This window comes from Helicobacter sp. MIT 14-3879, assembly GCF_003364125.1.
The window spans coordinates 115343-173013 of the sequence record NZ_NXLP01000003.1; the positions used below are offsets into that span (position 1 = coordinate 115343).

Annotated in this window: 55 protein-coding genes and 2 tRNA genes (1 of these 57 cut by a window edge); 30 read left to right on the forward strand and 27 right to left on the reverse strand. The window is 27.6% G+C overall.

Going from position 1 to position 57671, the window contains the following annotated elements; genetic code table 11:
- On the reverse strand, nt 1–241 hold the 5' end (the start) of the coding sequence (locus CQA44_RS03260; protein WP_115545852.1) for a hypothetical protein. Its footprint begins 554 nt before the window's first position; the window shows 241 of its 795 coding nt (coding positions 1–241); the start codon lies at nt 239–241; the stop codon falls past the left edge of the window.
- Nucleotides 242–322: 81 nt separating this feature from the next.
- Here CQA44_RS03260 and glyS point away from each other — a divergent pair, with 81 nt between their 5' ends.
- Nucleotides 323–2341 carry a glycine--tRNA ligase subunit beta gene (gene glyS, locus CQA44_RS03265; RefSeq protein ID WP_181881759.1) on the forward strand — a complete coding sequence of 673 codons (2019 nt, stop codon included), beginning with the start codon at nt 323–325 and terminating at the stop codon, nt 2339–2341.
- 111 nt (nt 2342–2452) lie between these two features.
- Here the strand turns inward: glyS and CQA44_RS03270 are convergent.
- The 3 genes from CQA44_RS03270 to CQA44_RS03280 form a co-directional block, all read right to left on the reverse strand.
- Nucleotides 2453–2528 (reverse strand) — tRNA-Phe (locus CQA44_RS03270).
- A 121-nt stretch (nt 2529–2649) separates the two neighbouring features.
- Complete coding sequence (locus tag CQA44_RS03275; RefSeq protein WP_115545854.1) at nt 2650–3378, reverse strand: hypothetical protein; 729 nt, start codon at nt 3376–3378, stop codon at nt 2650–2652.
- A gap of 29 nt (nt 3379–3407) precedes the next feature.
- A complete protein-coding gene (locus tag CQA44_RS03280) occupies nt 3408–4499 on the reverse strand; it encodes a metallophosphoesterase (protein WP_115545855.1) in 1092 nt (363 codons plus the stop codon).
- A gap of 44 nt (nt 4500–4543) precedes the next feature.
- On the opposite strand from CQA44_RS03280, the gene CQA44_RS03285 reads away from it, so the two are divergent.
- Nucleotides 4544–5815, forward strand: a complete 1272-nt coding sequence (locus CQA44_RS03285) for an SH3 domain-containing C40 family peptidase (protein WP_115545856.1) — start codon at nt 4544–4546, stop codon at nt 5813–5815.
- A gap of 651 nt (nt 5816–6466) precedes the next feature.
- Here CQA44_RS03285 and CQA44_RS03290 read toward each other — a convergent pair.
- The 3 genes from CQA44_RS03290 to CQA44_RS03300 form a co-directional block, all read right to left on the reverse strand.
- Nucleotides 6467–6862: a hypothetical protein gene (locus tag CQA44_RS03290; protein ID WP_115545857.1), complete on the reverse strand. Its 396-nt coding sequence runs from the start codon at nt 6860–6862 to the stop codon at nt 6467–6469.
- A gap of 149 nt (nt 6863–7011) precedes the next feature.
- Complete coding sequence (locus CQA44_RS03295; RefSeq protein WP_115545858.1) at nt 7012–7191, reverse strand: hypothetical protein; 180 nt, start codon at nt 7189–7191, stop codon at nt 7012–7014.
- Nucleotides 7166–7408 (reverse strand): VirB8/TrbF family protein, encoded by a 243-nt coding sequence (locus CQA44_RS03300; protein ID WP_181881760.1) that lies wholly within the window; start codon nt 7406–7408, stop codon nt 7166–7168. Before CQA44_RS03300 ends, CQA44_RS03295 begins: the two co-directional genes overlap by 26 nt.
- A gap of 199 nt (nt 7409–7607) precedes the next feature.
- On the opposite strand from CQA44_RS03300, the gene CQA44_RS03305 reads away from it, so the two are divergent.
- The 5 genes from CQA44_RS03305 (at nt 7608) to metA (ending at nt 14412) form a co-directional block, all read left to right on the forward strand.
- A complete protein-coding gene (locus CQA44_RS03305) occupies nt 7608–8900 on the forward strand; it encodes an O-acetylhomoserine aminocarboxypropyltransferase/cysteine synthase family protein (protein ID WP_115545860.1) in 1293 nt (430 codons plus the stop codon).
- Between the two features lie 203 nt (nt 8901–9103).
- Entirely contained in the window at nt 9104–10843 is a 1740-nt protein-coding gene (locus tag CQA44_RS03310; RefSeq protein WP_115545861.1) for a nitrite/sulfite reductase, read from the forward strand.
- Between the two features lie 47 nt (nt 10844–10890).
- The gene (locus CQA44_RS03315; protein WP_115545862.1) at nt 10891–12180 is read left to right on the forward strand and encodes a siroheme synthase; all 1290 of its coding nucleotides are present in this window, start codon (nt 10891–10893) and stop codon (nt 12178–12180) included.
- A 26-nt stretch (nt 12181–12206) separates the two neighbouring features.
- The gene (locus CQA44_RS03320; RefSeq protein WP_115545863.1) at nt 12207–13526 is read left to right on the forward strand and encodes a YeiH family protein; all 1320 of its coding nucleotides are present in this window, start codon (nt 12207–12209) and stop codon (nt 13524–13526) included.
- Between the two features lie 10 nt (nt 13527–13536).
- Nucleotides 13537–14412 (forward strand): homoserine O-succinyltransferase, encoded by an 876-nt coding sequence (gene metA / locus CQA44_RS03325; protein WP_115545864.1) that lies wholly within the window; start codon nt 13537–13539, stop codon nt 14410–14412.
- 8 nt (nt 14413–14420) lie between these two features.
- On the opposite strand, the gene CQA44_RS03330 is transcribed toward metA, so the two are convergent.
- Both CQA44_RS03330 and CQA44_RS03335 read right to left on the reverse strand, forming a co-directional pair.
- Entirely contained in the window at nt 14421–15386 is a 966-nt protein-coding gene (locus CQA44_RS03330) for a glycosyltransferase family 2 protein (RefSeq protein WP_115545865.1), read from the reverse strand.
- A 7-nt stretch (nt 15387–15393) separates the two neighbouring features.
- Nucleotides 15394–18024 (reverse strand): valine--tRNA ligase, encoded by a 2631-nt coding sequence (locus CQA44_RS03335; RefSeq protein ID WP_115545866.1) that lies wholly within the window; start codon nt 18022–18024, stop codon nt 15394–15396.
- A gap of 90 nt (nt 18025–18114) precedes the next feature.
- Here CQA44_RS03335 and fliW point away from each other — a divergent pair, with 90 nt between their 5' ends.
- From fliW to CQA44_RS03370, 7 genes are all read left to right on the forward strand, one after another.
- Nucleotides 18115–18495 carry a flagellar assembly protein FliW gene (gene fliW / locus CQA44_RS03340; RefSeq protein ID WP_115545867.1) on the forward strand — a complete coding sequence of 127 codons (381 nt, stop codon included), beginning with the start codon at nt 18115–18117 and terminating at the stop codon, nt 18493–18495.
- A 1-nt stretch (nt 18496) separates the two neighbouring features.
- Entirely contained in the window at nt 18497–20494 is a 1998-nt protein-coding gene (locus CQA44_RS03345) for an ATP-dependent helicase (protein WP_115545868.1), read from the forward strand.
- A 247-nt stretch (nt 20495–20741) separates the two neighbouring features.
- Nucleotides 20742–21611, forward strand: a complete 870-nt coding sequence (locus CQA44_RS03350) for a YihY family inner membrane protein (RefSeq protein ID WP_181881761.1) — start codon at nt 20742–20744, stop codon at nt 21609–21611.
- Between the two features lie 11 nt (nt 21612–21622).
- Entirely contained in the window at nt 21623–22888 is a 1266-nt protein-coding gene (locus CQA44_RS03355) for a DNA recombination protein RmuC (protein ID WP_115545870.1), read from the forward strand.
- A 135-nt stretch (nt 22889–23023) separates the two neighbouring features.
- Nucleotides 23024–23512, forward strand: a complete 489-nt coding sequence (gene nrfH / locus CQA44_RS03360; protein ID WP_115545871.1) for a cytochrome c nitrite reductase small subunit — start codon at nt 23024–23026, stop codon at nt 23510–23512.
- 22 nt (nt 23513–23534) lie between these two features.
- Nucleotides 23535–25355 carry an ammonia-forming cytochrome c nitrite reductase subunit c552 gene (locus CQA44_RS03365; protein ID WP_115545872.1) on the forward strand — a complete coding sequence of 607 codons (1821 nt, stop codon included), beginning with the start codon at nt 23535–23537 and terminating at the stop codon, nt 25353–25355.
- Nucleotides 25356–25441: 86 nt separating this feature from the next.
- Nucleotides 25442–26365, forward strand: a complete 924-nt coding sequence (locus CQA44_RS03370; RefSeq protein ID WP_115545873.1) for a hypothetical protein — start codon at nt 25442–25444, stop codon at nt 26363–26365.
- 3 nt (nt 26366–26368) lie between these two features.
- On the opposite strand, the gene CQA44_RS03375 is transcribed toward CQA44_RS03370, so the two are convergent.
- The 6 genes from CQA44_RS03375 to purL all read right to left on the reverse strand — a co-directional run bounded on the left by CQA44_RS03375 (nt 26369) and on the right by purL (nt 35106).
- On the reverse strand, nt 26369–27064 hold the full coding sequence (locus CQA44_RS03375; protein WP_181881762.1) for a tRNA (5-methylaminomethyl-2-thiouridine)(34)-methyltransferase MnmD: 696 nt from the start codon (nt 27062–27064) through the stop codon (nt 26369–26371).
- A gap of 6 nt (nt 27065–27070) precedes the next feature.
- Entirely contained in the window at nt 27071–30121 is a 3051-nt protein-coding gene (locus tag CQA44_RS03380) for an efflux RND transporter permease subunit (RefSeq protein ID WP_115545875.1), read from the reverse strand.
- Between the two features lie 10 nt (nt 30122–30131).
- Nucleotides 30132–30866 (reverse strand): efflux RND transporter periplasmic adaptor subunit, encoded by a 735-nt coding sequence (locus CQA44_RS03385; RefSeq protein WP_115545876.1) that lies wholly within the window; start codon nt 30864–30866, stop codon nt 30132–30134.
- Between the two features lie 12 nt (nt 30867–30878).
- A complete protein-coding gene (locus CQA44_RS03390) occupies nt 30879–32252 on the reverse strand; it encodes a TolC family protein (protein ID WP_181881763.1) in 1374 nt (457 codons plus the stop codon).
- 179 nt (nt 32253–32431) lie between these two features.
- Nucleotides 32432–32902 carry a cyclic pyranopterin monophosphate synthase MoaC gene (gene moaC, locus CQA44_RS03395; RefSeq protein ID WP_115545878.1) on the reverse strand — a complete coding sequence of 157 codons (471 nt, stop codon included), beginning with the start codon at nt 32900–32902 and terminating at the stop codon, nt 32432–32434.
- A complete protein-coding gene (purL, locus tag CQA44_RS03400) occupies nt 32902–35106 on the reverse strand; it encodes a phosphoribosylformylglycinamidine synthase subunit PurL (protein ID WP_115545879.1) in 2205 nt (734 codons plus the stop codon). The genes moaC and purL overlap by 1 nt, the downstream gene beginning before the upstream one ends.
- A gap of 82 nt (nt 35107–35188) precedes the next feature.
- Between purL and CQA44_RS03405 the strand changes: the two genes are divergently transcribed.
- The 6 genes from CQA44_RS03405 (at nt 35189) to CQA44_RS03430 (ending at nt 38196) form a co-directional block, all read left to right on the forward strand.
- Complete coding sequence (locus CQA44_RS03405; protein ID WP_115545880.1) at nt 35189–36403, forward strand: molybdopterin molybdotransferase MoeA; 1215 nt, start codon at nt 35189–35191, stop codon at nt 36401–36403.
- A gap of 9 nt (nt 36404–36412) precedes the next feature.
- Nucleotides 36413–36637: a MoaD/ThiS family protein gene (locus CQA44_RS03410; RefSeq protein WP_115545881.1), complete on the forward strand. Its 225-nt coding sequence runs from the start codon at nt 36413–36415 to the stop codon at nt 36635–36637.
- Between the two features lie 17 nt (nt 36638–36654).
- Nucleotides 36655–37104: a molybdenum cofactor biosynthesis protein MoaE gene (locus CQA44_RS03415; protein ID WP_115545882.1), complete on the forward strand. Its 450-nt coding sequence runs from the start codon at nt 36655–36657 to the stop codon at nt 37102–37104.
- Nucleotides 37088–37570, forward strand: a complete 483-nt coding sequence (mobB, locus tag CQA44_RS03420; RefSeq protein ID WP_115545883.1) for a molybdopterin-guanine dinucleotide biosynthesis protein B — start codon at nt 37088–37090, stop codon at nt 37568–37570. Before CQA44_RS03415 ends, mobB begins: the two co-directional genes overlap by 17 nt.
- Nucleotides 37564–38079 carry a molybdopterin adenylyltransferase gene (gene mog, locus CQA44_RS03425; RefSeq protein WP_115545884.1) on the forward strand — a complete coding sequence of 172 codons (516 nt, stop codon included), beginning with the start codon at nt 37564–37566 and terminating at the stop codon, nt 38077–38079. The genes mobB and mog overlap by 7 nt, the downstream gene beginning before the upstream one ends.
- 40 nt (nt 38080–38119) lie before the next feature.
- A tRNA-Met gene (locus tag CQA44_RS03430) sits at nt 38120–38196 on the forward strand.
- A gap of 716 nt (nt 38197–38912) precedes the next feature.
- On the opposite strand, the gene CQA44_RS03435 is transcribed toward CQA44_RS03430, so the two are convergent.
- The 6 genes from CQA44_RS03435 to rfbA form a co-directional block, all read right to left on the reverse strand.
- Nucleotides 38913–39797, reverse strand: a complete 885-nt coding sequence (locus CQA44_RS03435; RefSeq protein WP_115545885.1) for a DUF6492 family protein — start codon at nt 39795–39797, stop codon at nt 38913–38915.
- Nucleotides 39722–39883 carry a hypothetical protein gene (locus CQA44_RS12475; RefSeq protein ID WP_181881764.1) on the reverse strand — a complete coding sequence of 54 codons (162 nt, stop codon included), beginning with the start codon at nt 39881–39883 and terminating at the stop codon, nt 39722–39724. The genes CQA44_RS03435 and CQA44_RS12475 overlap by 76 nt, the downstream gene beginning before the upstream one ends.
- Before the next feature lie 84 nt (nt 39884–39967).
- Nucleotides 39968–40732: a DUF1796 family putative cysteine peptidase gene (locus CQA44_RS03440; protein ID WP_115545886.1), complete on the reverse strand. Its 765-nt coding sequence runs from the start codon at nt 40730–40732 to the stop codon at nt 39968–39970.
- Complete coding sequence (locus tag CQA44_RS03445; RefSeq protein WP_115545887.1) at nt 40732–41748, reverse strand: radical SAM protein; 1017 nt, start codon at nt 41746–41748, stop codon at nt 40732–40734. Before CQA44_RS03445 ends, CQA44_RS03440 begins: the two co-directional genes overlap by 1 nt.
- A 129-nt stretch (nt 41749–41877) precedes the next feature.
- Nucleotides 41878–42912 (reverse strand): dTDP-glucose 4,6-dehydratase, encoded by a 1035-nt coding sequence (gene rfbB, locus CQA44_RS03450; RefSeq protein WP_115545888.1) that lies wholly within the window; start codon nt 42910–42912, stop codon nt 41878–41880.
- The gene (rfbA, locus tag CQA44_RS03455; protein WP_115545889.1) at nt 42909–43811 is read right to left on the reverse strand and encodes a glucose-1-phosphate thymidylyltransferase RfbA; all 903 of its coding nucleotides are present in this window, start codon (nt 43809–43811) and stop codon (nt 42909–42911) included. Before rfbA ends, rfbB begins: the two co-directional genes overlap by 4 nt.
- A 136-nt stretch (nt 43812–43947) precedes the next feature.
- Between rfbA and CQA44_RS03460 the strand changes: the two genes are divergently transcribed.
- The 10 genes from CQA44_RS03460 to CQA44_RS03505 all read left to right on the forward strand — a co-directional run bounded on the left by CQA44_RS03460 (nt 43948) and on the right by CQA44_RS03505 (nt 52610).
- A complete protein-coding gene (locus tag CQA44_RS03460; protein WP_115545890.1) occupies nt 43948–44721 on the forward strand; it encodes an acyltransferase in 774 nt (257 codons plus the stop codon).
- Entirely contained in the window at nt 44718–45062 is a 345-nt protein-coding gene (locus CQA44_RS03465; RefSeq protein WP_115545891.1) for a GNAT family N-acetyltransferase, read from the forward strand. The genes CQA44_RS03460 and CQA44_RS03465 overlap by 4 nt, the downstream gene beginning before the upstream one ends.
- Nucleotides 45059–45406, forward strand: a complete 348-nt coding sequence (locus CQA44_RS03470; protein WP_115545892.1) for an N-acetyltransferase — start codon at nt 45059–45061, stop codon at nt 45404–45406. Before CQA44_RS03465 ends, CQA44_RS03470 begins: the two co-directional genes overlap by 4 nt.
- Nucleotide 45407: 1 nt before the next feature.
- Nucleotides 45408–46421, forward strand: a complete 1014-nt coding sequence (locus CQA44_RS03475; RefSeq protein ID WP_115545893.1) for a hypothetical protein — start codon at nt 45408–45410, stop codon at nt 46419–46421.
- Nucleotides 46422–46534: 113 nt separating this feature from the next.
- Nucleotides 46535–47110 (forward strand): acyltransferase, encoded by a 576-nt coding sequence (locus CQA44_RS03480; protein ID WP_115545894.1) that lies wholly within the window; start codon nt 46535–46537, stop codon nt 47108–47110.
- Nucleotides 47107–48444 (forward strand): acetyl-CoA carboxylase biotin carboxylase subunit family protein, encoded by a 1338-nt coding sequence (locus tag CQA44_RS03485; protein WP_115545895.1) that lies wholly within the window; start codon nt 47107–47109, stop codon nt 48442–48444. The genes CQA44_RS03480 and CQA44_RS03485 overlap by 4 nt, the downstream gene beginning before the upstream one ends.
- Nucleotides 48441–49181 (forward strand): WbqC family protein, encoded by a 741-nt coding sequence (locus CQA44_RS03490; RefSeq protein WP_220272137.1) that lies wholly within the window; start codon nt 48441–48443, stop codon nt 49179–49181. Before CQA44_RS03485 ends, CQA44_RS03490 begins: the two co-directional genes overlap by 4 nt.
- Nucleotides 49182–49245: 64 nt before the next feature.
- Nucleotides 49246–50352 (forward strand): Gfo/Idh/MocA family protein, encoded by a 1107-nt coding sequence (locus CQA44_RS03495; RefSeq protein WP_115545896.1) that lies wholly within the window; start codon nt 49246–49248, stop codon nt 50350–50352.
- A 9-nt stretch (nt 50353–50361) separates the two neighbouring features.
- Nucleotides 50362–51549, forward strand: a complete 1188-nt coding sequence (locus CQA44_RS03500) for an FkbM family methyltransferase (protein ID WP_115545897.1) — start codon at nt 50362–50364, stop codon at nt 51547–51549.
- A gap of 17 nt (nt 51550–51566) precedes the next feature.
- Entirely contained in the window at nt 51567–52610 is a 1044-nt protein-coding gene (locus tag CQA44_RS03505) for an acetyl-CoA carboxylase biotin carboxylase subunit family protein (RefSeq protein ID WP_181881765.1), read from the forward strand.
- 148 nt (nt 52611–52758) lie between these two features.
- Here the strand turns inward: CQA44_RS03505 and CQA44_RS03510 are convergent, their stop codons facing one another.
- From CQA44_RS03510 to panD, 6 genes are read right to left on the reverse strand one after another with little or no spacing between them, the layout of a single operon-like run.
- A complete protein-coding gene (locus CQA44_RS03510; protein WP_115545899.1) occupies nt 52759–54285 on the reverse strand; it encodes a glucosyltransferase domain-containing protein in 1527 nt (508 codons plus the stop codon).
- An 18-nt stretch (nt 54286–54303) separates the two neighbouring features.
- Nucleotides 54304–55086: a 5'/3'-nucleotidase SurE gene (gene surE, locus CQA44_RS03515; protein ID WP_115545900.1), complete on the reverse strand. Its 783-nt coding sequence runs from the start codon at nt 55084–55086 to the stop codon at nt 54304–54306.
- 9 nt (nt 55087–55095) lie between these two features.
- Nucleotides 55096–55938, reverse strand: coding sequence for a polyprenyl synthetase family protein (locus CQA44_RS03520; protein WP_115545901.1), 843 nt, complete (start codon nt 55936–55938; stop codon nt 55096–55098).
- Nucleotides 55939–56982 (reverse strand): hypothetical protein, encoded by a 1044-nt coding sequence (locus tag CQA44_RS03525; RefSeq protein ID WP_147289746.1) that lies wholly within the window; start codon nt 56980–56982, stop codon nt 55939–55941.
- Nucleotides 56957–57250, reverse strand: coding sequence for a YbaB/EbfC family nucleoid-associated protein (locus tag CQA44_RS03530; RefSeq protein WP_115545903.1), 294 nt, complete (start codon nt 57248–57250; stop codon nt 56957–56959). Before CQA44_RS03530 ends, CQA44_RS03525 begins: the two co-directional genes overlap by 26 nt.
- Nucleotides 57250–57615 (reverse strand): aspartate 1-decarboxylase, encoded by a 366-nt coding sequence (panD, locus tag CQA44_RS03535; protein ID WP_115545904.1) that lies wholly within the window; start codon nt 57613–57615, stop codon nt 57250–57252. Before panD ends, CQA44_RS03530 begins: the two co-directional genes overlap by 1 nt.
- Nucleotides 57616–57671 lie beyond the last annotated feature (56 nt).

Genomic DNA, 57671 nt, shown 5'->3' on the forward strand with positions numbered 1-57671 from the left:
TTAATGCATGATAGAGTCCAGCACTAGGGTCTGCAAAATTCATTCTATATTCTCCAGCACAAGATTCATGCCATGCAATAGCTGCTAGAGTATAACCTAGATTATATTTTTTGCCATAATTGTAAGCATAGGCAATAATTTCTTTTTGGTTATTTGAAAATTCATTTATGCTAACACATTTGTTAGTTGGATTAGCATTTAATGAAAATAAAAACATAAAAAATGATAAAAAGAATCTCATATAAACCCTTGTTTTTTGATAAAATTTTACTTCATTTTTAATAAATAAAATGTTAAATTTATTATTTTAAGGAAACTTAGCTTGAATATATCGCCATTATTAATAGAGATATTTACTGAAGAACTCCCTTTTAGTGCAATTAAAAAAGAAATTAGCAATGTTTTAGAAAAGTTTAAAAAAGTCTTACGAGCTTACAATATTGATTGTAATGTAGATTTTTTCTATACACCAAGGAGGCTTATATTTCATTCTAAAAATTTTCCTTTAAAACAGAGTGATGAAATTAAGGAATTTTTTGGACCACCTCTTAGCATTGCATATCAAAATAATGAGCCAACATCTGCTACAAAAGGATTCTTAAAGAGATTAAATATTTCACAAGACAAGTTACAAATAAAAGCAAAAGATAATAAAGAATTTTTATTTTACTCTTATAAACAAGAGGGTAGGGATAGTAAAGATTTAATTGAAAATATAATTTTAGAATTTCTTGATAGTTTAAGTTTTGGTAAATCTATGCAATGGGGTAGTATAGAGGCTAGTTTTATAAGACCAATTAGAAATATTTTTATTTTAATGGATGATAAATTTATAAAAACTAAAGATTTAGAAAAGAAATATCAATTTAATCAAGTAAATAAAATTGTTCCGCATAGGATTTGTAGTAATAAAGAAATAAATAATATTAAAGATTATTTTACATTTTTAAGGGATAACTTTGTGATTTATTCTCAATATGAGAGATATGAGATAATTATAAATCAAATTAAAGAAGTAGAATCTAAGTTTAATATTAAAGTTGAGCTTGATAGAGAGCTTCTTGATGAAATTATTGCAATTACCGAAAATCCAAATGTTTTATTTGGGGAGTTTGATAAGAAATTTTTAGAGCTTCCTAAAGAAGTTATCATAACCTCTATGAAGATTAATCAAAAATATTTTGCTACATATACAAATGATGGATTATTAAATAATGGATTTATTGTAGTTTGCAACACTATTTCTACTAGTGATTTAATATTAAATGGAAATATTAGAGTGCTTAGTGCAAGGCTAGAAGATGCTTTATTCTTTTATTATAATGATTTAAAAAGTTTTGTTAAAGATAAATGTGATTTAAGATTAAAAAATATTGAGTTTATACAAGATTCTGGCAGTTTGTATGATAAGGTTGGCAGAGAGAAGGAGATTGCTAAAATTATTATTTTAAATAATAAAATTAATGAAAGCGTAGCAAAAAATATTCAAGATTCTATAGAAATATCAAAAAATGATTTGCTTAGTGAAATGGTAAATGAATTTGGTGAATTGCAAGGAATTATGGGTTCATATTATACAGATAATGATAGATTAAAGCAAGCATTAAAAGAGCAATATCTTCCATTAACAGAAGATACAAATATTCCAAGTAGTATTGAGGGTGCTATTGTTAGCATAGCAAACAAGCTAGATTCTATATTGATTCTTTTTGCACTTAATAAAATACCAAGTGGTTCTAAAGACCCATTTGCGTTGCGTAGAGCAGCTGGTGGGATAATAAAGATTATAGAATACTTTAAATTAGAGTTTAATTTAGAAGAGATTTTAGATTCATTAAAACCATTCTATAAGAAGATAGAGATATATAGAGTTAAAAATTTCTTTTATGAACGTTTAGAGGGTATTTTAAATGTCAATCAATCAATAATCAATGCAGCTATTAAATCAAAACAAAATGATATTTTAAAATTATTAGAGCAAATTAAAGCTTTAGAGTTGATAGTAATTAGTCCTAATAAAAATGATTATAAAATGTTATTTAAACGTGTTGCAAATATATTAACAGATACTACAAAAAAAGATATTGATACTTCATTATTAATAGAAAATAGAGAAATAGAGCTTTACAATAGAATAGATTGTTTTAGAAAACAGAATTTAACATCTCCAAGTAGTATAATTAAGGAATTATTAGGATTTAAGGATATATTAGAAGCATTTTTTGATGATATTATGATAAATGTTGAGAATAAGGATTTAAGGGAAAATAGAATTCTCCTCATAAATGTTATTTATGAGGAGTTTTTTAAAGTGGGAGATATAAAGGAAATTTCGTTTTAACCAAAAATCATTAATTAAAAACTTACAATAAATAGTAAGTTTTCTAAAGAGTTCATAAGCCTGTTTGGACAACTCGAACAAAAGTATTAACTTAAAAAACTTTTTAATTTATGGTGGCTCGAGGCAGAATCGAACTGCCGACACGAGGATTTTCAGTCCTCTGCTCTACCAACTGAGCTATCGAGCCAAAATTTAATAGTAATTTTAAGCTAAAAATTAGAACTTGGATTTTAAAATAAAAGTTTTTAAAATATACTTAAAATTCTTAGCTTTCTTTCTAAAGTTACATATTGAAATATAGCTTTAATTTATTTACAAACTAATTCTAAATTAACATTTATAGAGATTGATGTATCATCAGCTATTGGGGCTTTTGTATGTGTTGAATCCATTTCTATATTTGGATTTATCGCACTTTTGCTTGAAGTAAGCCTTAATATCGGAGGAATAGACTCATCTTGATTGTTTATCTTCTTTACTTCACATATCTTATTTAGTTTTTTAGAATATCTATTTGTTATATCATCAATATCATTTAAAAATTCACTAAACAATTCTTCTTTTTTTGCAATAATTTCTTCTTGTGTTATATTGTATGTTAATTGTGGTTGAGGTAATGCTAAAAGATTATTGTTAGAGATAATTTTATTTATATTTTTAAGTAAGTTATTGTAAGCATTTAAATCTTTACTTTCATTGAATTTGCAATTTAGTGAAAAATCAACATCTTGTCCTATTGTATTTCTTGTATCATTTTTATAATTAATTATAGGGTTTATAGAGTAACTTCCACCTTTGCAAATATGGCTTTTTTTAGCTTCTTGTATTATATTATTTAGTGTGCTTGTTATACTCCATCTATTTTTTGAGTTAAGCTCCCCTATATTTCTTAATTTTGAAGAGCTTTGAATGTTGATTGTTGTAAATATAAAATTAGGCTTTATGCTTCCTATTTTTATAAAAGATTTTGAAATTGTAATTTCATTTGCTAGTAAGATTCCACTAAATAATGCAATGTATATACATATTTTTCTCACCTTTTGTTCCTTATCTTAATTTTTTGAAATTATATATTATTTTTTAGAGTTAAAAGATTTATTTCTGCTCTGGTTCCAAGCCTTCCATATGTTACCGCTAAATGTGCTCCTTGCGAGATGTAGAGCTGAATATTATTTATTGTTTTTAATCCATATAAAAATGGATTTGCAAAATATGCAGCAATACTAAATGGGAATATTTGTCCTCCGTGGGTATGCCCACTTAGTATTAAATCAATATTTGGAGGTGTATTTTTTATAATATTTGGTTGATGTGATAATAAAATATTTGGCAAACCTTCTTTTATACCTTGTAGGCTTTTGTTGATATTTGGTTGCAAATAGCCTCTTTTAATTCCACTTAAATCACTAACCCCAATTAGATTAATATTATTATTTATATTTACATTTTCATTTACTAAAGTTGTGATATTCTTTAGGCTTTTTATAAGCTTTAAGCTTTTGTTTGCATTAAAAATAAATTCGTGATTCCCAAGCACAAAATATACTCCATATTTCGCTTTAAGTTCTGCTAAATATGGTAAAAATTCCTTTACAATCCTTTCATCAGAATCTATTATATCACCTATTAATACAATTACATCAGCATTGCTAGAGTTTGCTAAATTTATTGTATTTTTAACTTTTGATGGAGTTATTAATTTTGATAAATGAAGATCTGTAATTACCAATATAGTAATTTCTTCTTTTAGGTTTGCTAGTTTTATTTCATCTTTTTTTAGATTTGGGATTCTATTTGCATTAAATATTGCAAATATAATACTCATACAAGCCACTACAAACATAATTCTAGATGTTAAAATTTTTATCTTTGATTTATTTTTAAAGATAAATAATAAGACTATATTAATAATTCCAACACTAAAAAATATTAGTGCTATTAAAATTGTAAATGAAAGTGGTATGTAAATATATCTTGGAATATCCACTCTAAGTAGCATTACTAATGTAAAAATTACATTTAACATAAAATGAATAACTATAAGTATTGCAGATATTATTTTTTGTTTTAGTTTTATAAATACATATCGTATTAAGCTAAAATATGCACTAATATGGAAAAATAAAAAAACGCACAATGTAATTATTATAAATTTCATATTTAATTCCTTATAATTGCATTAAAAAATTTAGGAGTAATTATTTGCATATTATATCTTTTTTAATGATACTTATATTTTGTGGATGTGCAATAAAAAATATAGATTCTAACAATCCCAATATTCAAGCCAATCTTTCTCAAAGTGCTATTATGTATGCTTCAGAAAATAATATAAGTTTTGATGTAGGGCTTAATTTAAAAGATGAATATTTAAGGGCTTATTTTAGCATTTGGAATAAAGATTTTATTCCACCTAAAAGCGAAGATGTATTTTGGGGATTAAATGTTAAAAGTGGTTTTGATGAATCTAAAAAGAAGATTCAGGGCTCATTCTTTGATAATATTATAAAAAATATGAGATTGGATTCTTACCCTAGTATGCAAAAAAAAGCTGTTATGGTTAAAACTTCCAATGTTCGTGTCTTGCCAACAATTAAACCTAGATATTCTACTATTGATGATTATCCATTTGATAGGTGGCAGAACTCATTGATATTTGCATTTACTCCCATTATAGTTTTGCACGAGGATTTAAGTAAAGAGTGGGTTTTAATACAATCTTCTTTTGTTTCAGGTTGGGTAAAAAGTGATGAAATAGCATATATTTCAAACAAAGATGCTTTAGCTATGATGAGTGCAAAGAATTTTGTTATCCCTTTTAAAGATAAGATTCCATTATACTCTGATGGCTTATTTGTTCAAAATGCTAGAATAGGAATGATATTTGAAAAACATAAAGATAAGATTATTGTATATAAAAGAAATCTAAAAGGCAACGCTTTAAGGGTAGCAATCAAGTATAATAAAGATGAATTTAGAATATTTCCTTTACCCTTAAATGAAATTAATATTGCAAATGTAGCAGATATTTTGAGTGGTCAGAATTATGGCTGGGGAGGCATATATGAAAATAGAGATTGCTCTAGTTTTATTAGGGATATTTTTAGTAATTTTGCAATTTGGCTCCCCAGAAATTCTAAGGCACAAGTCAATCACGGCAAAATTACAGATTATAGCAAATATATGACATTACCAAGTAGTAATGAAGAAAAATTAGCATTTATAAAAAAATATGCGAAACCTTTTAGAACTATTATTTGGCTAAAAGGTCATATAATGCTCTATATTGGTGAAGTAAATGAAAATCCTATTGTTATGCACCAAGTTTGGGGAGTAAGCTCCAATGATGGAAGTGAAATATTAAGCAGAGTTTCTATTACAACTTTAACTCCTGCTTTAAATAGAATAGATTCTACTATACCTAAAGCAAAAAGCTTATTAGATAGAATACAAGCTATAAATATCATTTTTTAAATTTTAGAATAATGCAAGCCTTTAAGAGACTATAAGTAAATTTTTTTAAAAAATTGTAATAATATATATTATGCAATGGCTCTAATACAACAAAAATAGTCTATTAAAGCAAATGATTAATATTTTGTAAAAAAGCATTTAATGTAGATGTTAAAATGATATTAAAGCAATATTTAAAAGAAGTTTTTGGTATATAATTTGGGTATAGAAAATACTTTCTACACCCCTTACTTAATTATATCTGTTTATAGATTCTGTTTAAAGAGAAAGAATAATATTAGTTTCTAATAGAATCTAGATTTTTTAAGATTAACTAATATCTAGAATTTAGGCAATAAATTTAAATTTTTAATAGATTTATTAAGATTAAACATATTAAATTATTAGCCTTTATTATTGAAATTCTCATTTTTATTGCTTTAGATAACTTTTTTTGTTACTTAAGATTAGATAGTTGATTTTAGAGGGGTTTTGTAAGTTTTTTAGTTTTATTAAAAGTAAATTTATAATTTAAATATTACAAAGCTTTCTTATGTATTTTCTTTATAGGGTTTTTATGTGTTTCTTTAATTGGTATTATATTTTTTATTCTTGTTTTAGTGATTTGTTTTTTCTATGCAAATTTTTAACTAAATTTATAGCTTTTAGAGCTTAATTTTGTATATATTTATTAATTTGTTCTAAAAAAGAATCTTTTAAATTAAATTCTTTATGTTTGATAAAATCAAATTTAGAGAGTTTTTCTAGGTTTGGAATATGACGCTCTTTTGTAAAAAGTCTTAATTGTTCATTAAGTGAAAAATCAAAGAAACTTATTTTATTATTCATTGCTTTTGATATATCTTTTAATTTATATTCTGTTAATATATTTATCATTGATAGTTCATTATCAAAAATAGGTTCAGGGAGCAAAATCTTAGTATTATTATCTACTATCATTTCAAAATTACCTAAATGTCTATCTGTATTATAAATCAAAGCATCAAAAAGCTTTAAATCTTCAAAATCTTCTTTGCAATATATTTTGATAGGCTCTATAATATCCAACCTTAATATTCTTTTTTAATTCTTTGCTTAAAAATAGTGTATTGGTGTATAACCCTCATTCTCATTGGATTAAATATTTTTTCATCTAATTTGCTTGTTATATCAATCCCTTTATTAATACCACTAAATAAATCGTAATTTTATTTACATTATCGCTTATTGATAATTTCATTATCTACCTGAAAACCTGTTGGATTTATTGGAATATTTTCAAAATTAATTTTTTGTTCTTGAAACTTATAAACAATAATTACTCTATATTGTTTTTCACTCTCTAATACCATTCCTTGATTATTTAAAAGTCTAATTACTATATCTAGAATATCCATCTTTCCATTTAGCAATATTAATAATCTCTACTTCTCTAGTTAAATTATTATTAGTATAGATAGATTTTTCTTGAGCAATTATTGCTTCAAAGTTATTCCAGACTTTAGAACTACTTTGAGCTTTGATTATATCAAATCGTTTTTTATCATCTATATGATTAATACTCTCTCTATTTAGTATATAACTTCCAATAAGACTTCTAAGAACTCTATACACGAGAAATTTATCGCAAAAACTGCTAAAACTTATTATTTATTTTATTTTTTAAATAATCATTAAAATAATCTTTACAATATGTAATTGTGTATAAATGTAATAAAAGCAAAAAAAATTTATCAAAATTAATAAAATATAATATGTATTTTTAAAATTATGTTAAATTAACATTTCAAATATTTTTATACAAGGATACAAAATGTCAAATTTAACACATAATAATTTTTCTCAAGATACACTTGCAATTCACGCAGGTTATACTTATGATACACAGCGAACTCTTAGTGTGCCAATCTATCAAAATACAGCATATAGTTTTGAGACACTTCAGCAAGCAGCAGCTAGGTTTGGTCTTCAAGAATTAGGAAATATTTATTCAAGATTGACTAACCCAACAGTTGATGTGCTCGGAGCTAGACTTGCAGCAATTGAAGGAGGAGTTTTTGGTGTGCCTACTGCTAGTGGTAGTTCAGCAATTTTTTATGCACTATTAAATTGTGCAGAAAGTGGAGACAATGTAGTTTTTTCTAATAAAATTTATGGTGGAAGTCAAATACTTTTATTACATACTTTTAAACGTTTTGGCATTGAGGCTAGGGTTTTTGATATAGATAATATAGAAAATTCTTTACCAAAAATCATAGATTCCAAAACAAAAGCCATTTTTTTTGAAAGCCTATCAAACCCTCAAATTGCTATTGCTGATACAGAAAAAATTACTAAAATTGCAAAAGAACATAAAATAATTACTATTTGTGATAATACAGTCGCAACAGCATTTCTACATAAACCATTTGATTATGGAGTAGATATAGTTGTATATAGTTTAAGTAAATATATAAATGGACAAGGAAGTGCTCTTGGTGGAGCTATAATTGAGCGAAATGGATTAAATGAGCTTATTAAAGATAATCCTCGTTATAATCCATTTAATACACCAGATGAAAGTTATCATGGGCTTGTTTATTCTTCCTTACCATTGCCAAACTTTTCTATTAGGTTAATTACAGAATGGTTAAGAAATATTGGCGCGACTTTGAGTGCACAAGCAGCGTGGATTATATTGCAAGGGCTTGAGACTTTAGAGTTGCGTATTAAAAAACATAGTCAAAATGCACAAAAAATAGCAGAATTTTTAGAATCTCATACAAAAGCAAAAGAAGTTAATTATCCCGGACTTAAGTCTAATCCTTATAATTTATTATTACAAAAATATTATACTAATTCATTATCTAGTGGGCTTTTAAGTTTTGAGGCAGAAAGTTATGAAAAAGCACAAAAAATATGTAATACATTGGAGATTTTTGCAATAGTTGCAAATATCGGAGATACAAAATCTCTAGTAATACATCCAGCTTCTACTACTCACTCACAGCTAAACAAGGAAGAGTTAGAATCTGCAGGAATTACGCCAAATACAGTTAGATTGAGTATTGGGTTAGAAAATGTGGATGACTTGATTAATGATTTAAAACAGGCTTTAGAAAAATAAAAGTTCTTAGCTGCCTTATTGCTAAAATTGTATGGTTTGAGTTAGAGTAAAAATCATTTTTAGCTTAGCAAAAGGTTTAGCATATTAAATTAAAAAGTAATAGTTGGTTGTAATCGTTATTTATGTGATAAAATTTTTTAAGTATTTTTATTTAAGAATTTACTTTTTACAAAAATAACTAATATAAACTTAAGGACAAGACAATGAGTAATTACAAAATACCAGATTCTGTATTAAAAGATGATTTTATCTCTTTTAAAGAAAGCTATAAAAAATTTATAAATAAAGAAATAGATGAAGCCACCTTTAAGGCAATACGTGTGCCTTATGGTATTTATGAGCAACGTGAAAGAAATACCTATATGATACGTGTCAAAACAAATGGTGGGCAAATTTCACCAAAGCAACTATTAGGATTAAGTAAATTTGCTAAAAAATATGCTAATTTAAAATTACATATTACTACTCGTGGAGGAATTCAGCTTCATTATGCAAAATTAGAAGATTTATGTGAGATTATAGAATCTATGCATAGTATTGGTATTACGGGACGAGGTAGCGGTGGTGGAACTGTTAGAAATATTGCTAGTGACCCACTTTCTGGTGTCGCACAGGATGATGTATTTGATGTTCAACCATATGCAAATGCTCTCACTACTAAAATGCTTGAATTGAAGGATTCTTTTAATCTACCAAAAAAATACAAAATTGCATTTTCTAGCTCTGGAGCCGATAGAGCAATGGCTAGTATTACTGATGTAGGATTTATTGCTAGAATTAAAGATTCTAAAAAAGGTTTTATAGTTTATGTAGCTGGTGGTATGGGTGCAAAAAGTAGGCTTGGATATAAGCTTTTTGATTTTATCCCTGATAATGAGGCATTTTTAGTAGCAGAGGCTGTTAAGCAGATTTTTAATCGTTATGGAGATAGAGAGAAAAAATCCCAAGCAAGATTACGATTTGTAGCAGAAAAGCTTGGAGAAGAAGAGCTTACACGTTTAATACTAGAAGAAATTAGAATTCTTCGCAATAGCATTGATTGGGAGATTAATGTAGAATCTAGCACATTAGAATTACCTATTTTAAATGATTTAGAATTACCTACAATGAATGATTCTCATAAGCTTTGGTGGGATAGATTTGCAAACCCCCAAAAACAAAAAGGATATTTTTACCTAAAAGTGCCTTTAAAGCTTGGAGATATTCCTTGTGAATTGGCAGAGAAACTAGCCATACATTTAGAGGATACACCAAGTGGAAGTATTTGTTTTGCTTCTAATCAAAATTTATATTTAAGACATCTAACACCTAAAAAGGCTCTTGAATTATATTCTTTAATATTAGAGCTTTCTCCTCAAAGCCTTAAACCAACAATTATTGGTGATATGGTGGCTTGCACTGGTGCGGCTACTTGTCAGCTTGGTATAGCACGTCCTCGTGGAGCAGTTCTAGCTATTGAAGAGTATTTATTGCAAAAAAATATTGATTTAGATAGCTTGCAAGGATTTAGAATTCAAATGTCAGGTTGTCCAAATTCCTGTGGTAACCACGCAACAGCAAATTTAGGCTTCTTTGGTAAAGCAAAAAAACAGGGAGATTATTCCTATCCTGCATACAATATTGTTGTTGGAGCAGTTATTGGTGAGGGTAAAACAAGATTTGCTAAAAAAATCGCAGATATTTCAGCATTTAGGCTTCCTGAATTTGTATATGCAGTTTTAAAAACCTATTTAGAAGTAAAAAATATTTATCCACGATTTGAAGACTGGATAGATGCAGATGGTGAAGAAAAAATTATTGCCATTGCTAAAGAGTATAAAGAAATTCCAGATTTTGAACAAGACAAAAGACCTTATTATGATTATACAAGTGATAAACTTTTTGGTGTGTCTATGAAAGAGCGTGGAATTGGTGAAGAAAATAATCTATCTCGTAATAAGTAGGGAAATAAAATGAATTCTAGTGATTATTCTTATAGGGTTGCAAAATTATGAATAGCTTTTCTCTTCCGATTGCTCTAACACCAAAAAAAGTTTTATTAATTGGTGCTGGAAAAATTGCTTATCAAAAATATAAAGTATTGCTAGATTCTAGATGGGAAGTAAATATCGTAGCTAGAGAGATAAGAGCTAAAGAATTTGAAAATATCCCTCTTTGTATGAAGCATATTAACACTAATACAGATCTTTATTTTTTTAGTGAATTTGATTTAATTATTGATGCAAGCGGTGATGAGAAGTTAGGCACTTTTTTATGGAATAATCGCAAGAAGTTAGGATATTTACTAAATGTTGTAGATAAGCCTAATTTATGTGATTTTTATTTTGGTGCTATTGCTCGTTATGATAATGTTAGCATTATGGTTAGCTCTAATGGTGCAAGTCCAATTCTTGCTCAAAGCATTCGTGATAAGATACAAAGGTTAATTCCAAAAACTATTAGTAAATTTTCGCAGAATCTAAAGCTTAAAAGAAAGAATTATTTTAGCAATGAAGAGAAAATGTCAATAAAAAAGCAGTGCTTAGAAAATCTAGGAAAAGTATTCATAATTGGTTGTGGTCCAAATGACTTTACATCTCTTACACTAAAGGCGCTAGAAGTTTTAGAAATTATTGATGTAGCATTAATTGATAATCTTGTAGGAAAAGAAATTTGGGAGTTTTTAGAGAGTGCTGGAGTTGAATGTATAAGTGTAGGGAAACAAAAAGGTAAGCAAAGCTTTAAGCAAGAACAAATTAATGAATTAATGTTGAAATATACTAAAGATGGTAAATGTGTAGGTAGGCTTAAGGGTGGTGATCCTTGTGTTTTTGGTAGAGTGTGGGAAGAAGCAAGTTTCTTACAAGCACATAATGTAAATGTAGAAATGATAAGCGGTATAAGCTCTAGTTTAGCAGGAGCACTTAATAGCGGAATTATTCCAACAATTAGAGGATTAAGTTCTGGAGTATTGATTGTATCAGCGCATTTACGTGAGAGTATATTTCATAGTGAATGGCTACTTTGGCTAAAAGATTCTCCCTATACGCTTATTGTAATGATGGCATATAGTTTTGCAAAAGAAATTTATAGAGATGCAAATAAATTAGGAGTTGATATGACTTTACCCGCAGCTTTTATATCTAAAGTAGATTCTATAAATCAAAAAATTGTTATTGGTAAGCTTTCAGATATTGAAGAGCTTGCTAAAATTTGCGATAAACCTGCAATTTTAATTTTGGGTAAAGTCATAGATTATGCAAAACAAATGCCATATAACGGAACAAAAATTATTATTTAATAAATAAAAAAATATTAGGATTAAAAATGGAAATAGAAAAATGGTATAACAAACAAGATAGTTGGGCAATTATTATTGGATTATTTTTAGTAATAACTATTGCTATATTTTGGAATATAGGCAATATAGGAATTTACGAAATTTTAAGAGTGAAGTTTCAAAGCTGGAGTGGTCTAAATTTCAATAAAAGTTTGCCAAAGGATTATGGCACTCATTTTATTGCACTATATGTATTTTTTAGTGTGTGGTTTTGTGTAGTTGTATATTTTTTGAAGCAAGATATAAAACTATTTTTACTTGGTTTTAGCATTTTATTTATACTCTCATTATTTGTTGGAATGATAAGTTCTAATACTATCTCAAAGCAATATCAATTAGAATCTCCGCTTATTGCATTAATTATAGGTTTAATTCTAAGTAATTTCTTTAGATTGCCAAAATGGTTTGAAGATTCTCTTTTGACAGAGTTTTATGTAAAAATAGGAATTGTTTTAATGGGTGCAACTCTTCCTATAACACTTCTTTTAAATGCTGGAGGAGTAGCTATTATTCAAGCTTGTATTATTACAATTATTACTTTTTTTAGTATATTTTTTATCGCAACAAAAGTTTTTAAACTTGACCCAAGCTTTGGTGCAACCTTAGGTGCTGGAGGTTCAATATGTGGTGTAAGTGCTGCAATTGTTATTGGTAATGCTTGTAAAGCAAAAAAAGAGCATGTTTCAGTTGTAATTAGCATAGTAGTAGTTTGGGCAGTGATAATGGTATTTGTTCTGCCACTACTATGTAGATATTTAGGTCTTGATATGGGTGTAGCTGGAGCTTGGATAGGCACTTCAGAATTTGCTGATGCAGCAGGTATGGCAGCTGCACAATCCCTAGGAGATGATAGAGCCACATCAGCTTTTACATTAATAAAAGTTATTGGTCGTGATATGTTTGTAGGAATTTGGGCAGTGCTAGTAGCATTTTTATCCATTGCTGTGTGGCATAAAGATAGTGGAGTAAAAGTTTGCAAAAAAGATATTTGGGAAAGATTTCCAAAGTTTATTTTAGGTTTTGTGATTGCTTCATTAATCATTACAATTTTTATGTCCTACATTGGAGAGCATAATCATAAAACATTTCAAAAAGAAGGTTTGGGTTTAATAAAAGAATTGCGTAATTGGGTCTTTACTTGGACATTTTTATGTATTGGGTTATCTACACAATTTAGAAAAATTATTCAGGTAGGATATAAACCATTTTTAGCATTTAGCATTGGTGTGGCTATTAATTTACCACTAGGTTTTATCTTATCACAATATATTTTTGTAGATTTTTGGACTAATTTCTTAAAAAACTAAAGGAGGTCTTATGCCACTTATTATTCCAAAAGATATTCCTGCCTATAAATTATTAAAGCAAAATACTTTTATTATGGAGAAAAATAGAGCAAAACATCAAGATATAAGAGCATTAGAGATTTTAATTATAAATCTAATGCCAAAAAAAATTCAAACAGAAAATCAGATTTTATCTCTACTTGCAAATTCTCCTTTACAGGTTAATATTACTTTGCTTTCAACATCAAGTTATGTAGGCAAAAATACTCCAAAAAGTCATTTAGATAGATTTTATAGGAGTTTTGATTATATTAAAAATAGGAATTTTGATGGAGCAATTATTACAGGTGCTCCTATTGAGCACTTAGAGTTTGAAGAGGTTACTTATTGGAGGGAATTAGTAGAAATTATGGATTATTTAAAAAAGCATTGTACAAGTTCGCTTTATATATGCTGGGGGGCTATGGCAGGGCTTTTTTATTTTCATAATATTAAAAAAATTATTTTTAAAGAAAAGCTATTTGGTGTATTTGAACATAATATTATAAATAATGATTTATTACTCTGTGGGCTTGATGATGTAGTAAAAATACCACATTCTAGGCATTCTGGTATAGATGAAAGCAATCTTTCTAATTTAAAAGTATTGCTTAGTGGAGATGAAAGTGGTGCTAGTGTGCTTAGAGATACTAAAGATGTGTTTATTTTAGGACATCCAGAATATGATAAATTTACATTATATGATGAGTATAAAAGAGATTTATTAGAGTTTGATATAAAGCCTCCAAAGAATTATTTTAATTCTTTAGATGAGCCAACATTTTTGTGGCGTTCATCTGCTAGTGTGATTTTTAGTAATTGGCTTAATTTCTATGTATATCAAGATACTCCATTTATTTTAAATTAGGTTTAGATTTAATCTTGGTATTCTATAAAATAATGGGGTCTATTTTTGCTTTGCTCATAGATTTTGCCGATGTATTCTCCAATTATTCCAATCATTATTATCTGCAATCCACCAAAAAATGATATTAGAACAATTAAGCTAGTATATCCTTTCACAGGATTTCCAAACATTAATGTTGATATAAGCATATAAGACCCATATATTGAGGCAAATAGAAATATTAAGATTCCAATAAATGTGATAATTCTAAGAGGCGTTATAGAAAAGCTAATAATTCCTCCTATTCCATAAGATAATAGCTTTAAAAAACTCCATTTACTTTCTCCTTCATTCCTATCTATATACTCATATTCTAAATACTTTTTTTCATACCCTATAAATTCAAATATACCCTTTGAAAATCTATGGTACTCATTAACCTGCATAATAGATTCTAATACCTCACGATCCATGAGTCTAAAATCACGTACTCCAGAAATAAGCTTAACATTGGAAATTAAATTATTTATTTTATAAAATAGCTCTGAAAAATATACCCTAAATTTAGACTCTCCTATTCGATTTTTACGCTTTGCAATAATCATTTTTAATTTGCCATCATTTTTTACATATATATCAATCATCTCATAAAGCAATGATGGTGGGTCTTGCAAATCACAATCCATTATAGTAATTAATTCCTTATTAGAATTTTTTAATCCCGCTAGCATTGCTGCTTCTTTTCCAAAATTACGAGATAGTTTTATAAGTCGTATATTTTTGTCTAATGCTTTGATTTTTTTAATTTCTTCTATACTAGAATCTGTGCTTCCATCATCTACAAATATTATTTCATAATCAAAATTTTTTATACTATTTTGTGAAATATTTTCTAGCTGCCCCCCCCCATAACCTATCATAGTATCATAAAAATTTTTAATATTATTGCTTTCATTAAAGCAAGGAACTATAATACTTATAGATATATCTTTCATTTTAGCCTCACTTAAGTAATTGTAGTTCTAAATTTAATTTTTCTAGCTTTATTTTTGCTTCATTTAATGCAATAGAATTAGATTCTATTAATTCTTTTGGTGCATTTTTAAGAAAATTATCATTACTTAACATAGATTCTAGCTTATTTATTTCGACATTAATTTTTTCTTTTTTCTTTTGTAATTTTGCTTTCAATTCATCTTTATTAATATTATTTGTTGGAATATAGACTTCACAAAATTCACCAATATCAATAATACAATCATCAATCTTAGAATCTACTATTTCTACATTAGTTACTTTTGCACTCTTTGAAATAAAAGTTATTAGATTTATATCTATATTCTTACTTAACCTTACATAGCATATATCTATATTTTTATTCCCTAAGTTAAGAGGGATTTTAGCTCTTCTAATAGAAGTAATCACATCTTTTAACATCTCAAAATCTTCATTAGAATTAATATTTTCTTTATATTTTGGGAATCTCTCAAGCATTATAGATGATGAATTTTCTAGTGTATTTCCATTTATACTTTGAAATGCAAATTCACTTAAAAATGGCATAAATGGATGAAGTAATTTCATTGCTTCTTTAAATATAAATCCAAGTTCAAAAACAGCATCTTTTTGTGTTTTTACAAACTCAATCCCCCAGTCACAAAAATCATTTAATAAAAACTTGTAAATTGCTCCTGCTGCATCATTAAATCTATAATTTTCTAAATTAAAGATAACATCTTTTACACAAATATTGAATCTCTCAAATATATATTTACCTAGCTTAGTTTTGATACTTTCAAGGTCTTTTATAAACTCACCATTTTGTTGCTTTTTATAAAGTAATAAAAAGTTTAGTGCATTTTGCACCTTCAAAGATAGTGCATTACCTATTTCTAAGCTAGATTTACCAATCTTAATATCCCTTCCTTGAATGCAGTAATAAGCTAAACTAAAGCGTAAAATATCACTACTATAATCCTCTATTAAATCAATGGGATTTATTACATTACCCTTTGATTTACTCATTTTTTTACCAAGCTCATCACAAACTAAAGCGTGAAGATAAATATCTTTAAACGGTAGTTTTTTTAATATATTTTGTGAGCTAAATAGCATTCTTGCAACCCAAAAAAACAAAATATCAAAACTTGTAATTAATAACGAATTAGGGTAAAAATCATCTAAATCGCTTTTATTATAAAGCTTTTCTTTACTATTTTTAGCTTCTAGTTCATTTCCCCAACCAAGAGTGCTAAAAGCCCATAACCCAGAGCTAAACCAAGTATCTAACACATCTTCATCTTGCCTCATTTCACAACCACAAGCTTTGCAAACTTCATTATTATTAACTGAAGCAATTGTAATATCACATTTATCACAATAAAATATTGGGATTCTATGCCCCCACCATAATTGACGCGATATACACCAAGGACGTAATTCATTCATCCATGCATTAAAATTATTAATCCATTGATTTGGATAAAATTTACACTCACCATTATTAACAAGTTTAATAGTCTCATTTGCAATATCTTTTTTTACAAACCATTGCTTTGAAATATATGGCTCTACAATATTTCCACATCGATAGCATCTGCCAACTTGATTTTTATAAGATTCTATTTTTTCAATAAAGCCTCTCTCTTGTAATTTTTCTACTATTTTATCTCTTGCCTCTAGTCTCTCAAGTCCGCTAAATTCTCCACAATTAGAGTTTAATATCCCAAATTTATCAAAAACAGTTATAAATTCTAGGTTATGCCTTTTGCCAACCTCATAGTCATTTATATCATGTGCAGGAGTAACTTTAACACAGCCTGTTCCAAACCCCATATCAACATAACTATCAGCAATAATTATTATTTCTTTATTAACTAGAGGCAAAATTACTTTTTTACCGATTAAATGCTTATATCTCTCATCATTTGGATTTACCATAACAGCAGTATCGCCAAAAAATGTTTCTGGACGTGTTGTAGCCACAATAATATAATTAGATTCTTGTTTAGAATTATCATTTTTTATAGGGTATCTTAGATAATAAAGCTTTCCTTTGTTTTCTTCATACTCAACCTCAATGTCGCTTAATGCACCATCGTGAGTGCACCAATTAACCATATAATTACCTTGATAAATTAAACTTTCGTTATACCATTTAACAAAGGCTTTTTTAACAGCGTTTTGGAGACCTTTATCCATAGTAAATCTAGTTCTACTCCAATTTGCAGATACGCCAAGTCTCCTTAATTGTGATAATATAGTAGAGCCGCTTTCTTCTTTCCATTTCCATACCTCTTTAATAAATTCATCTCTACCAATATCTTCTTTTTTTATACCCTTTGAAAGCAACTTTCTTTCTACAACATTTTGTGTAGCAATTCCTGCGTGGTCAATGCCCGGTTGCCACAATGTGCGATATCCTTGCATTCTCTTAAACCTAACAATAATATCTTGCAAACTATAAGTTAGTGCATGTCCCATATGTAAGAATCCTGTTACATTTGGAGGAGGCATCATAATGCTAAAGTTTTTTCCATTATCTATATTTTTATTAGAATCTAGTTCAAAATACCCTCTATTTTCCCATATTGAATAATATTTTTGTTCAACTTCTTTTGCATTATATATCATAGATAAACCTTATTTTTAGTGGTATAGATTTTGCTTATAATAAACATATTGGAATTTTATCCAAAAACAATATTAAAAAGGAAACATAAAGTGAATTTTGAAATTGTAATGCCAATACTTGGCTTTGAAGATTTAAAAGAAGTGGAATTAAGAGAAGTTGATTATAATTTTGCAATATTAAGGGCAAACAATGGTGTTAGCTGGAGTCTTGTAAATCCCTATGTTTTAAGGGAAGATTATGGTTTTAGCTTATCAATTCAATCACAAATTTTATTAGATATTAAAAAAGATTCTACCCTTAAAGTTTATTGTATGATGATTTTGCAAAAACCATTAGAGGATTCTAAAATAAACTTTTTATCCCCTCTAGTATTTAATTTTAATAATAAAAAAGTATTACAATTTCATTGTCAATCAGATGAATACCCGAACTTTGTAAAACTAGAATCTCTAAAATATTTTGTAAAATAAATTGCCTCTTAGATTACTAAATAATGAGCAATTAGAAGCTTGTAAAGCTAGTTTTGGACATAATCTAATAATAGCTTCTGCAGGGACGGGCAAAACATCTACCATTGTAGGCAGAATCTCATATTTATTAAATTCTGGTATACATCCTAGCGAGATTTTATTGCTTACTTTTACCAATAAAGCGTCTTTAGAGATGATTGCTAGACTAGAGAGATTTTTTGATAAAAATATTACAAAACAGCTTCTAGCAGGGACATTTCACTCAATAGCATATAGATATTTAAAAGAGCATACAAATATTACATTAAAGCAACCACGAGAATTAAAGATTCTTTTTAAAAGTATATTTAATGCAAGGCAGTTTGATAACTCTACACCTCACTACAAAGCAGAATATTTATATGATTTAATATCACTTTATTTAAATTCTTATAATGGAGATTTTAAGGATTTTATAGAATCTAAAAATAAAGAACACAAGATTCATAGCAATATTTATAAGGATTTATTTTTAGAGTTTATTGATATAAAAAGGCAGTATAACTACGCATCTTATGATGATTTATTAATTTTATATAAAGAAAAAGTGCAAATTGATGAAATCTCATTTTGTGAGGTGTTAGTAGATGAATATCAAGATACAAACTACTTGCAAAATAGCATAATAAGTGCATTTAATACAAAATCTCTATTTTGTGTTGGTGATTATGACCAAAGTATTTATGCTTTTAATGGCTCAGATATTAGTATTATTGCAAGTTTTAAAGATAGATATAAAAATGCAAAAATTTATAGTTTAAATAAAAATTATCGCTCTAGTAGAAAAATTATAGATATTGCAAATAATGTAATAATAAATAATCCTAGGATTTATCCCAAAAACCTAGAAGTGCTGAAAGATAAAATAGATTCTAATGTAGAATTATTTAGCTTTAGCAATACAAAAGAACAATACAGCTACATTGCAAAGCATATTTCAAGTTCTAAAACTTCACTAAGTGATATTGCAATTATTTTTAGAAATAATACAAGTTCAGATTATATAGAAGCAAATTTGAGAGAATATGGCATAGGTTGTAAAAAAAAAGGAGGCAAAAGCTTTTTTGAAAGCAAGGAGATAGCAGTTTTTATTGATATTTTGAGCCTATTTTTTAATAAAAAAGATATGATGGCTTTTGTCAATGTAATCTCTAATGGCATTGGCATTGGCGAGGTTATGGCAAAAGATATTTATGATTGTTTAATATTATTAGGAGATGGTGATTTAATAAATGGACTTTTAAATCCAAGAGAGGATATAAATCCATACCAAGGCAAGTTACGAAATACTCAATTAGGACTTTTTGATAATTTATTTATCAAAGAAGATTCTTCTAGGTTTAATAGATATATAAGTATAAACTTTGCCTCTCATCCGCTTCTCTCACATAATAAACTAAATTCTAAAAGTGCTATATTTTTAGATAAATTTTATAACTTATTTTTATATAAAAAACCTAGCCTAGATTCCTTATTTTTACATGTTTTAAATAGTGAATTTTTTAAAGAAATTAAATTATTAATTGCTCAAAATCGAATTAAAAATAAATTTAAATCTCTAGATTCTTCTAAGATTGATGAATTTATTTTTATGATTGATAAGAAACTCTCAATTTTGTATAATCTCTCAAAATCCTATGATAATTTAGCAAACTTTTTAAACTCAATTAAACTAAATAGTGCAGAATCTAGCAGTGGAGAGGGAGTAAATCTCCTTACAATTCACGCTTCAAAAGGATTAGAGTTTGAAGATGTATATATTATTGACTTAATGGAAGGAAGATTTCCAAATACAAAATTAATAGCAAAAACAGGTAGCTTGGAGGAAGAAAGAAGACTATTTTATGTAGCTACAACAAGAGCAAAAACTAATATATACTTTTCTTTTGCTTATAAAGATTTAAATAAAAATATTAATTACATTCCATCTATATTTTTAAAAGAAGCTGGTTTAGTTTAGAATGATAGGAGTTTATTTGATATAGAAAGTTAGTTTAGATAATTTAGTTATTTAGATTTAGCAAGCTAAGAAGTGTTTAATATAACTTGAAACTTTTATTAAAACTATCAAGCAATCAAAAGATATTAACAAGTAAGTAAGCTTTAAATTAACTATAACCTAAATATTTTTAAAATTCCGTTTGTTACATAGTTAAAATACCTATAAAATACTATAATTATATTAATTGCTATTTAAAGAGGAAAAATTGATTAACAATTTATATGAAAAAGTTATTGAAATAAAAAATATATTAGGCATTGCTTTAATCAAAATAAAAGCTAGAATCTTAGAATTTATATTATTTTTTAATAATGTTGAAACTTATGCTGCATCACTTAGTCTATACACACTCTCTGCAATTGTTCCTATAATAATTGTTATTTTATCTATTCTAGTTTCTGTTCCAAACTTTAAATTGCAAGTAAGTGCTATTAAAAATATTATTCTATCAAATATCTCTCCTGCAAATACTGAAGTAATTTCTAGCTATTTAGACCAGTTTATGAATAATTCTAAGTCTCTTGGAATGAGTGCATTTATATACGCATTATTTGCTTCTGTTTTATTTTTTAGGAATCTTGAAAATATATCATCAAAATTATTTGAATCTAAAAAAAGGACATTCTTTGATGCATTAATTGTATATTGGGCATTAATGACTTTATTCCCAATAGGAATTGGATTTAGTCTATATTTTAGCCTAGAATTTCAAACAATATTAAATAAAAGCCATTTTGCTAATTTAATTAATTTTATGGATTTTTTACCATATATCTCAATTTGGATTTTATTTTTTATATTATTTAAGATTCTATCAAATAAACCTCTCCCATTTGCTTCACTTTTACTTTCATCTTTAATTACTATGATTGTATGGAGTGTATTAAAATGGGCATTTATGTATTATGTATTTTTCAATAAAGCTTATAGCACGATATATGGTTCATTTTCTATTGTAATGTTTTTTATACTTTGGATTTATTGCTCATGGATTGTTGTATTGTATGGAATGAGGCTAACTCAAGGCTTTATTACCAATTTTGGTGGTAAAAAAGATGATAGTATTATGATATAGAGGAAAAAGCTATGATTTATATTTTATTGTTTCTAATTATTTTAACTATAATGTTTAGCATTTATTGCATATTTTTATACATAAAACAAAAAAAATTATTAGAAAAAAACAAGATTTTAGATTCTACTATTAAGTTTAATGAAGTGCGAATAAATTCATTAGAAAGTAGTATAGATGAAATAAATAATGAGAATAAAAAGCTTATAGAAGAGAGGGCTAATCTTAAAACTTCATTAGAATATGAAAAGAAAATAAATGAAGATAAATTAAAAGACTTCCAAAATTTAAAAGAACAAAGTAAAAATGAATTTAAGATTTTATCACAGGATATTTTAGAAGAAAAAATTAATCTACATAAACAAAGTCAAAAAGAAAACCTAGATATTATTTTAAAACCATTACAAAACCAAATAGATACTTTCAAAAAAAGAATTGATGAAATACATAATGATGATATAAAAGAAAGAAGCACATTAATTAGCGAAATAAAACATCTAAAAGACTTAAACATAAAAATCTCTCAAGATGCTACAAATCTCACTAATGCCTTAAAAGGAAACAACAAAACACAAGGCAATTGGGGAGAGATAATTTTAGAAAAGTTACTCCAAGATTCTGGTCTAATCAAGGATAGAGAATACATATTACAACAAACTTATAAAAATGAAGAAGGGAATTATCTCCGCCCCGATGTAATTATACAACTACCAAATAACAAAAAAATAATAATAGACTCTAAAGTTTCATTAATTAATTATGAAAGATTGTTAAGTAAGACAACTACAAACAAAGATGATTTAAATATACATATAATCTCTTTAAGAAACCATATAAAAGAATTAAGCAAGAAAAATTATGAAAATTTGCTTGGTGGCTCTAGTTTAGATTTTGTATTAATGTTTATACCAATAGAAGGCGCTTTCTTAGATGCGCTTAGATATGATAATGAATTATTTTTATTTGCCTATAATAAAAATATCATTCTAGTTAGTCCAACGACATTATTAGCAACTCTAAGAACCATTAATAATATTTGGCAAAATGAAAGACAAAATAATAATATGCAGGAAATATTGGATACTGCAACTAGTCTTTATGATAAATTCAGAGGATTCTATGAAAATATCGAAAAAATAGGTGATGGTATAAAAAGGATAGATGATATTTATCATAAATCAATCAATCAGCTAAAAGAAGGCAAAGGCTCAATATATTCAAAAATAGAAAAATTAGAAGAACTTGGAATTAAAGTTAAAAATAAACTTCCACAAAAATAAATATAGATTACTCTAAAACAAAACTACATATTAATATTTTTTAAGTTTTATTGACTTATATCAATAATTAAAATTTCTTTAATAGTATCATTATATGGTGTTTTGAAGACTTTTACATAGCACAGGAGGGTGTTTTTGAAAAACAACATTAAAAAACCTATTCCTATTCTTACTTTAGCAGTTATTATAGCTGTTGGCTTTGTTGTTGGTGCAGGATCATTTACATTTTGGTATGCAAAAGGATTTTCGTATTTCAGTAACGATTCTAAGGCTTGTAATAATTGTCATGTTATGAATGAGGTATATAAGGATTGGAGTATAGGTAGCCATAAGAATTATGCTACTTGTAATGATTGCCATATTCCTGATGGTTTTGTTTCTAAGTGGCTTACAAAAGCTCAAAGTGGTTTTAGTCATGCCTATTCTTTTACATTAAAAGATATAGAAAGCAACCTTAGTGCCACACAAAAAAGCAAAACTATCGTGCAAGAAAATTGTATAAGATGCCATTCAAATATGGTTAGTAGCGTGGTTAATCCAACTACAAAAATAGTGCATAATTATGATAAATCACTAAGCTGTGTTTCGTGCCATAAAAATATAGGACATATAAGAAATTTTTAATTTTATTTAGGGAGGACAAGATATGAAAAAATCATTAATATTACCCATTGTGCTTATCTTTGCGATAGTTATAGGCATTGTTATAGTAATGTTGGTTGTAAATATAAGCTCTAAGAAAGCTGAAGAAATGGCTTTATCACCAAAAAGTGTTGTAGAATTAAGTGATGATAATCCAACTTTTGATTTTTGGGGTAAAAACTATCCAGAGTATCTTGATATGTATTTAACTGTTGAAAAAGAACAGCCAAAAAATACAAATTTTGGAGGAAATCAAGCTTATAGTAAGTTAATAAGATACCCTCAACTTACTATACTTTGGGCTGGATATCCATTTAGTATTGATGCAAACGAAGAAAGAGGACATTTTTGGATTCAAGTAGATCAAATGGAGACTGCAAGAAATAATAAAGATTTTTTAAATGCACATGGCTTTAAAGCATTTGGAGGACAACCAACTGCTTGTATGAATTGCCATAGTGGTTGGTCTCCTTGGTTATATAAAAATGTAGCAAAGGGTGATTGGGTAGCATTTAATTCAACAAAATATTGGACTATGATTAAAAATATCCCCGCTGTAAATGGGATAAAAGAAAATTCTGAAGCACATAGTGGTGCTCACGGAGGTAAAAGAATGGGGGTAACATGCGCTGATTGTCATAATCCAGCAGATATGAGCCTTAGAATAACAAGACAAGCACTAATTAATTCATTAGTTATGAGAGGTTATGAAAAAGATCCTATTCAAGGTATAAAAGCAGAAAGAAATGAAATGAGAACCTTAGTCTGTGCTCAATGTCATGTTGAATATTATTTTAAACCAACAGGAAATAAAGTGAAAGTTATAGGTGAAAGCATTGCTAATGATTCGTCTAAAAAATGGTTTGATGGCACTCAAAAAACTTATGATGAATTTGATTCTTGGAGAAATGGAAACAAAGCAGTAGAAATTCAAGCAGATGGAATAGAATTAATATTCCCTTGGAGTGCTTGGGAAAAAGACAAACCATTTAGAATTGAAATGTTTGATGAGCATTATGAAAAAATAAGAAATTTAGATGCAGGAAAAGCATTTAAAGCAGATTGGATTCATAAAGACACAAAAGCCCCTATGATAAAGATTCAACATCCAGAATATGAGCTATATAGCGGCAGTGTGCATGCTGCAAATAATGTTAGCTGTGCAGATTGTCATATGCCTTATATAAGAAAAGGTGCTAAAAAAGTAACTCAACACAATATCACATCGCCTTTATTTGACATAAATAGCTCTTGTAAAACTTGCCACAATCAAAGCGAAGAAAAAATTAGATATCAAGTCGCAGATATTCAAAAATCTATTGCGTTTGATTTAAGAAGTGCAGAATACGCTACTGTTAGCTTAATTTGGGATATTAAAAAAATTAGAGAGGCTCTAATAAAACAAGGTAAAAGTGAAGAACAAATCAATGAAGTTTTAAAAGAGCCTATGGAATTACATAGAAAAGGTCAAATGAGAGGAGATTTTGTTGGTGCGGAAAATTCTACAGGATTTCATAATCCAAGAGAAGCTAGCAGAATGCTAGTTCAAGCTGTTGAAATGGCAAGACTAGGACAAGCAAAATTAGCCACAATAGCGACAAAGTATGGTATTGAGTATAAACCAAGTGAAGCTACATTTGAAGAAATACAGAAATTTAACCCAGGTGAAATTAAATATAAAGTTGATTTAAATGGACATAAGGCTGGGGATAGATATTATAAAGATAAAAAAGTAAATGGTAACCCACCTAAAGACTTACTAGAGCTTGATAAAGATATTAAGCCTTATTTGCATACAAAAGTAGATTCTACAATAAATAAATAATATAAATTTAGTTAGCAAATAAAATTTGCTAACTAGGAACTTTAAACCTATCTTTGCTATCATTATTAAAAACTAGAGACTTTTGAATGAAAAAAATAATTTTTAGCATAATATTTATTTTACTAACATCTGCATTGTTTTTATTTATAGCAAATGAGTATATAAAAAGATTAGAAATTAAGGCAATAATTAATTATATTGATGCTTTAAAAGATGAGCTTAAAGAGTATTTATTAAATATAACACATTCTGATGTCGCTTGCATTGGGTTTATAAAACATAGCTGTAATATAAAAAATATAGAAATAGAATCTAAAAAATCTAAAATAATATTAGAGAATGTAAGATTATCTATTATAAACCTTTCATTTAAGCAAATAGGAGTAGAAGCAAGTATAGATAAAATATCACATAATATAACACAAAATCCATATTTTGTGTTTATACCAGAAAGGTTAATATATCATATAAATTTAAAAAAAGAAGATTCTGCTCTAGGATATATAATGCTTAATCGACACCTTTATTTAGACTTTAATAAATTTAATATAGATATTAATTTTGATATTTTATTGCGTGATAATCTATTTAGAAATAAAAATATAATATTTTTATTAAAAGAGTGGTTTAATACTAATACGCCTAGTTTTTATGAATATAGCTTGGATAGTTTAAATATAGAAGTAAATGCAAATAACATAAATGATTTTTATAATAAACATTTTAATAATTACAATCTTTTATTGTCTAATATTATTACAGAGCTATCAAATAGCTTTACAAAAAATATGCTTAATAATAAAGGAATTTTTAAGAGTTTTATGAACTTATCTTATGAGTTATTAAATGATAAATTAAAAAATATAATTTTAAATGTAAAACGAAAAAATAATAAATTAATATTTTTTAATATACTAAGCGATGAGGCATCTACAAAAAAGATTGCAGAAATAGAACAAGTCTTAAACTCTATAAATGATACATATAAAATAACTATAAATAAAAAATAATTATTATGTAATTTTATAGAGACTGATGCAATCTATTTTATCAGATTTTAAATTTTGTTTTGAAAGGATTGTGCCATTTTTTAGAGTTCCACATCGCATATCATATACATTAAAGCCACAATTCATACAAATATTTCTAATTTTTTTACTAGAAGTATAAGTGCTAATTACTCCATTATCTTTTAATAATAAAAATAATGTTTTAAAATAATCGTTGCTCCAAAGTTCATCATTTTTACTAGGGCTAAAAGCATCTTGATAAATAATATCAAAAGAATCTAATTTTAGTTTCTTTATATATGATAAAGCATCACCTATAAATATCCTAAGAGTAGAATCTGAAAAATAAAATATTTTAGATTCTAATAATAAAGGCAGAGAAAAGTTATTTTGTAAGATTTTTGGGTATTTAAAATATTTTAACTTTTGTAATAAAGCAATATCTTTTTCAACAGAATAAATATTAATACTAAAATTATATCTTTTTGCATAAAGTAGGCTAAAAAATGAGTTATAACCCAATCCAAAACAAATATCTAATATATTTAGCCCTTCTTTTATATTTTGTAGATTAAAAGTAGGAATTATATGTTTATATAAGCTCTCTAAAATTGCACCATCTTTTAAACTATGGTAGTAATCTTTATATTCTCTATTATAGAGACTAAAGCTACCATCACTAGTTTTACAGTAATCCAAAATTTATTACTTAAATTTTAGATTCTTAGCATAAATTTTTCTAACTACATCATCAACAGGAGCCATAATTTTATAAAATGCAGGCACAGCAAGCAAGCTTAGGAACATAGAAACAATCAATCCTCCTATCATTGAAATCCCTATTGGAAACTTCATAGCAGAACCCGCACCACTAGATATAGCTAGAGGAATCATACCAAATACCATTGCAAAAACTGTCATAAGTATAGGTCTTAATCTAGATTCTCCAGCTAAGATAATAGCCTCATTAATATCTTTGCCCTTTGCCCTAAATTCATTTGCCATATCTACAATAAGTGTAGCATTTTTTCCAACAACTCCCATTAATACCATAAGCCCAATTAAACCAAACATAGAGAGACTATTGCCTGTAACCCATAGACCTATAAAAGCCCCAGAAAAAGATAATGGAAGAGTTATCATAATAATTATTGGCTGCACTAAAGACTCATATAAGGCTGCTAAGATTAAATATATTAGTATAAATGCTGTTGCTATTGCTATACCAATTTGTATTAATGTGTCTGTAGCGTATTTTGCCTGACCATCGAGAGTATAATTTGTCCCATTTACTAACCATTCATTCTTTTTAAGCTCTATCTCTTTTAAAATTTTATTTAAATCACTTTGTTTTTGGTCTATATTTCCATAAATTGTTATACTTCTTTCCCTGTCATATCTCTTAATTGAAGCAGGTAAAGAAGTCTCTTTTATATCAATTAAGCCATCTACAAAAATCATCTTTCCATCTGCATTTGGAATCTGTAAGTATTTCAAATCTTCTAGTGTTTTTCTATCTTTATCTGGAACTCTTAGGACTATATCATATTCTTTAGAATTTTCTCTATAATAAGAGATTTTACTCTCACCTGAAAATGCAGAGCTAACAGCTGCACCAATTGCTTGAGAACTTATATTATTTCTATTTGCGTTTTGTCTTAATATACTAATCCTATATTCTGGGGCATAATCTGGTGTATCTGTTCTAACATCTGTAATACCTTTTGTTTGTTTTAATAGTGATACTAAATTATTTGCAGATTTTGTAACATTTTCTTGAGCATCTCCTTTTATAATAACTTGCAATGGAGCATTATTACCACCACCAAGGGTAGAAATTTCAGAAATTGCAATAGTAAAGTCTTTAAATTGTTGTTTTAGTTTAGCTCTTAAATCTGCCATAATTGCAAATTGACCTCTACCTTTCCTGTCTTTTTGATCAACTAAATGAACATAAATTTTAGAACGATACGCATTTTGGAGAGAGTTATAACCAATCTGAACACTAGCTGAATCAATAGCTTTATCTTCTATAACAACATCATAAATTTTAGACATTTTTTCTTTCATATAATCTAATGTAATACCGGGACTTGTCTCTACAAATATATTAAATTCTCCTGTATCTTCTGGAGTCATAAAATTAAATCCAACTCTTGAAACCAACAATAAAGAAAGTATAAAAAATATAAGCACAAGAAGTAATGTGATAAATTTAAATCTAATAACTAATTTAACCATTTTTACATAAATATTATCTAGTCCTCTAAAAAATGGCTCTGTAATAGTGTAAAACCTACTAACTTTTGTGCTAACTACAAGAGAGCTAACCATAGGTATAACAGTGATAACAACAAAGTAAGAGATTATAATTGCCGCAGTAACGGTTAATGCAAATGATTGAAGAATTCTTCCTATCATCTCTCCCATTGAGGCGATAGGCACAAAAACTGATAAAAGCATAGCAGAAATTGCAATAATAGCAAATCCAATCTCTTTTACACCTTCATATGCTGCTTCTAATCGTGGCATACCTTTTTCTAGCTTTTTATGTATATTTTCGATAACAACAATAGCATCATCTATAATAATACCAATAGCAAGCGTTAAGGCTAACATAACTAACATATTTAAACTCTGTCCCATAGCTTGAACAAATGCAAATGTCCCAATAATAGAAATTGGAAGACTTATTGCCGCAACAATAGTCATAGTAAAGCTTCTTAAGAACAAAAATACTATTGAGGTTGCAAGTATTGCCCCAAGTAATAGGTCAAATTTTACTTCATCAATTGAATGCTGTATATAAGTAGTAGTATCACTCAAAATTTCAATATCGAAATCTTTTAATTGCTCTCTTAAGCTTGGTAATATATCACGAACTGCCTGTGCTATCTCAATATCATTTTTACCAGCAATTTTTTGCACTTCAAAAACAACACCATTCTTTCCATTAACAGAGGCATAGGTAGTATCCTCACTAATATAATCTACTACTTCTGCTATATCACCGAGTTTTACATTATTAGTAATTCTAATCTGTTTTAAGTCATCAACACTCTTTGCAATTGCATCAGTTGTTACAACCCACTCTTTTTTATCTGTTCTTATTTTACCACCACTAATTTCAACATTTTCTTCTCCTACTATTGATGCTAATTGAGAATAAGTTATGTTGTATTTATTCATTAAAGAAATATCAGGATAGATTCTAATTGTCCTACTTCTATAACCTATTTTGTTTGTCCCTGCCACACCAGAAATTCTCTCTAGTTTAGGTTCAATAACTTGTTTTGCTACTTTCATAAGAGTTGCATCATTAACTTTATCACTACTAACAAATACGCTAATGATAGGTGAAGAGGAACTATCAAATTTTTGAATTATAGGGTTTCTAATAATTGGGTCATCAAAATTAACAGAACCAACTTTATCTCTTAAGTCGCTCATAGCCTCTTCTTTTGGTTTTTCTAATTTAAATGAAGCAATAACCAATGATACACCTTGAGAGGTAATTGATGTAATTTTATCCATTCCATCAATACCTCCTAATGCTTCCTCTATTTTATCAGTTACCTCTGTTTCGACAATCTCAGCATTTGCCCCAGGATAAGTTGTCATAACCATAGCCACAGGAAAGTCAATATCTGGCCAAAGAGCTACTGGGAATCTAAAGAGTGCTAATATCCCAAAAAATATCAACATTAACCCAAAAACAAGGGTTAATATCGGTTTTGATATTGCTATTTTATACATTGATTAATCCTTATTTAGTTGTTATATAGCCATCACCAAAAACGCCTGAGACCATATCTTTTACTAAAGCTTCAGCTTTTAGTTTTCTATTTGTAGGATCTATGCTTGGATAAACTTTTGTAATAGTTACACTTCGCTTTTTTTCTGAACCATCTATTGAAAAAGTATATTTATCACCAACTTTTACTTTATCAATATATTTAGAATCAAACTCAATTATTAATTTAATATCATTACTAATTAGTTTAAATAAATCTGTGCCATTTTCACTAACACCATCTCCTACTTCTATCATTCTTTCTGCAATTACACCATCAAATGGAGCCTTTAAATATGTATTATTTAATATTTCTTTTTGAAGTTGAAGTGAAGCTAATGACATTTTATAGTTATTTTCTGCACTTTTAAAGCTAGAGTAAATTTGTTCATATGTATTTTTATCTACAACAGCTTTACTTTGTTCATATCTCTCAAATTGATTCTTTTGAAATATATAAGTTTGTTCATTTGCATCAGATTGAGCTTGTTGTATTTTAACATTTTCTATTTGTGTGTTATTTTGTATTTTTAATAATAAATCACCTTTTTTAACTTTAGAACCAACATCAACTTTTATCATATCAACTATACCTGAAGAACTAATCCTTAAAGATGCCTCTTTTATGCCTTTTGATACAAATGTTGCATAAACTTCATCTGCATACAAACTAACACCAAGTAAAACTAAAAATATAAATTTTTTCATTTATTATCCTTTTTAATTAATATAATCTAATAACATTTGACCACTATAAAAAATATAGTTTGCTTTTTGTAATTCATAATTATTTAAACTTTGAATATAAGTAGATTCTGCATTATATTTCATAATTAAGGCATCTAAATAAGTATTATAACTAACAAGTTGTGATAGATATTTTTGAGCAACAGTGTCAAATGCTATTGTTGCAGATTTTAATGATGCTTTAGCACTATCTATTTGAGATAGAGCAGCTAAAATTGAACTTTTATAAAACTTTATATTATTTTTTTGCTCCTCTTTTGCATATGCAATATCTTTTTGCATTCTTAAATTAGCTAGTTTAAACGCCTCTTTTTGCCTATTTGTAGAAAATCCGCTAAATATATTCCAAGTTATACTAAGACCAAATACATTTTGATGTCTTGGGTGCTGTTCCATAGAAAAACTGCTTTCTTGAGTGCCATAAACATCTAGAGCATTATTTTTAAAATTCCAATAGTATGTATCAAACAATGAAATAGTTGGCCAATAAGTGAGAGTTCCTATTTGATATTCAACACTTAAGGCTTGTTCTTCTTGCATAGTAATATTTAAGCTTTGTATCTCTTTTTCTTCTGGTTTTTTAATTTCATTTAATTTTAATTTATCAATATTTGTATTAGTAAATAATGATAATTGTAGCTTTGTTTGCTCAAAATCTAACCTCAAAGATTCTAGCTGATATTCTGTAGAACTTAGCTCTGCTTTTAGAGCCTCTAATGAATCTAGTGGTTCTAATCCAGCATCATACAAGACTTGAACTCTGGCAACATTTGCAGCAATATTTACCTTCTTTTGCTCCATTGCAATAATTTGTCCTTTTATTGAAAAATATTGGTAATAATAGCTAATAACCTGTAAAAATACAGATTCTTGACTATATCCTTTATCTGCTATTGCTGCACGCACCAAGGCATTATTTGATAATAAGCTAAATTCTCTTGAGGCACCATCAAAAATAACCCAATTTGCGCTAGCTTGAGCCTGATGAGCATTAAATGCCTTATTCCACGAATTAATATATGATTTTGTGCTATTAAAGCTATACCCTATATCAAGACTAGGAATATAACTACCAATAACAGAATCTCTAGTAGCTTCTGCCTCTTTAATGGCAATATTTTTTCCTTGTAGAGTATAATTATCTTTTGCTTTTTCAAGTAATGACTTTAAATCTAGCACTCCATCATTGTTATCATACACATCAAGCATATTTTTTATTTCTGCATTCGGTCCAATGGTAGTAAAAACTTCATTTAGAGGTTTTGGTTCCTTTTGTATCGTAATATCATTAGCAGACAAATAGACATAAAAAATACTAAAAATAATTAGATATTTTTTAAATAACATTTTATTTTCTCCATAGTTAAGCATTTAAAGATGAAGTGGAATAGTAAAATAAGTAGTATTAAAATATACTTAATATTATTTTAAATGAAACTTATATATTTAATACTATAAGTAGTAAAAGTTCCCTATTAATAATAACTAAACTAGTATTTATAGTTTTTTACTATTAGTTTATAGTTTTAACGCTTGAAATCACCGCTTTTACCCCCACTTTTACTAAGTAAAGCTATATTTGTTATAAGCATAGTTTTATCTAATGCTTTTAGCATATCATAGATTGTAAGCAAACCTATACTAACACCACTTAATGCCTCCATTTCTACGCCTGTCTTTCCTTCGCTTTTAACTTTAACAATTAATATTACTTTTAGTTTTTCATCATCATTTTTTATTTCACAATCAACTTTGCTTAAAAATATTGGATGGCACATAGGTATAAAATCGCTAGTTTTCTTAGCCCCCATAATTGCAGCAATGACTGCTGTATCTATTACAGAACCTTTTTTAGAGGTATTATTTTTAAATGCTTCATAAGCCTCCTTGTTCATATTAATTTCACCACTTGCAACAGCCTCTCTAGTAGTAATATCCTTAGTAGAAACATCCACCATAGTAGGATTATTGTCTTTATTAATATGTGTTAATTTCATTATGATTCCATAATATTATAAAATGTGTTGAAGTATAAATCTTTTGCTTCGCTTTGTGTAATTGCAATAGAATCTATATTGATATTTGACCCCTTTGTTCCCACTTTACCTATCACTTGATATGGAATATTATATTTACTTGAAAGCTCATTTAACATACTTAAATCTTCTTCTTTTATTTCTATACAAATACAGCTTTGAGATTCACTAAAAATAATTTCTTTTGAAATATTGTTTTGCACTTCAATGCCATATCCCCCTAAAATTGCCATTTTAGCAAGACTAATGGCTATTCCACCTTCCTTTACACTTTTTGCTGACTTAATGAATGATGAGTTCTCACATATAAGATTCCATAATGCTAATTCTTTATATAAATTTATACTAGGTGGTATGCCTGCAACTTTGCCTTCTAAAACCTTTAACATTAGGCTTCCACCAAATTCTTCTTTTAATTCTCCTAATAATACAATGATATTATCTTTAGCCTTAAATGCAGAATCTAATATAATGGAATTTTCTATAATACCCACCATTCCAATGCTAGGCGTAGGATAAATATCAATATCATTGGTTTGATTATATAAAGAAACATTGCCACTTACCACAGGAGTTTTTAAAATCTCACAAGCTTCTTTTATACCTTCGCATACCTCTTTAAATTGCCACATAACATTTGGATTTTCTGGATTACCAAAATTTAGACAATCTGTTATACTAAGGGGTCTAGCCCCTCTAGTAACGCAGTTTCTACCAGCAGTTGCCACTGCTATTTTAGCTCCTTCTTTTGGATTTAAATAACAATATCTAGGATTACAATAAAGATTTAATGAAAGAAAACTACCATTCTCTCTTACTCTAATAACGCTTGCATCGCCCTTACCGCAACCTATAATAGTGTTATTTAAGATAGTATTGTCAAATTGATTGTAAATAAAACTTTTATCACAAACTTCTAAAGAAGTTAATATTTCTCTAAAAATTTCATTTTGAGATTTTTTACTTTTTTGCATATTAAAGCTATGTAATTCTTCTAAATAAGTAGGTTTTTCAACCTCTCTATGTAAAATTGGAGAAGCATCGCTAAGCGGTGCTATGGGAATATCTGCGACTAATTCATTATTAAAAAATAACTCCATTCTGCCGCTTTGTGTAACCTCACCAATTACTGCTACATCAACTTCCCATTTATTAAATATATCTATAATTTCATTTTCTTTACCGCTCTTAGCACAAATTAGCATTCTCTCTTGAGATTCACTTAACATTAATTCATAAGGGCTCATTCCCTCTTCTCTCATAGGAACTTTATCTAAGTGCATTATCATTCCACTTCTTAACTCTTTACTACTTGCTCTACTTGCCATTTCAAATGATGAACTAGTCAATCCAGCCGCACCCATATCCTGAATCCCAACAATTAAATCTTTTTGAAATACTTCTAAGCATGCCTCTAAAAGTAATTTCTCACTAAATGGATCTCCTACTTGAACTGTTGGACGAAGAGAAGCAGAATCTTTATTAAAACTATCACTACTCATTACAGCCCCACCAAGACCATCTCTGCCTGTTTTACTTCCTGCATAAATAATTAAATTTCCTACTCCTGATGCTTTAGCATAAAATATATTTTGTTTTTTTACAATACCTAAATTAAAGGCATTTACTAAGATATTACCATTGTAACAAGATTCAAAACTACTCTCACCTCCAATAGTTGGTATCCCCATACAATTACCATAATCTCCAATACCTGCCACAACACGGCGAAGTAAATATTTATGTAATTTAGCTTGATTTTTATCTCTTATATCTCCAAATCTAATAGAATTTAGACTTGCAACAGGTCTTGCTCCCATTGTAAAAATATCTCTTAATATCCCGCCAACACCTGTTGCTGCACCAGCATACGGCTCAATAAAACTAGGGTGATTATGAGATTCCATTTTGAATACCGCAGCATAATTACCACCTATATCAATTACTCCTGCATTTTCACCCGGTCCTTGAATTACCCAAGGTGCATATGTAGGAAAACCGCTTAAATAAATTTTGCTTGATTTATAGCTACAATGCTCACTCCACATAGCAGAAAAAATACCAATTTCTAATAAATTTGGCTCTCTTTTTAAAATGATTTTAATATTTTCATAATCTTGCAGACTTAGTTTATGATTTTTTAAAATTTCATCTATATTTTGCATTTTATTACCTAGTATTTTTAAAGTTTTGTAAATGTGATTTTATATAAAATGCTTTATTTATGTCAAAAGGAAATTTTAAGAAATGATAAATTTTAATGAAGCTTTAAAACTAATAGAATCTCTAAAAATAGATACACTAGGTTTTAGTAGAATTTTTATAAATGAATGTGTAGGTAGAATTTTATATGACAACATAAAAGCAAAAGATGATAATCCAAAATTTGATACTTCAAATATGGATGGATATGCCTTTTGCTATGATGATTTAAACCTATTAAAAAATGATGGCTTAGAAATAGATTCTATAAATAAAGCTGGGAATAGTTATATAAGAGAAATTAAAAATGGTAAATGTATAAAAACCTTTACTGGTTCTAAAATGCCCATAAATGCTGATAGTATAGCGATTGTAGAGCAAGTTGAAGTAAAAAATAATAAGATATTTTTAAAAGATAACGAGGTTATTAATAAAGGACAACATATAAGAAAAAAAGGGCAAAATTATAAAAAAGGAGATGTTTTGCTTAAAAAAAATCGCATTATTTCTGCATTTGATATTGGAATCTTGGCTCAAAACAATAATATTTTGATAGATGTGTATAATAAACCAAAGATTGGAATCTTAAGTAGCGGTGATGAATTAATAGAGATTGGCGAAACACCAAAAAGTGATAATTTTATTTATAGCTCAAATAACCATATATTAAAAGCCATAGTTCAATCTCTTGGCTCTGAAGCAAGACTATATCCAATATTAGAAGATTCTAAAGAAAATACAAAAAATGCTATTTCAAATGTTTTGAAAGATAATGATATATTAATTACCACAGGTGGAATGAGTAAGGGAGATTTTGATTTTGTAAAAGAAATTATTAATAATTTTGGCGAATGTATATTTAATGATGTAAAAATTAAGCCTGGAAAAGCGATATCATATATAAAATGTAAAAATAATAAACATATTTTTGCACTTCCTGGAAATCCCACCTCAAGTGTAATATCTTTTATATTATTTGGTAGATTAATTTTACAAAAAATGTTTGGTATAACTCCGTATATCCCTACACATAAGGCAAAATTATTAAACAATATTGATAATTCAAAAGATACTAGATTAGAATTTATTATCTCTAATATATTTATTAAAAATGGATTTTATGAGGTGGAATTAAAAAGAAATAGATTATCTTATATGATAAATGATTTTAATGGTGCTATGGTAATAATCGAACAAAAATGCTATAAAAAAGGTGATTTAGTAGATATAATTTTGCTAAATAATTTATTAAGTTTATAAGGAGTATTGATGATAAAAGTAAATTTTTTAGGACCTATAGGCTTAGATTCTATTGAATTAGAATCTAGAAATTTTATGGAATTAAAAGATGAATTAAATAAAATTGATGAATTGAAGAGTTGGATTCCACTTTGTGCTGTGGCGTTAAATGATGAAATTATAAACGATATATCAAATATTGTATTTAAAGATAATGATACTATATCGCTTCTACCTCCTGTATGTGGTGGATGATAATCTAAAGAATAACAATGCTAGAAATTTCTAATGGTGCAATAGATGCAAATAAATACTTTAATATATGGGAAGAACATGCAAAGATAAGTAATTTTGGGGCTTATAGTGTATTTGTTGGAGTAGTTAGAGGTGAAAATGGTATTTCTGCACTTAGTTTTGAGATTTATTTACCTTTACTTCAAAAATGGTTTAGTGAATGGTTAAAAAAGGCAAAAGAAAATAATGCAAAAATATATATGGCACATTCAAATGGTAATGTAGAGGTAGGAAAAGTATCATTTATGTGTGCTGTAATATCTAAAAATAGAAAAATAAGTTTAGAGCTTTATGAAAAATTTATAGAGGACTTTAAAGCAAATGCACCAATATGGAAATATGATATTAAAAATGGCAAAAAAATCTATGCCAAAGAGCGAAGTAAGGCAATAAAAGGAGCAGGTATTCTATATGACAAAAATAGTTAGTTTTAGTGGCGTATCAAATAGTGGTAAAACTACTCTTATAGAAGGGCTGTGTAAATTACTAATACCAAAGTTTAAAGTTGGAGTAATAAAGCACGATCCAAAAGATAAGGCTGTATTTGATACTATTGGTAAAGATAGCTATAAGTTTTTTGAAAATGGAGCAAATGTAGCTATAATTTCACCATCACAAACTACAATTAGGTTTCAAAGTGAGTTAAACAATAATCAAGTGCTAGATTTATTTAATTATCAAGAGCGACTAGATTATTTATTTATTGAAGGATTTAAAACTATGCCTTTTAAACAAATTTGTGTTGTAAGAAATAATTTTAGTGAAGATGAAATTAATAGTGCTAATGCAATTGCTACTCTTGATTTTAATAATAAAAGTTTAAATGGTAAAACTTTACTTAATCTAAATAACTATTGTGAAATACTAGATTGGATAGATTCTCAAATATGGTAAAAATAGGCGTATTAGTAGCATCAGATAGAGCTTCTCAAGGTATATATGAAGATTTAAGTGGGAAAGCAATAATAGAGACATTAAATTCTTATTTAATTACAAAATGGAGTGCAGAATACATAGTAATAAGTGATGATTTTGATACGATAAGGGATAATTTAATAAATCTATCAAATGTTTGTTCTCTTATATTAACTACAGGAGGTACAGGACCCTCAACAAGAGATGTAACTCCTGAAGTAACTGAATCTATTTGTCAAAAAATACTTCCGGGTTTTGGTGAATTAATGAGAAGCGTAAGCTTAAAATATGTCCCAACGGCTATACTTTCAAGACAAACTGCCGGAATCTACAATAAAACTTTAATTGTTAATCTCCCAGGTAAGCCAAAAAGTATAAGAGAGTGCTTAGATGCTGTATTTCCTGCGATACCATATTGCCTTGATTTAATAGGAGGAGACTATCTAGTAACAAATGAAGATGTAATAAAAGCGTTTCGTCCTAATTGACTTTTATTAGACTCTTAAGATAGAATCCAAGCTTTATTTTGTCAAGGTAGCTCAGCTGGTTAGAGCGCTGGTCTCATAAGCCGGAGGTCGGGAGTTCAAGTCTCCCTCTTGACACCAAACTAAAACCCTATTAAACAAACCGCGTTTTATAATTAAATATATTTGAAATCTAAGCCTTTTTTTAAAAAAAGGCTTAGAGAAATAAACCATATATCTTACCTAATTTATATGCACCATTATTGTTTTTCCATAAGCGTTTGTTTAATTTTTATAGTATTTTTTACTAAGGATTCTATATTTTAATAATTTTCCTAAAATTTTTCCATATCAATTAGTTTAGTTTTTAAGAAAGGTTTTTGCTCACATAGTAACTTTATAAAAATCAATATATTTTTTTTCATACTTTTGTGTTGCAATTATATAAGCTCTAAATTAAATATTTTAGATATATTTTGCAGCCAAGTATTGCTAAAATTATACAAATATCGCTAAAATGATAGATGTATGTGGCATGTTTAAAACATTAATTTACTCAAAACATTAATTTACATATAAGAAATCTAGTTTCACTAGAGACTAAAACATATAAATAAAGCTAATTTTTTGTATCACTGCTTGGTTAAGCCTATATAACTTTCTTGTTATGGATAAAGTTAGTAAATACATTCTTGTCGCAACCCTACTTCTAATACTTTTGCAGTATCATTTATAAAATTTTAGTAAAATGGTATTCATTTTTTACTCATATACTACTAATTCTAATTTATTTAAAGAATTATAAAAATCATCGTCAATACAAAGAAAATCCACTCTCTAAACTAAATAAATCATAATCATTGCAACGCTAATAGATTAAAATCTTTTTTATATAATCCTGAATAATAATAGATTCTCATTAGATTTTTAAAGCCAATTATTTTTCGTAAAGTTTTATTATGAAGAATTTTTGCAAATGGAACTTTTTTATCCCAATGATTAAATTGTAATACATAGTAAGTTTTTGCAAAGTCTTTAACTAGAGGTTCATCTAATGGTGGAATCTTATCATAGAATCTTCCTCCACATCTATAAACGGGGTAGTATGACAATTTATATATGTCATAATTATTTATTGCATAATTAGCATATGTTTCAAATTCAGAAAAACTATATATTTTATTATCAATATTTACTAAATCTATTATTGGCTTGTAGAATTCTTTTGTATTTTTTGGATTTAACTTACTACATAAATCTCTCATAATATTTTTGTTAAATATCATAAATTCACACATAAATTGATGATTATTATCTATTTTAATATCTAATAATTTATTGATAGTTGTGTAATATGGGTGGTTTGGCTTTATGTAAATAGGTAGTGCATTTAAAAACACATTAGAAATATGTAATTTTTTAATGAGCAAGCTATCACAATCCCAACTTAAATAAAAATCATCATAACTTATGAAACAATAAGCCATTTTTAGGAATTGCTGAAAAAACCAGCCCGTAGGTTTAGAATCTATAAGCATAGATTCTATATGCTTATAGGTTAGATTTTCAATTAAACTATCTTCATTAATAAATTCTATATTAGTGTTAATTTGCTTTACTTTATTTTTTAATTCTCTATTGGCTATTACTACTATATCACTGTATGTTATCTCTCTATATTTTTCAATATTTTTTGTATCATTTTTGTTTTGCTGACCCCCCCCCCCATTTTTATGTTGCAATTAATACTCATATTTTTTAATAATGAATTTATTGTATATTGCAAAATATGTAAGTCTTTTTTATGTGTTGGTATGATAATTTTCATATCTACTCCTTAAAAATTATTAATATCTATCATTTAGATTTTCTTTTTTTGGATATTTGATTTTATTTGTTAGCTTGATTAGTCTCATACCCCCCCCCATTTTTTATAATTGCCTATCCAAGATATTTCTCCAACATCTTGTAAAGTTTGATTTTTCTTTAGTGGATATGTATTATCAAAACAATATTCAATAATTGAAAGGTCTTCATTTATTGTTATTGTTTGTTTATATTCATTATTTTTATCATTTCTAAAGTTTATTATTGTAAGTTTTATATTATAAAGTTTATAGAATCCTAATAAAAATTTTTTCATATCTTCAATACTATCTTCTCTACACGAGATAAAAGCAATGCTTTTTGCACTTCTTAGATAATTTTTAATTTTACTAAATCTTTGCATTTGTTTTTTATAAAAGTTTTCAAATTGCTTTTCTAGGGGATATTCTTTTAAGAAATGATGTCTTGCTATCATTCCATTATTTTTATCTACTAGCCACCTACATTTTCCATTATCTTGTGCTTTCTCAAAATCCTCATAATGATTTATAAAAAAGCTATTAAAATCATTTCTAAAAAGCTCTAATAATGAATCTAAACTATAATATTTCATCCAATCAATAGGGGAGGCAAATTTCCTTAAATTATACTCTTGCATATAATATGCAGCATGGCAGTGATTACCTATGCTAAGGATTAGATCTGCACTTATTACATCTTTAAAATGAAAAATTCTAGCTAACTTTATTGCTAAATATTGCATAGCGTTTTTAGGCAGCCATCTTATAAACTTTGCTACTTTAAAGAGTGTAGGATAATCTTTTAATATTTTTTTAATATACTCTTTCATTATAAAAATTCACTATTTGTAATATCAAGTTTTAACTTATCAAGTGTTTTATTAAAGCTATCATTACGACACAAAATAGGGCATTTAGAACAATCAATGTTATTATATACCTCTCTTATCCTAGCACTTTGCCATATATCCTTTAGACTTTGTTCTCTTAAATCTCCTAGAAAATGTTTTTGACTTTGTCTAAAGTGCAAACAAGCCCACACTTTAAAGTCAGCACTTATGCAAGTGCTAAAAAACATTCCGTGGCATTTATCATAGCCTCTTTTTTCCTCTTGCATATTATTATATTTTTGATAGCTTGCTGTTATTTTAAAATTACTATCTTCATATTTATCTCTTAGATACTTTATTTTTGGTGTTATATCTAGTGTATCTCCTGTAAAGGGGCGAAATTGTGCAAAGTCAGCCCTTCTTTCTTTGACTAGCTTTACAAAGCTTTCCATATCTTCTTGCGTAATAGAGCTAGTTAGAAATCCAACGCCAAAGCTTGTTTTACTATTTAATTTTTGTTTTATATTTGCAAATTTTTCTATATTATCTAGCGTTTGTTTGAAGTGATGAGGCTTCATTCCGTGAATTTTGAAATACATTTCAGGGCTTCCTGCATCAAGAGAGATTCTAAAGTATTCAAGATTGTTTGCTATTAAATTGCATTTATCATCATTTAGATTCATTCCATGAGAATTTAGACCAATATTCATTCCAGCATTCTTTAAGAGCTTCACAGCATATTCAAAATGAGGGCTTATAGTAGGTTCTCCACCACCAGATAAAATTACTCCCTTATTATCCATTTCCCTTAGATTTTCTACCACATATTCTACTTGTTCTTTGCTTAATTCAGCATTGTTTTCATTATTACCGCAGCAACCCGGACAGCGATGATTGCACTTATTTGTTAAATCTAATTCTGTTACTATTAATGTTTTATAGGAATTTATAAAATAGTCTATTTTATTTGTATAGTGAAGAATTTTTTCACTAGAATTAAATTGATTGATTTTCATAATATTGCCTTAGTGAGTAAATTTGATTTATAAAGATTTTGAAAGAATTGATTAAAAATTTTTAAGTGTTTTTGTTTGTAATTTAAAAAGCATTTAAGAAAGAAAGAGAAATGATAAAATCTTAGTTTATTAAATCTTGCCTTCCCCCCCCCCCATATATTTATCTATAAAAAATGTAATAGTTTTGTTTAGATTAGATTCTAGATTATTTACTACTTTAAATCCTAAATTTTGCTTTATTTTATGTGAGTTTAGTGCATATCTCTTATCGTGTCCAAACCTATCTTCTATGAAGCTTATTTGTTCTTTATAGCTTGTTTTTTTTGGAAGTCTTTTATCTAAAATATTACAAATCATTTTTGCAATATCAATATTTCTTTTTTCACAATTTCCACCTATATTATAAGTTTCTCCAATTTTTCCATTATGGTAGGCTAAATCTATGCCTTTGCAGTGCTCCTCTACATATAACCAATCTCTTATATTTAGTCCATCTCCATAAATGGGAATTTCTTTATTAAAAATGGCATTTCTAATGATAGTTGGGATAAGTTTTTCATTATGTTGTTTTGGACCATAATTATTTGAGCAATTTGTAATAATAGTATTTAAGCCAAATGTTTTGTTATATGCCCTAACTAGCATATTACTCCCTGCCTTACTTGCAGAGTATGGCGAATTTGGTAGATAGGGCGAACTTTCAGTAAAATATCCCTTTTCTCCTAAAGAACCATAGACTTCATCAGTTGAGATGTGATGAAATCTAGCATTTTCATAACCCTCTTTAATTTTAAATGGACTTTTTAGCCAATTATTTTTAGCCACTTCAAGAAGATTATGAGTGCCATTTATATTAGTTTTGATAAAAATATTTGGTAATTTTATAGAATTATCTACATGAGTTTCTGCTGCAAAATGAATTACACCTTTTATTCCATATTCTTTAAAGATAAATTCTACTAAATCTTTGTTGCAAATATCACCTTTTATAAACTTATATCTTTTGTTTTTGCTAATGTCTTTTAGGTTATCTAAATTACCTGCGTATGTTAGTAAATCAAGATTAATGATATTGTAGTTTTGATATTTTTTTATAAAATATTCAATAAAATTAGAGCCTATAAAACCAGCTCCTCCCGTGATTAAAACATATTCTTTTTTCATTTTAATTTCTTTTTATAATGAATGTTCTTATCTTCAATGATACTTGCTAGGTATTGCCCATATTCACTTTTATTGATTTTATCAATTCTTTTTATTAGGGCTTTTTCATCAATCCAGCCATTATAATATGCTATTTCTTCCAAACAAGCAATTTTGTAATTTTGCTTATTTTCTATGATAGAAACAAAGTTTGAAGCCTCTAGCATAGATTCTGGAGTCCCTGCATCAAGCCATGTAAATCCTCTTCCTAATACTTTTGTTTTTAACTGCTTATTTTTTAAATATTCCAAATTTATATCTGTTATTTCAAGCTCCCCTCTATTGCTTGGCTTTATATTTTTTGCAATATTGCAGACATTATTATCGTAGAAATATAATCCTGTTAGAGCGAAGTTGCTTTTTGGTTTAGTTGGCTTTTCTTCTATACTTAAGACATTGTAGTTTTTGTCAAATTCTACTACTCCAAATCTTTTTGGGTCTTTTACAGGGTATGCAAATGTAACTGCCCCCCCCCTATAATCTAAACTTGAACATTCTTTTAAAATTTCTCTAAATCCTTGTCCATAAAATATATTATCACCTAAAATTAAGCAAGAAGTAGAGTTTTTTATAAAATCTTTTCCTAAAATAAATGCTTCTGCTAGACCATTTGGTTCTTGTTGAATTATATAATCTATTTTCATTCCCAAAAAACTACCATTTTCTAGTAATTGTTTAAATCTATCTATATCCCTTTTTGTTACTATTAATAAAATTTCTCTAATTCCAGCTATCATTAATACTGATAATGGATACATAATCAATGGCTTATCATAGATTGGCAAAAGTTGTTTTGTTATTACTTGTGTTGTTGGATATAGCCTCGTTCCGCTCCCACCAGCTAGAATTAAACCTTTCATTTATTTTTTAATTAGCCCTTTATTTAAAATTTATTTAAAGATTTTTTGTATTGTAGCAAACTTTAAAACTATATACAAAATTATAAAAGCTTATGTATAATAATGCAATTATAATTTTAAAAATTATTGGATTGTTATGAAGGAATCAAATAAGATTTATAAACCACCTAAGAATGCTTGTTACTCACAATTTGAGCTTAAAAACTTAGGTTTTAAATATATTGGGAATGATGTTTTTATTAGCAAAAAAGCAAGTTTTTATGGGATAGAGAATATCAGTATAGATTCTAATGTTAGGATAGATGATTTTTGCATTTTAAGTGGTAATATTAAAATTGGCTCATTTATTCATATAGGTGCATTTTGTGCCTTATATGGAGGAAATAATGTTTCTAAAAATACAGGAATTGTTATTGAAGATTTTTGCACTATTTCACCAAAGGCTACTATTTTTGCTTCAAGTGATGATTTTAGTGGAGAGGCTTTAATAAGTCCTATGGTTAGTAGCGATTTTAGCAACGTAACTAATGCTAAGGTTTTATTAAAAGAACATACTCAAATTTGTTCTAATGCTGTGATACTACCGGGTGTAATTTGTGAGGTTGGTAGTGTTGTAGGAGCTATGAGCTTACTTAAAAGCAATACAGAATCTTTTAGTATATATGCTGGAATCCCTGCTGTTAAGATTAAAAATCGCTCAAAAAAATTATTAGTATTAAAAGAACAATTTTTAGCAAGTTTAAATTTTAGTATCTCTAAAAATAGCTCTATGGGGGGGGGTAGAAGACATTTAGAAAACCTTCTTAAAAGCTATAATAATCCAAGTAATTTATTAGATAGTAGTTTTCATCCTTTTAATTTAATTTATAATTTAAATTCTTTTGCATTAAACTCTAGGGTAGCTGTATGATAGAGTTTTTCAATGCAACAACTCTTGAATTTATAAAGTATAAAAAAGATATTAAATATTTAGTGAAATTAGCCTATTTGGCATCATTTCAAAAAGAATTAATTACAAAAGATTTTTTATCTCTAAAAATAAAGCAATTAGAAGATTATTTAAATAAAAATCAATGCTTTTTATTGTTAGCTAAACATAAAGCTAGGGTAATTGGAATATGTCATTATTTTATAAAAAATGATTTTGAGGGTATTAGAGGGCATATCAATCAAATATCAATTCACCCTAGCTTCCAAGGCAAAAACTATGCTTTACCTCTTAGTTCTAAAATGGGGGGGGGCAGAGCTTGATTAAAAATATAGACTTTAAAGATAGTAATATTGCTAAAAGTAAAATTTTTATTAAAGATTCTAAAAAATATACTTTATCTTTATCTAAATATGATGATACCACAAAAATATTTTTATCTCACAATGTTGCCCAAACATCTTTATCTACAATATTTTTACATCATATTGACCAAAATCTAACATCAATAGCAACAGAGTTTGTAAATATAGTAGAAAAAGAACTAGCAAGGCATAATGTCCACACAATAGATTTATTTGTTAGCACAAATAACCTAAGAGCAATCAATTTCTATAACAAACTAGGATTTAAAGAGCAAAGAAAAATCCTAAAAAAGGAATTTTAAAGTGAATGCAATAGGGGGATATTTTGAGCTAGAGTTAAGAAAAACTAGATATTATCCACACAAAAATGCAATCCATTTAAAAAGTGCTAGGAATGCCCTAAAATTAATACTTCAAAATCATAATATTAAAGAGATTTATGTTCCTTATTTTACCTGTAAAGTTGTGTTAGATACTATTAAAGAACTTGGTTGTAGAATTAGATTTTACCACATAAAAGAGGATTTTTCGCCTAGAATAAAAGTTAGTAATAAGAATTGGATTTTATATACGAATTATTTTGGTATTAATTTAAGAAATGTAAAAAATATTCTTTTAAAATATACAAATGTAATTATTGATAATGCACAGAGCTTTTTTGCTCCACCTTCAAAAATATGTTTTTATAGCCCAAGAAAGTTTGTAGGAGTTAGTGATGGCGGAATTTTATATGATGAAAAATATAATAGAAACTCTCTATCTTTTAAAAAAGACATTAGCTTTGAGAGAGCAAAATTTTTATTTAAAAGACTAGATTTAAATCCAGAATCTTCATATAGTGATTTTAAACAAAGCGAGGACAGCTTATCTAGCAATATAGAATTAATATCGAATTTAACAAAAAGCCTCTTATTTAGTATTGATTATAATTTTGTCAAAAAAATTCGCATTAAAAACTTTAACACACTAAAGAAGCTTTTACCTAATACCTACTCTCTAAATTCTTTTGATATTCCTATGGTTTATCCATATTTTGCAAATTTAAAATTAAGAGAACATCTAATAAAAAATAGAGTATTTATCCCAATTTATTGGCCTTATATGCAAGAATGGTGTAAGAAAAATTCATTTGAAATTTACTTACAAAATCATCTTCTAGCTTTGCCAATAGACCAGCGATATGGCACAAAAGAGATGAAATATATTACAAATTTAATACTAGAGGCACAAAATGGGGGGGGGGTGGTAGCCATTGTTAGAAAGCTTAATAAGAATATTAGCAAATCTAATAAATACCTTAAGAGAAAATGTGCTTAGTTTGGTATTTTAGGCAGAGCTTTTATGTTTTTAAGATTCTAGTAAAGAGGCATTGATGGTTTTATCTTAAATGGAATCTAAAAATTGAAATTAAAAGCTTATAGGAGGATTTTATGGGATATTTAAGCAAAGAAGAGATTTCAAAAATTGGTTTTAAGTCCTTTGGGGAAAATTTAGAGATTAGTTCTAAGGCTATTTTTTATCGTCCAGAACGTATAAGCTTAGGCAGTAATATAAAAATAGATGACTTTGCAGTTTTAGCAAATCACATTACATTAGGCAATTACATACACATTAGCATAGGCAGTTATTTGCTCTCAAGTAGTAATGCGGAGATTATTATGAAAGATTTTAGTGGATTAGCCCCTAGGGCTCATCTTTTTACAAGTAGTGATGATTATAGCGGTAAGTTTATGACAAACCCAACCTTACCAGATGAATATTGTGGGCGTTATGAAAAGAGCTTAACTTTAGGAGAGCATAGTATTGTTGGAACTTGTTCTATTATCTTTCCAGGAGCAAACTTAGCCATAGGCACAGCAGTAGGAGCAATGAGCTTAATTAGAAAGCCTACGAAAGAATGGAGTATATATTTTGGCAATCCAGCAAGGAGAATAAGTCAAAGAAGTAAGAATATCCTAAATTTGCAAGATAAATTTTTAAATGAATTACAAAAGGCTAGATTATGAGATTACTAATGTTAGGAGGGAGCTACTTTCAAATGCCTGCTATACAAAAAGCTAAGGATATGGGGCATTATGTAATTACTTGTGATTATCTTCCAAATAATCCAGGTCATAGCTTAAGTGATGAGTATTATAATATCTCTACTACCTCAAAAGATGATGTATTAAATTTAAGTAAAAAATTACAAATTGATGGAATCTTAGCTTATGCTAGTGATCCAGCTGCACCTACTGCTGCCTATGTTGCAGAAAATTTAGGACTAGAAACTAGCCCTTATAAAAGTGTGGAGATTCTTACAAACAAAAAACTTTTTAGGAAATTTTTAAGAAATAACAATTTTAATGCCCCGAAATCAATGGGATTTAATAACTTGCAAGATGCTATAGATTGTTTTGATAAATTTACCCCACCGCTTATTTTAAAACCTGTTGATTCTAGTGGTTCTAAGGGTGTATTTAAGATAGAAAATAAAGGTGATTTAATAAAATATTTTACTAAATCTATGTCTTATTCAAATATAAAAGAGGTGGTTTTAGAGGAGTGGATAGAATATGATTTTTATCAAATAGCAGGAGATGGCTTTAGTATTGATGGGGAGCTTATTTTTAGCGGTTTTGCAAATGAGCATTTTGATAAATATAACTTTAATCCATTTGCTCCAATAGGAGAAAGCTTTCCATATAGCGGAGATAGTGAATCTTATACAATTACAAGAAAAGAGATAGAAAGATTAATTTCACTTCTTAATATGAAAACAGGGGCATATAATTTTGATATTAGATTAAAAAATAAACAAGTTTATTTTTTAGAAGTAGCCCCTAGAAATGGAGGCAATCTAATTCCTCAAGTAATAGAAAAAACCTTTGGGATAGATTTAGTAAGGGCGTCTATATGTGCTAGTTTAGGACTTTCTTTGGATTGGTTTAGAGAGAGTATATCAAATGTAAAAGTTTTAGGTTATTTTGCTTGTTATGTATTGCACTCTAAAATTAATGGAGTATTTAGAGGTTTGAGTTTGGGGGATGAATTTTCTAAAGATGTAGTTTTTAAACAGCTTTTTATAAGAGAGGGAGATTTGGTATCTAGTTTTAACGGTAGCAATGCAACGCTTGGAATAATAATATTTAAATCAAACTCAGAAGATGAAATGTTATATCGTATGGAAAATATGAATAGATTTGTTAAGATATTGCTAGATTCTATGGGGGGGGGTTGTAAGTTTAAAATAGGGATTATATTTTTTAGAGCTAGCAAGCCTAGTCATATTAATGCCCTTTGCCGCGCTATTTTTTATCAAAACAAGTTTTATTATAAAGATTTTAGGAGTGTAGCATGAAATACATTCCTAAAAATCAAACTATTGGTATTATGCAGCCATATTTTCTACCATATATTGGGTATTTTCAGTTAATTTCTGTTGTTGATACATTTGTAGTATATGATAATATACAATACTCTAAAAAGGCTTGGATAAATAGAAATAGATTTTTACAAAATAATATTGATGTTTTATTTAGTCTTCCATTAAAGAAAGATTCTGATTTTCTTAATATTGATAATAGATTTTTAAGCAATGAATTTAGTGCAGATAAGATTCTCTCTAGAATCCATTTTGCTTATAAGAAATCACCAAATTACAATATTTTAATGCCTTTATTGGAATCTATTATGACTTATCCAAGGGACAACCTCTTTGATTTTGTATATCACTCAATTTTAAGGATCTGTTCCTTTTTACAAATCTCTACAAATATTATCATTTCTTCCACCATTAATATAGAGCACAATCTTAAAGCTACACAAAAAGTAATAGCGATTTGCAAGACTTTAAATGCTAAAGTTTATATAAACTCAAGCGGAGGAGTTGAATTATATAGTAGTGATGAATTTAGCAATGAAGGGATAGAATTACTTTTCTTAAAGCCAAAAGATGTAATCTATAAGCAATTTAGCGATGAATTTATGCCAAATTTAAGCATCATTGATGTGATAGCATTTAATGATATAAATTCTATTAAATCTATGCTAAAAAATTATATTTTATTTAAAAATAGCTCTATGGGGGGGGGGTAGAAGGGGTTTAAGTAAAAACTATAAGATTATTTCTAAATACCCCAAATATCCAAAGGCTGCCTAAATGCAGACTCTAAGTTTAGCATTTATAGGCGGTGGTATAGGCTCTGCTATTGGCTATACTCATTTTATTGCCTCTCAAATGGATAGTAGGTTTAAGCTAAAAGCTGGCTGTTTTAGTAAAGACTTTGCTGCTAATAAAAAGAGTGCATCTTTATTTGGGGGTGATATTAGGCTGTATTCTAATTATGAAAGTCTTTTATTAAATGAAGTAGGCAAAATTGATGCAATATGTATTCTAACTCCCACTCCAAGCCATAAAGATATAATATGCAGGGCTTTAGAGCTTAATTACTATGTAATTTGTGAAAAAACTCTTTGTACTAACCTCAAAGAAGCATTGCAAATTAAGAAGATACTAGATGTTAAAAGGTCATTTCTAGCTATCACTTATAACTATACAGGCTATCCTATGCTAAGAGAGTTACAAACAATGATATTGAATAACGAATTTGGCAAACTTCATAATATACAAATAGAAATGCCACAAGAAGGCTTTATTAGAAATATTAATGGTAGCATACCTAAGCCTCAAAATTGGCGAATGCGAGATTTAGAAATCCCAATAATTAGCCTTGATTTAGGGGTGCATATATTAAATATTATTTCTTTTTTAAGCTTTAAAAAACCTCTAAGCCTATTTGCTGTTGCAAATAGTTTTGGGCATTTTAAAAATATAATTGATGATGTAAATATTTTAGCAGAGTTTAGTGATAAATTAGTGGCTAATATTTGGTATTCAAAGTCAGCTTTAGGCTTTAGAAATGGTCTTAGAGTGAGAATATTTGGAGAACATTTAAGCGCAGAGTGGTTACAAAGTAATCCTGAAGAATTACTAATAAACACAAAAGAAGGAGAGAGAATTATAAAAGATAGAGCCTCACCTAATATTTTTGCAAATAAATATGATAGGTTTAAAGCAGGACATCCCGCTGGTTTTATAGAGGCATTTGGAAATTATTATAACTCTCTAGCAGATTCTATTATATCTTTTAGAAGTTCTAAGTCTTTATCACCATATATTTTTGGAATAGATAGCGCAATAGAGGAGCTAAAATTTTTACAAGCAATTAGTAAATCATTTAAGTCTAAAAGAAAGGTTAATTTATAAGGAGAAATTATGAATATACAAAGAACAAAAATGAGTATTGAAAAAATAAACTTTGTAAGAGAATTTTTAGAGCCTAGTTCTAAAAGATACATTTTTGGGTTTAATAAATATTCAAAATTTATAATTAAGGCTTTATATGAGAGGAATCTAAAGGTAGATGGAATAGTAGATGATTTTACAAAAGATAGTGTATATAGTTATAAAGATATACAAATCCCCCTAATTAAAACTAATGAAATTAAGTGCTATGCCAAAGTAGTAGTAGTAGTTCTTTGTCAAACTAATTTAGCTTTAGATAAATTATTGTATTTGCAAAAGTTAAAGATAATAGAATTTATAGATTATTTTGCATTTTTTAGAATCTTAAAAGAGGAATTTAATATTTCATTATTAGAGATAGAGTTTGATGATTTATTTGTTGCAAATAAGACTAATTCCAAAGTAAGCACTTGGAAGGACTTTAGAGAACATTTTAGGGCTAATAGATATGAATATGAAGATATTTATAATAAATTAATAGAAAATAGAAGTAGAAAAGAATTTGAGCAAATAATAAATTTTAGACTAAATAGTGATTTTAGCTTTATGAGAGATTTTACTTTTCGCCCAAATGAACAATATTTTGAGGAGTTTTTAGGGCTTGAAGGAGTAGATATATTTTTTGATATTGGTTCTTATGATGGAGAGAATAGCTTAGAGTTTATAAAAAGGGCAAAAAATTATAAGCAAATTTATTTTTTTGAAATACAAAAGAATAATTTTATTAATACAACTAAAAATCTATTCAATTACCCAAATATCAAAGGCTTTAATATAGGCTTAGGTGAAGGAAAAGATATAATAGGAGTTAAATCCTCCAAAACTGCTTCATATCTAACTAAAGATTCTACTGATATGGTTGAGGTAAATTCTATTGATAATTTATTAAACAATAAAGAGATAATCATAAATGGGGGGGGGCAGCGAGATATAAAGATTATGCTAAAACTAGATATTGAAAGTAGTGAAGAGTGGGCGTTGATGGGTGCTAGAAATTTTATTACCAAATATAAGCCAATAATTGCAATATGTGTCTATCATAGATTTGATGATTTTATAAGAATCCCAAAATTACTTTTAGAATTTAATCCTAAATACAGGCTTTATTTTAGACATTATTCATCAGGGGTAAGTGAGAGTGTAATGTTTTTTGTATAAAATATATTGGAGATATGATGAAGAAGCTTTTTCTTGCAGGAGGAAAATTTGCAGATATTCCTGCTATTTTAGCAGCTAGAAAATTAGGATTTTATGTAATTACAAGTGGAAATAATAAAGATGATTTAGGACATGCTTATGCTAATGAAACAATACTCGAAGATTATTCTAATAAAGAGGCTATGCTTGAATTGATAGAGAGGCTTAAAATAGATGTTCTAATTCCTGCTTGTGATGACTACTCACTGCTTACTTGCTCTTATGTTAATGATTATTTAAAGATTGGCAATTTTGATAGTTTTGAGACCTCAAAGATTATTCATCATAAGAATTTATGGAGAGAATTTTGTGCTAAAAATAATATTATATCTCCTAAAGCTCTATCTTTTAGTAAAGAATTAGATGCAATAGAATCTATAAAAAAGAATTTTAGAGAAAAAATAATAATTAAACCAATAGATTCTGCCTCTGGTAAGGGTGTAAGTACAGCTTTTGCAAATGATATTTTATTAAAAGATAATATTAATTTTGCACTAGAACACTCAAGAAGTAAAAAAATTGTAGTAGAGGAGTTTATAGAGGGTAGTAGGCATGGCTTTAGCACTATTTTAATAAACCAAAAAGTAATATTTTATTTTTATGATAATGAGCAGTATAATTATAAGCCCTTTGCAGTATCAGGGACTACTACAAGTAGTATTATTACACAAGATATAGCTTTTGCTTTAATAGATGAGATTGAAAAAATAGCAAGTATTTTAAAGTTAGAGGATGGAATCTTTCATACACAAACTATATTAAAGACAATGAAAGATGGAAGTAAAAAATTAGTAATTATTGAGGCTTGTCGTAGGGCTGGAGGAGATTTGTATCCTAAATTTGTATCATTTAGCACAGGGATTGATTATCCTCTTTTATATATTAGCTCTATTGCAAATTTACCCATTACAAAATTAAAATTAAAAAGAAAGAAATTTTTGGCAAGGCAGTGTATAATAAGCACAAAAGCGGGAGTATTGAGTGATATTATTTTTGATTGTAAAATTAAAATAATATCATAGATTTATTTTTATGGTATAAAAAAGGTGAATTTATAGAGCGTTTTTATAAAGCTGGTATAGTATTTTTAGAATTTAGCTCACAAGAAGAGATGAATGAAAAAATTAGTAATTTAAATAATCTAATACATTTTAAATTCTATTAATCTTTTCATATATTTTTAAAATCAACAATATAGCATACTTTAGCTCTATGTTCATATCTTATGATTTTGTGATAATAGTTGTTAGTTAATATCTTAGGTTTCTTTGTGTATTTTATAATTGTGCTGCAATTTATTGTTGTTGCACTTATGCTATAATGCTCTAAGGCTGCTACTCCCCAATTTGCCTTGCCTTGAATTATAGGAATTAATCGTTTTATTATTGGGTATTGTTCTTTTGCATATTTAATATTAGGTGTTGCTCCTGCAAAACCTATAAAATCAATATTGAATTTAGAATCTAGATTTTTATCACTTTCTTTTAGGTGTTTAGCTAAATCATTTACTACTAGAATATAGCGAAATCGCTGGTAATCATCGTGTGCTCTTAGGCTCTGCCCATAATATGTAGCAAATGTGATTAGGTATTGAGCTAGTATAATTATCATAATTGATGACATAATTTTTAGACTCTTTTTATTTAAACTTATAGAATCTATTACAATTAATGCTATAAAAATACCAAATCCAATGAAAGATCTAGCATAGTATGAAGGAATAATTAGAATAATATATAAACCATAGGATAATATTAGCAATAGGATTAATGTAGTAATAGCAAGAAAGATTGAGTTAAATTTATTTAGCTTAGAATCTAGCGTATTTTTAAAGATAAATATAATACTAAAGCCAAAAATTATACCTAAAAATACTTTACTAGCTTTAAAACTACTCCCACCAAAATCTGTATAAATTGCTTTTAAAAATAGACTTATATTTCTATAAACCCCATCGATAAATAATTTAGGAGGTAAAATATCACTTGTAGCATAATCTAAGCTTGGCGTGTGAATAAATAACTTAAAGATTATAGATGCGATTAAATATGATATTAAGCAGCTTAAGGTTATATAATAAGCTTCTTTATATGCTTTTTGATTAAGTTTTTTAAAAGCTAAAAATAAACCTATGATAATATAAACTCCGCTACTTGCTTGATAGCTTGTTAGCATAATTAATAATGATAAGAAAGAAGTAATTATAAATAGTTTTTTGTATCTTAAAAATAAAAATGGAAATATACTTGATAGAACGCTTAATGCCATAAATGGAGAATCAAACTTATATGATAGATTCTGTAAATAATAAGGATTAAGTCCAATACTTAGACTTGATAAAATTGCAAGTTTATAATTTAATAATTCTTTATTTAATGTGTTTATTAATATAATAGAGGCAATGCTAAGAAATAAAATACTAAGTAATAGGCTTAGTGGGAATAGATTTAAGAAAAAGCTTGAATTAAGGCTTAAGATTCCAGCTAGAGTAGATGATGTGTATCTATCCCAATTTGTAAAGTCAAAGTTTCCAAATATGCTTCTACCTAAATCATCAATATAATTAAAGTTTGCTAGTATTAATGAAAATAGAGCTATTAAATAAAATATAAATATAAATAAGATATTGAATTTATTTTGTTTAAAAAACTTTTTTAAAACTACAATAAATATTAACCTAGAATCTAAAATCTTCATTTTATTTTAGGCAGGCTTTTAAAATTTACTAGCCCAATTGTTTAGTGTTTGCATATCCTCATAGCTAGTCATATCTAGCATTATAGGTGTTATGCTAGTATAGCCCTCAAACACTGCTTTAAAATCAGAATTATTATCTTTTCTTTCTTCCCAATTTAGTGGGTGAAGTCCTAGCCAATAATATTCATATCCTCTAGGATTCCTATGCAAGTGTGCATCATTACCATAGATTCTATATCCAAGTTGAGTTATTTTAATGCCTTTGTATTTATCTTTTTTTATTTGAGGAATATTAATATTTAGTAATTTTCTTCCACTTAATGGAAAAGTCCTATTAAGTAATTCTTTTACTAATCCTTTTGCTACTTCTTTTGCAAGGCTAAAATCATACTCAAATGCTGTATTTTTATCATCTAATACTTGCGATATTGCAATAGATGGAATCTTGTGAATTGCCCCCTCCATAGCCCCCGCAACAGTGCCAGAATATGTTACATCTTCTCCCATATTTGAGCCAATATTAATTCCAGAGATTATTAAATCAGGTTTAATCCCTTTATATAGCGTATTTAGTGCTAGATATACGCAATCAGATGGAGTGCCATCTTCTAATTTATAGAAGTTATCTTTTATTTTAATAAAACTAAGTGGTCTAGTTAGGGTTAGTCCGTGCCCACAGGCAGATTTTTCACTAGCAGGAGCTACTACTAAAACCCTCCCTAAATCACTAATAGATTCTACTAATGCTTGTAATGCAGGAGATAAATAGCCATCATCATTTGTTATTAATATATTTTTCATTTTTTTCCTTTAAAAATATTTTTCTAATAAAATTGATAGATTATTTTTTATATCTTTATCAAGTTTGTCAATTTTTCTTAATAGCTTTGCTTTTATCTCTTCTAATTCATTTTTTGCACCATCTAATCCTAATAAATTAACATAGCTATTTTTAAATGTATCATTATTTGCAGTTTTACCCTCTAAGGTTGATGTAGAATCTAATATATCATCTCTTATTTGGAAAAATATTCCAAGCAATTTAGCGAATTTATAAATTTGTTTATCTTGTTTTTTTGGTAAGTTTGCTATTATTGAACCCATTTGAAGTGATGAGGCTATTAGTGCTGCTGTTTTATTTGTATGTATAAAGATTAATTTATCTTTTTTTAGTTTTTGCTTTTCAAAATAGCAATCACAAGCCTGTCCTAAGACCATTTTTACAGCTCCAAAGCCAAGTGAATTTATTAATTTTACTTTTTTCTTTGAGCTAAAATTAGAATTTGCTATTAAATAAAATGAGTATGAATTTAGGGCATCTCCTACAAGTATTGCATCAGCCTCACTATATTTTGTATGTAATGTTTGGTGATTTCTTCTTAAATTTGCATTATCCATAGCAGGTAAATCATCATGAATTAGTGAGTAAGTATGTAGAGCCTCAAGTGCTAAAGCAATATTAAACGAATCTTTTATTCTCTCTTTTTTCTTTGCTAAAACAATGCTAAATAATAAACTAGGACGGAATCTTTTACCCCCATTTAAAAGCATTTCCCAAAAAGCATTTTGAAAACTAGGGTGAAAGCTTTTAAATATGCTCGTATCGTGGTTTTGTAAAAAACATTCAAATTCATTTAATGTATTTTTTAGCATTTATCTCTCTAAAGTTATAAAAAATTCAAAATCATCTCTAATTACCAAAAAAGAAAATTCTTTTTCATTTTCCCTAAATGTTTGCAAAATAGCAGAATCCAATTCAGATTTATTTCTTACTTTTATTTGGTTTAATCGTAGGATTCTATCATTTTGTTTGAAATTAAATTTATTTACTTTACTTCTAACTACTAGTTTATTATCTAACATAATACCAAAGATTTCTAAATAGCTATCATTTTCTATAAATGGAGTTAATCTTTTAAATGGCTTTATAATAACAGATATTATATCATTTCCACGTTTTATTTTTAAAAGAGCGTTTTTAGAGGTGTTTAAATTTGATGAAATATCTATAAAATCATTTATATTTTTAATATCAACTCCATTAATGCTAAGTAAAATGTCATTAATCTTTATTGCATTTCCAATAAATGGATTTATATTCTCTATCCTTAAATTAGCATTTAATTTTATGCCAATATCACTATACATTCCATTTTTATTTAAAAATAGTTCTATATATTTTTTATCTATAAATTTATTATTTTTTGCACTAATTCCATAGGCTTGATAGCAAATATCACTAATCACGCTATTTTGCTTAATTTCTTTAGAAAAAATAGCTAGGTTAACTAAGGAATTTTGCCTTTGTTGTATGCTACCTGTTGTAATGGAGCTATCATTTATTGCAGATACCTTGATTGTTTTATCAACCTCTCTTAAAGTGTATTTTTGATTTAACAATTTATCACTAAATAATATTAATCCCGTTAAATAGTCATATTTTATAATCTTTGGGTGATTAAAATTTTTATTAGTATATGCTAGATATTTACCATTCCCTATGTGGATTGCACGAATAGTTTGAATATCGCTAGAATATTTATCCTCTAAGTTTCTAGATTCTATAAATTCTTTTGATGTATTTAGGTAGAATTCTTGGCATTTTCTAAAATCTAGTGCAGGTAAATAAGTAGTAGATAACCCAGCATTGCAAAATATAATTAATAAAACTTTACTTAAATGATGATAAATCACCAAATAACTCCATTGCAGAGTTTTTCTTAGCAGATTCTGCATTTTTTAGGGCTTCATTTATTGCTCCAATAATTAATATTTGCATAGCCTCTACATCATCAAGCAAGGATTTATCTATGTTTAAATCTATAACTTCTCCCTTTCCATTTACGCTAACACTAACTAATCCACCACCACTTTTAGCAGAATATATTGTATTTGCTTGTTTTTCTTCTATATTTTTTATATTGTCTTGAAGTTGGTTTAGCATATTTGCGAAATCATTTATCATTATAATTCCTTTTTATGAGAAATTACTTTGTTGTTGTTGTCTAATAACAAAACACTAGGAAAGTAACTTTCTAATTCACTCTTATTATACATAGCATAAGCCATAATAATTACTTTATCGCCTATTTGAGCTTTTCTTGCCGCAGCACCATTTAGGCATATTGTTCCACTATTTGCTTCTCCTTCAATAATATAAGTGCTAAATCTCTCACCATTGTTAATATTTGCAATTTCTACTTTTTGTCCTACAAGGAGATTTGCTTGTTTTAAAATAGCTTTATCAATTGTAATAGAACCTTGATAGTTAAGATTTGCATCAGTTATTGTAGCTCTGTGGAGTTTAACTTGCAACATTTCTATATTCATTGTTTATTATAAGTTCCTTTTTTTAATTTTTAATAAAAATTTAAATGGATTTTATC

Coding starts and splice junctions, on each gene's coding strand:
- CQA44_RS03280 (WP_115545855.1), bottom strand. CDS start 4,499: ATGAAATTTATAATAATTACATTGTGCGTTTTTTTATTTTTCCATATT.
- CQA44_RS03295 (WP_115545858.1), bottom strand. CDS start 7,191: ATGGATATTCTAGATATAGTAATTAGACTTTTAAATAATCAAGGAATG.
- CQA44_RS03305 (WP_115545860.1), top strand. CDS start 7,608: ATGTCAAATTTAACACATAATAATTTTTCTCAAGATACACTTGCAATT.
- CQA44_RS03310 (WP_115545861.1), top strand. CDS start 9,104: ATGAGTAATTACAAAATACCAGATTCTGTATTAAAAGATGATTTTATC.
- CQA44_RS03315 (WP_115545862.1), top strand. CDS start 10,891: ATGAATAGCTTTTCTCTTCCGATTGCTCTAACACCAAAAAAAGTTTTA.
- CQA44_RS03320 (WP_115545863.1), top strand. CDS start 12,207: ATGGAAATAGAAAAATGGTATAACAAACAAGATAGTTGGGCAATTATT.
- metA (WP_115545864.1), top strand. CDS start 13,537: ATGCCACTTATTATTCCAAAAGATATTCCTGCCTATAAATTATTAAAG.
- CQA44_RS03330 (WP_115545865.1), bottom strand. CDS start 15,386: ATGAAAGATATATCTATAAGTATTATAGTTCCTTGCTTTAATGAAAGC.
- CQA44_RS03335 (WP_115545866.1), bottom strand. CDS start 18,024: ATGATATATAATGCAAAAGAAGTTGAACAAAAATATTATTCAATATGG.
- CQA44_RS03355 (WP_115545870.1), top strand. CDS start 21,623: ATGATTTATATTTTATTGTTTCTAATTATTTTAACTATAATGTTTAGC.
- CQA44_RS03365 (WP_115545872.1), top strand. CDS start 23,535: ATGAAAAAATCATTAATATTACCCATTGTGCTTATCTTTGCGATAGTT.
- CQA44_RS03370 (WP_115545873.1), top strand. CDS start 25,442: ATGAAAAAAATAATTTTTAGCATAATATTTATTTTACTAACATCTGCA.
- CQA44_RS03380 (WP_115545875.1), bottom strand. CDS start 30,121: ATGTATAAAATAGCAATATCAAAACCGATATTAACCCTTGTTTTTGGG.
- CQA44_RS03385 (WP_115545876.1), bottom strand. CDS start 30,866: ATGAAAAAATTTATATTTTTAGTTTTACTTGGTGTTAGTTTGTATGCA.
- CQA44_RS03390 (WP_181881763.1), bottom strand. CDS start 32,252: ATGTTATTTAAAAAATATCTAATTATTTTTAGTATTTTTTATGTCTAT.
- moaC (WP_115545878.1), bottom strand. CDS start 32,902: ATGAAATTAACACATATTAATAAAGACAATAATCCTACTATGGTGGAT.
- purL (WP_115545879.1), bottom strand. CDS start 35,106: ATGCAAAATATAGATGAAATTTTAAAAAATCATAAACTAAGTCTGCAA.
- CQA44_RS03405 (WP_115545880.1), top strand. CDS start 35,189: ATGATAAATTTTAATGAAGCTTTAAAACTAATAGAATCTCTAAAAATA.
- CQA44_RS03410 (WP_115545881.1), top strand. CDS start 36,413: ATGATAAAAGTAAATTTTTTAGGACCTATAGGCTTAGATTCTATTGAA.
- CQA44_RS03415 (WP_115545882.1), top strand. CDS start 36,655: ATGCTAGAAATTTCTAATGGTGCAATAGATGCAAATAAATACTTTAAT.
- mobB (WP_115545883.1), top strand. CDS start 37,088: ATGACAAAAATAGTTAGTTTTAGTGGCGTATCAAATAGTGGTAAAACT.
- mog (WP_115545884.1), top strand. CDS start 37,564: ATGGTAAAAATAGGCGTATTAGTAGCATCAGATAGAGCTTCTCAAGGT.
- CQA44_RS12475 (WP_181881764.1), bottom strand. CDS start 39,883: ATGAAAATTATCATACCAACACATAAAAAAGACTTACATATTTTGCAA.
- CQA44_RS03440 (WP_115545886.1), bottom strand. CDS start 40,732: ATGAAAGAGTATATTAAAAAAATATTAAAAGATTATCCTACACTCTTT.
- CQA44_RS03445 (WP_115545887.1), bottom strand. CDS start 41,748: ATGAAAATCAATCAATTTAATTCTAGTGAAAAAATTCTTCACTATACA.
- rfbB (WP_115545888.1), bottom strand. CDS start 42,912: ATGAAAAAAGAATATGTTTTAATCACGGGAGGAGCTGGTTTTATAGGC.
- rfbA (WP_115545889.1), bottom strand. CDS start 43,811: ATGAAAGGTTTAATTCTAGCTGGTGGGAGCGGAACGAGGCTATATCCA.
- CQA44_RS03460 (WP_115545890.1), top strand. CDS start 43,948: ATGAAGGAATCAAATAAGATTTATAAACCACCTAAGAATGCTTGTTAC.
- CQA44_RS03465 (WP_115545891.1), top strand. CDS start 44,718: ATGATAGAGTTTTTCAATGCAACAACTCTTGAATTTATAAAGTATAAA.
- CQA44_RS03480 (WP_115545894.1), top strand. CDS start 46,535: ATGGGATATTTAAGCAAAGAAGAGATTTCAAAAATTGGTTTTAAGTCC.
- CQA44_RS03485 (WP_115545895.1), top strand. CDS start 47,107: ATGAGATTACTAATGTTAGGAGGGAGCTACTTTCAAATGCCTGCTATA.
- CQA44_RS03490 (WP_220272137.1), top strand. CDS start 48,441: ATGAAATACATTCCTAAAAATCAAACTATTGGTATTATGCAGCCATAT.
- CQA44_RS03495 (WP_115545896.1), top strand. CDS start 49,246: ATGCAGACTCTAAGTTTAGCATTTATAGGCGGTGGTATAGGCTCTGCT.
- CQA44_RS03500 (WP_115545897.1), top strand. CDS start 50,362: ATGAATATACAAAGAACAAAAATGAGTATTGAAAAAATAAACTTTGTA.
- CQA44_RS03505 (WP_181881765.1), top strand. CDS start 51,567: ATGAAGAAGCTTTTTCTTGCAGGAGGAAAATTTGCAGATATTCCTGCT.
- CQA44_RS03510 (WP_115545899.1), bottom strand. CDS start 54,285: ATGAAGATTTTAGATTCTAGGTTAATATTTATTGTAGTTTTAAAAAAG.
- surE (WP_115545900.1), bottom strand. CDS start 55,086: ATGAAAAATATATTAATAACAAATGATGATGGCTATTTATCTCCTGCA.
- CQA44_RS03520 (WP_115545901.1), bottom strand. CDS start 55,938: ATGCTAAAAAATACATTAAATGAATTTGAATGTTTTTTACAAAACCAC.
- CQA44_RS03530 (WP_115545903.1), bottom strand. CDS start 57,250: ATGATAAATGATTTCGCAAATATGCTAAACCAACTTCAAGACAATATA.
- panD (WP_115545904.1), bottom strand. CDS start 57,615: ATGAATATAGAAATGTTGCAAGTTAAACTCCACAGAGCTACAATAACT.